The 56,160-nt window shown below is 59.7% G+C and carries 59 protein-coding genes and 1 tRNA gene (1 of these 60 cut by a window edge); 32 read left to right on the top strand and 28 right to left on the bottom strand.

The annotated features are described in order from the left end of the window. Positions 1-110: 110 nt before the first annotated feature. Together AC5YUO_RS13645 and AC5YUO_RS13640 are read left to right on the top strand one after the other, a co-directional pair. Positions 111-416 carry an ETC complex I subunit gene (locus AC5YUO_RS13645; protein WP_400816768.1) on the top strand — a complete coding sequence of 102 codons (306 nt, stop codon included), beginning with the start codon at positions 111-113 and terminating at the stop codon, positions 414-416. Between the two features lie 48 nt (positions 417-464). Then, positions 465-541, top strand: a tRNA-Arg gene (locus AC5YUO_RS13640). Positions 542-671: 130 nt separating this feature from the next. On the opposite strand, the gene AC5YUO_RS13635 is transcribed toward AC5YUO_RS13640, so the two are convergent. Continuing rightward, a complete protein-coding gene (locus AC5YUO_RS13635) occupies positions 672-1,067 on the bottom strand; it encodes a hypothetical protein (RefSeq protein ID WP_496153669.1) in 396 nt (131 codons plus the stop codon). Between the two features lie 432 nt (positions 1,068-1,499). Then, positions 1,500-1,655, bottom strand: coding sequence for a hypothetical protein (locus AC5YUO_RS13630; protein WP_496153668.1), 156 nt, complete (start codon positions 1,653-1,655; stop codon positions 1,500-1,502). A 237-nt stretch (positions 1,656-1,892) separates the two neighbouring features. Between AC5YUO_RS13630 and AC5YUO_RS13625 the strand changes: the two genes are divergently transcribed. From AC5YUO_RS13625 to AC5YUO_RS13615, 3 genes are read left to right on the top strand one after another with little or no spacing between them, the layout of a single operon-like run. Then, positions 1,893-3,191: an efflux RND transporter periplasmic adaptor subunit gene (locus tag AC5YUO_RS13625; protein WP_496153667.1), complete on the top strand. Its 1,299-nt coding sequence runs from the start codon at positions 1,893-1,895 to the stop codon at positions 3,189-3,191. Between the two features lie 14 nt (positions 3,192-3,205). Then, positions 3,206-3,925, top strand: a complete 720-nt coding sequence (locus tag AC5YUO_RS13620) for an ABC transporter ATP-binding protein (RefSeq protein ID WP_496153666.1) — start codon at positions 3,206-3,208, stop codon at positions 3,923-3,925. After that, the gene (locus AC5YUO_RS13615) at positions 3,915-5,123 is read left to right on the top strand and encodes an ABC transporter permease (protein WP_400816780.1); all 1,209 of its coding nucleotides are present in this window, start codon (positions 3,915-3,917) and stop codon (positions 5,121-5,123) included. The genes AC5YUO_RS13620 and AC5YUO_RS13615 overlap by 11 nt, the downstream gene beginning before the upstream one ends. Positions 5,124-5,215: 92 nt before the next feature. Here AC5YUO_RS13615 and AC5YUO_RS13610 read toward each other — a convergent pair whose 3' ends face one another. Both AC5YUO_RS13610 and AC5YUO_RS13605 read right to left on the bottom strand, forming a co-directional pair. Beyond that, positions 5,216-5,665: a DUF6714 family protein gene (locus AC5YUO_RS13610; RefSeq protein WP_496153665.1), complete on the bottom strand. Its 450-nt coding sequence runs from the start codon at positions 5,663-5,665 to the stop codon at positions 5,216-5,218. 34 nt (positions 5,666-5,699) lie between these two features. After that, positions 5,700-5,933 carry a hypothetical protein gene (locus AC5YUO_RS13605; protein WP_496153664.1) on the bottom strand — a complete coding sequence of 78 codons (234 nt, stop codon included), beginning with the start codon at positions 5,931-5,933 and terminating at the stop codon, positions 5,700-5,702. A gap of 176 nt (positions 5,934-6,109) precedes the next feature. On the opposite strand from AC5YUO_RS13605, the gene AC5YUO_RS13600 reads away from it, so the two are divergent. Continuing rightward, the gene (locus AC5YUO_RS13600) at positions 6,110-6,385 is read left to right on the top strand and encodes a hypothetical protein (RefSeq protein WP_496153663.1); all 276 of its coding nucleotides are present in this window, start codon (positions 6,110-6,112) and stop codon (positions 6,383-6,385) included. A 217-nt stretch (positions 6,386-6,602) separates the two neighbouring features. On the opposite strand, the gene sufA is transcribed toward AC5YUO_RS13600, so the two are convergent. The 8 genes from sufA to AC5YUO_RS13560 form a co-directional block, all read right to left on the bottom strand. Next, positions 6,603-6,992, bottom strand: coding sequence for a Fe-S cluster assembly scaffold SufA (gene sufA / locus AC5YUO_RS13595; RefSeq protein ID WP_059760334.1), 390 nt, complete (start codon positions 6,990-6,992; stop codon positions 6,603-6,605). Positions 6,993-7,104: 112 nt separating this feature from the next. Continuing rightward, complete coding sequence (locus tag AC5YUO_RS13590) at positions 7,105-7,488, bottom strand: SUF system Fe-S cluster assembly protein (protein WP_003507963.1); 384 nt, start codon at positions 7,486-7,488, stop codon at positions 7,105-7,107. A gap of 38 nt (positions 7,489-7,526) precedes the next feature. Then, the gene (locus AC5YUO_RS13585; protein ID WP_496153662.1) at positions 7,527-8,768 is read right to left on the bottom strand and encodes a cysteine desulfurase; all 1,242 of its coding nucleotides are present in this window, start codon (positions 8,766-8,768) and stop codon (positions 7,527-7,529) included. Between the two features lie 166 nt (positions 8,769-8,934). Then, a complete protein-coding gene (sufD, locus tag AC5YUO_RS13580; RefSeq protein WP_496153661.1) occupies positions 8,935-10,206 on the bottom strand; it encodes a Fe-S cluster assembly protein SufD in 1,272 nt (423 codons plus the stop codon). A gap of 24 nt (positions 10,207-10,230) precedes the next feature. Beyond that, on the bottom strand, positions 10,231-10,986 hold the full coding sequence (gene sufC, locus AC5YUO_RS13575; protein ID WP_003522658.1) for a Fe-S cluster assembly ATPase SufC: 756 nt from the start codon (positions 10,984-10,986) through the stop codon (positions 10,231-10,233). Between the two features lie 111 nt (positions 10,987-11,097). After that, positions 11,098-11,439: a GIY-YIG nuclease family protein gene (locus tag AC5YUO_RS13570; RefSeq protein ID WP_496153660.1), complete on the bottom strand. Its 342-nt coding sequence runs from the start codon at positions 11,437-11,439 to the stop codon at positions 11,098-11,100. A 55-nt stretch (positions 11,440-11,494) separates the two neighbouring features. Further along, positions 11,495-12,964 (bottom strand): Fe-S cluster assembly protein SufB, encoded by a 1,470-nt coding sequence (sufB, locus tag AC5YUO_RS13565; protein WP_006698793.1) that lies wholly within the window; start codon positions 12,962-12,964, stop codon positions 11,495-11,497. Positions 12,965-13,162: 198 nt separating this feature from the next. Next, the gene (locus AC5YUO_RS13560) at positions 13,163-14,332 is read right to left on the bottom strand and encodes a cysteine desulfurase family protein (RefSeq protein WP_496153659.1); all 1,170 of its coding nucleotides are present in this window, start codon (positions 14,330-14,332) and stop codon (positions 13,163-13,165) included. Positions 14,333-14,544: 212 nt separating this feature from the next. Between AC5YUO_RS13560 and AC5YUO_RS13555 the strand changes: the two genes are divergently transcribed. Next, positions 14,545-15,222, top strand: a complete 678-nt coding sequence (locus tag AC5YUO_RS13555) for an alpha/beta hydrolase (RefSeq protein ID WP_035263309.1) — start codon at positions 14,545-14,547, stop codon at positions 15,220-15,222. Between the two features lie 241 nt (positions 15,223-15,463). On the opposite strand, the gene AC5YUO_RS13550 is transcribed toward AC5YUO_RS13555, so the two are convergent. Continuing rightward, positions 15,464-16,585 (bottom strand): anhydro-N-acetylmuramic acid kinase, encoded by a 1,122-nt coding sequence (locus tag AC5YUO_RS13550; protein WP_496153658.1) that lies wholly within the window; start codon positions 16,583-16,585, stop codon positions 15,464-15,466. A 148-nt stretch (positions 16,586-16,733) separates the two neighbouring features. Between AC5YUO_RS13550 and tyrS the strand changes: the two genes are divergently transcribed. After that, positions 16,734-17,987 carry a tyrosine--tRNA ligase gene (gene tyrS / locus AC5YUO_RS13545; protein WP_400816801.1) on the top strand — a complete coding sequence of 418 codons (1,254 nt, stop codon included), beginning with the start codon at positions 16,734-16,736 and terminating at the stop codon, positions 17,985-17,987. A gap of 232 nt (positions 17,988-18,219) precedes the next feature. Here tyrS and AC5YUO_RS13540 read toward each other — a convergent pair whose 3' ends face one another. Then, positions 18,220-21,603 carry a hypothetical protein gene (locus AC5YUO_RS13540; protein ID WP_496153657.1) on the bottom strand — a complete coding sequence of 1,128 codons (3,384 nt, stop codon included), beginning with the start codon at positions 21,601-21,603 and terminating at the stop codon, positions 18,220-18,222. A gap of 235 nt (positions 21,604-21,838) precedes the next feature. Between AC5YUO_RS13540 and bcp the strand changes: the two genes are divergently transcribed. The 14 genes from bcp (at position 21,839) to AC5YUO_RS13470 (ending at position 34,451) form a co-directional block, all read left to right on the top strand. Further along, entirely contained in the window at positions 21,839-22,306 is a 468-nt protein-coding gene (gene bcp / locus AC5YUO_RS13535) for a thioredoxin-dependent thiol peroxidase (protein ID WP_496153656.1), read from the top strand. A 14-nt stretch (positions 22,307-22,320) separates the two neighbouring features. After that, positions 22,321-23,145: a ferritin-like domain-containing protein gene (locus AC5YUO_RS13530; RefSeq protein ID WP_496153655.1), complete on the top strand. Its 825-nt coding sequence runs from the start codon at positions 22,321-22,323 to the stop codon at positions 23,143-23,145. A 92-nt stretch (positions 23,146-23,237) separates the two neighbouring features. Beyond that, entirely contained in the window at positions 23,238-24,536 is a 1,299-nt protein-coding gene (locus AC5YUO_RS13525) for a M23 family metallopeptidase (RefSeq protein WP_496153654.1), read from the top strand. A 219-nt stretch (positions 24,537-24,755) separates the two neighbouring features. Next, on the top strand, positions 24,756-26,252 hold the full coding sequence (locus tag AC5YUO_RS13520) for a DEAD/DEAH box helicase (protein WP_400816811.1): 1,497 nt from the start codon (positions 24,756-24,758) through the stop codon (positions 26,250-26,252). Positions 26,253-26,269: 17 nt separating this feature from the next. After that, on the top strand, positions 26,270-26,704 hold the full coding sequence (locus tag AC5YUO_RS13515; protein WP_496153653.1) for an NUDIX domain-containing protein: 435 nt from the start codon (positions 26,270-26,272) through the stop codon (positions 26,702-26,704). Between the two features lie 854 nt (positions 26,705-27,558). Continuing rightward, a complete protein-coding gene (locus AC5YUO_RS13510; RefSeq protein ID WP_496154864.1) occupies positions 27,559-28,638 on the top strand; it encodes an ABC transporter substrate-binding protein in 1,080 nt (359 codons plus the stop codon). A 131-nt stretch (positions 28,639-28,769) separates the two neighbouring features. Then, a complete protein-coding gene (gene rpe / locus AC5YUO_RS13505) occupies positions 28,770-29,447 on the top strand; it encodes a ribulose-phosphate 3-epimerase (protein ID WP_496153652.1) in 678 nt (225 codons plus the stop codon). 57 nt (positions 29,448-29,504) lie between these two features. Continuing rightward, the gene (locus AC5YUO_RS13500; protein WP_496153651.1) at positions 29,505-30,011 is read left to right on the top strand and encodes a hypothetical protein; all 507 of its coding nucleotides are present in this window, start codon (positions 29,505-29,507) and stop codon (positions 30,009-30,011) included. An 81-nt stretch (positions 30,012-30,092) separates the two neighbouring features. After that, positions 30,093-31,400, top strand: coding sequence for an adenylosuccinate lyase (gene purB, locus AC5YUO_RS13495; RefSeq protein WP_496153650.1), 1,308 nt, complete (start codon positions 30,093-30,095; stop codon positions 31,398-31,400). Between the two features lie 68 nt (positions 31,401-31,468). Beyond that, entirely contained in the window at positions 31,469-32,032 is a 564-nt protein-coding gene (locus AC5YUO_RS13490; protein WP_496153649.1) for an alpha/beta hydrolase, read from the top strand. 203 nt (positions 32,033-32,235) lie between these two features. After that, a complete protein-coding gene (gene purC / locus AC5YUO_RS13485; RefSeq protein WP_003495374.1) occupies positions 32,236-33,000 on the top strand; it encodes a phosphoribosylaminoimidazolesuccinocarboxamide synthase in 765 nt (254 codons plus the stop codon). A gap of 35 nt (positions 33,001-33,035) precedes the next feature. After that, positions 33,036-33,278 carry a phosphoribosylformylglycinamidine synthase subunit PurS gene (gene purS / locus AC5YUO_RS13480; protein ID WP_496153648.1) on the top strand — a complete coding sequence of 81 codons (243 nt, stop codon included), beginning with the start codon at positions 33,036-33,038 and terminating at the stop codon, positions 33,276-33,278. An 18-nt stretch (positions 33,279-33,296) separates the two neighbouring features. After that, positions 33,297-33,968 (top strand): phosphoribosylformylglycinamidine synthase subunit PurQ, encoded by a 672-nt coding sequence (gene purQ / locus AC5YUO_RS13475; protein ID WP_496153647.1) that lies wholly within the window; start codon positions 33,297-33,299, stop codon positions 33,966-33,968. Positions 33,969-34,046: 78 nt separating this feature from the next. Continuing rightward, positions 34,047-34,451, top strand: coding sequence for a hypothetical protein (locus tag AC5YUO_RS13470; protein ID WP_496153646.1), 405 nt, complete (start codon positions 34,047-34,049; stop codon positions 34,449-34,451). A gap of 300 nt (positions 34,452-34,751) precedes the next feature. On the opposite strand, the gene AC5YUO_RS13465 is transcribed toward AC5YUO_RS13470, so the two are convergent. Continuing rightward, positions 34,752-35,057 carry a DUF1127 domain-containing protein gene (locus AC5YUO_RS13465; RefSeq protein WP_400816828.1) on the bottom strand — a complete coding sequence of 102 codons (306 nt, stop codon included), beginning with the start codon at positions 35,055-35,057 and terminating at the stop codon, positions 34,752-34,754. 93 nt (positions 35,058-35,150) lie between these two features. On the opposite strand from AC5YUO_RS13465, the gene AC5YUO_RS13460 reads away from it, so the two are divergent. The 4 genes from AC5YUO_RS13460 (at position 35,151) to AC5YUO_RS13445 (ending at position 39,871) form a co-directional block, all read left to right on the top strand. After that, the gene (locus tag AC5YUO_RS13460; RefSeq protein ID WP_496153645.1) at positions 35,151-36,569 is read left to right on the top strand and encodes an aminotransferase-like domain-containing protein; all 1,419 of its coding nucleotides are present in this window, start codon (positions 35,151-35,153) and stop codon (positions 36,567-36,569) included. A 112-nt stretch (positions 36,570-36,681) separates the two neighbouring features. Next, positions 36,682-37,272, top strand: coding sequence for an acyloxyacyl hydrolase (locus AC5YUO_RS13455; protein ID WP_496153644.1), 591 nt, complete (start codon positions 36,682-36,684; stop codon positions 37,270-37,272). A gap of 114 nt (positions 37,273-37,386) precedes the next feature. Next, positions 37,387-39,621: a phosphoribosylformylglycinamidine synthase subunit PurL gene (gene purL, locus AC5YUO_RS13450; protein ID WP_496153643.1), complete on the top strand. Its 2,235-nt coding sequence runs from the start codon at positions 37,387-37,389 to the stop codon at positions 39,619-39,621. 16 nt (positions 39,622-39,637) lie between these two features. After that, the gene (locus AC5YUO_RS13445; RefSeq protein ID WP_003507909.1) at positions 39,638-39,871 is read left to right on the top strand and encodes a BolA/IbaG family iron-sulfur metabolism protein; all 234 of its coding nucleotides are present in this window, start codon (positions 39,638-39,640) and stop codon (positions 39,869-39,871) included. 140 nt (positions 39,872-40,011) lie between these two features. On the opposite strand, the gene AC5YUO_RS13440 is transcribed toward AC5YUO_RS13445, so the two are convergent. Then, on the bottom strand, positions 40,012-41,160 hold the full coding sequence (locus AC5YUO_RS13440) for a hypothetical protein (protein ID WP_496153642.1): 1,149 nt from the start codon (positions 41,158-41,160) through the stop codon (positions 40,012-40,014). 211 nt (positions 41,161-41,371) lie between these two features. On the opposite strand from AC5YUO_RS13440, the gene AC5YUO_RS13435 reads away from it, so the two are divergent. From AC5YUO_RS13435 to AC5YUO_RS13420, 4 genes are all read left to right on the top strand, one after another. After that, a complete protein-coding gene (locus tag AC5YUO_RS13435; RefSeq protein WP_496153641.1) occupies positions 41,372-41,620 on the top strand; it encodes a hypothetical protein in 249 nt (82 codons plus the stop codon). Beyond that, positions 41,620-42,045, top strand: a complete 426-nt coding sequence (locus AC5YUO_RS13430; protein ID WP_496154863.1) for a hypothetical protein — start codon at positions 41,620-41,622, stop codon at positions 42,043-42,045. The genes AC5YUO_RS13435 and AC5YUO_RS13430 overlap by 1 nt, the downstream gene beginning before the upstream one ends. 153 nt (positions 42,046-42,198) lie before the next feature. Then, positions 42,199-42,534 carry a Grx4 family monothiol glutaredoxin gene (grxD, locus tag AC5YUO_RS13425; RefSeq protein ID WP_003520429.1) on the top strand — a complete coding sequence of 112 codons (336 nt, stop codon included), beginning with the start codon at positions 42,199-42,201 and terminating at the stop codon, positions 42,532-42,534. A gap of 137 nt (positions 42,535-42,671) precedes the next feature. Further along, positions 42,672-43,880 carry a multidrug effflux MFS transporter gene (locus tag AC5YUO_RS13420; protein ID WP_496154862.1) on the top strand — a complete coding sequence of 403 codons (1,209 nt, stop codon included), beginning with the start codon at positions 42,672-42,674 and terminating at the stop codon, positions 43,878-43,880. 241 nt (positions 43,881-44,121) lie between these two features. Here the strand turns inward: AC5YUO_RS13420 and AC5YUO_RS13415 are convergent, their stop codons facing one another. The 5 genes from AC5YUO_RS13415 to rpsD form a co-directional block, all read right to left on the bottom strand. Next, positions 44,122-44,946 carry an inositol monophosphatase family protein gene (locus AC5YUO_RS13415; protein WP_496153640.1) on the bottom strand — a complete coding sequence of 275 codons (825 nt, stop codon included), beginning with the start codon at positions 44,944-44,946 and terminating at the stop codon, positions 44,122-44,124. A gap of 30 nt (positions 44,947-44,976) precedes the next feature. After that, a complete protein-coding gene (locus AC5YUO_RS13410; RefSeq protein WP_496153639.1) occupies positions 44,977-45,804 on the bottom strand; it encodes an inositol monophosphatase family protein in 828 nt (275 codons plus the stop codon). A 16-nt stretch (positions 45,805-45,820) separates the two neighbouring features. Continuing rightward, positions 45,821-46,759, bottom strand: a complete 939-nt coding sequence (ttcA, locus tag AC5YUO_RS13405) for a tRNA 2-thiocytidine(32) synthetase TtcA (protein ID WP_496154861.1) — start codon at positions 46,757-46,759, stop codon at positions 45,821-45,823. Positions 46,760-46,823: 64 nt separating this feature from the next. Beyond that, positions 46,824-47,753, bottom strand: a complete 930-nt coding sequence (locus AC5YUO_RS13400; RefSeq protein ID WP_496153638.1) for a glutaminase — start codon at positions 47,751-47,753, stop codon at positions 46,824-46,826. Positions 47,754-47,822: 69 nt separating this feature from the next. Then, positions 47,823-48,440 (bottom strand): 30S ribosomal protein S4, encoded by a 618-nt coding sequence (rpsD, locus tag AC5YUO_RS13395; protein WP_046798221.1) that lies wholly within the window; start codon positions 48,438-48,440, stop codon positions 47,823-47,825. 451 nt (positions 48,441-48,891) lie between these two features. Here rpsD and AC5YUO_RS13390 point away from each other — a divergent pair, with 451 nt between their 5' ends. Together AC5YUO_RS13390 and AC5YUO_RS13385 are read left to right on the top strand one after the other, a co-directional pair. Then, on the top strand, positions 48,892-49,875 hold the full coding sequence (locus tag AC5YUO_RS13390) for a TerC family protein (RefSeq protein ID WP_110756937.1): 984 nt from the start codon (positions 48,892-48,894) through the stop codon (positions 49,873-49,875). A gap of 70 nt (positions 49,876-49,945) precedes the next feature. Continuing rightward, entirely contained in the window at positions 49,946-50,518 is a 573-nt protein-coding gene (locus tag AC5YUO_RS13385) for a hypothetical protein (protein WP_496153637.1), read from the top strand. A 3-nt stretch (positions 50,519-50,521) separates the two neighbouring features. Here AC5YUO_RS13385 and AC5YUO_RS13380 read toward each other — a convergent pair whose 3' ends face one another. The 7 genes from AC5YUO_RS13380 to AC5YUO_RS13350 all read right to left on the bottom strand — a co-directional run. After that, positions 50,522-52,066: a helicase HerA domain-containing protein gene (locus AC5YUO_RS13380; protein WP_496153636.1), complete on the bottom strand. Its 1,545-nt coding sequence runs from the start codon at positions 52,064-52,066 to the stop codon at positions 50,522-50,524. A gap of 95 nt (positions 52,067-52,161) precedes the next feature. Next, entirely contained in the window at positions 52,162-53,055 is an 894-nt protein-coding gene (locus tag AC5YUO_RS13375; RefSeq protein ID WP_496153635.1) for an EamA family transporter, read from the bottom strand. Positions 53,056-53,107: 52 nt separating this feature from the next. After that, on the bottom strand, positions 53,108-53,743 hold the full coding sequence (locus AC5YUO_RS13370; RefSeq protein WP_496153634.1) for a LysE family translocator: 636 nt from the start codon (positions 53,741-53,743) through the stop codon (positions 53,108-53,110). A 45-nt stretch (positions 53,744-53,788) separates the two neighbouring features. Then, positions 53,789-54,277, bottom strand: coding sequence for a GNAT family N-acetyltransferase (locus AC5YUO_RS13365; protein WP_496153633.1), 489 nt, complete (start codon positions 54,275-54,277; stop codon positions 53,789-53,791). Between the two features lie 109 nt (positions 54,278-54,386). Continuing rightward, a complete protein-coding gene (locus AC5YUO_RS13360; RefSeq protein WP_496153632.1) occupies positions 54,387-54,626 on the bottom strand; it encodes a hypothetical protein in 240 nt (79 codons plus the stop codon). Positions 54,627-55,004: 378 nt separating this feature from the next. Continuing rightward, the gene (gene murI / locus AC5YUO_RS13355) at positions 55,005-55,826 is read right to left on the bottom strand and encodes a glutamate racemase (RefSeq protein WP_496153631.1); all 822 of its coding nucleotides are present in this window, start codon (positions 55,824-55,826) and stop codon (positions 55,005-55,007) included. Next, positions 55,810-56,160, bottom strand: partial view of an RNA methyltransferase gene (locus AC5YUO_RS13350; protein WP_496153630.1) — the 3' portion only. It continues 483 nt past the right edge of the window; 351 of the gene's 834 nt are visible here — the last part of the coding sequence; its start codon lies off the right edge, out of view — the gene reads right to left on this strand; its stop codon occupies positions 55,810-55,812. The genes murI and AC5YUO_RS13350 overlap by 17 nt, the downstream gene beginning before the upstream one ends.

Raw genomic sequence — 56,160 nt, 5'->3', positions numbered from 1 at the left:
TCAGTCCATTTCAAATTCAACGTTCCTGACACGATTTGGTTATTCTATTCAGGTACGTGATGAATAATTCGGGGCGTTTCGCCCCGCTGTCCAACCGGAGCAGTTTCGACATGTCTGCGAAGATTTACCGCCCTGCAAAAACCGCCATGCAATCCGGCAAGGCGAAGACCAATGTCTGGGTTCTGGAATTCGACGCCGAGGTTCCGCGCAAGATCGATCCGATCATGGGTTACACCTCCAGCTCCGACATGAAGCAGCAGCTGAAGCTGAATTTCGAGACGCAGGAACAGGCCGAAGCCTATGCCCAGCGCAAGGGCATCGAATACCGCGTCATCCAGCCGAAGGAAGCGACCCGCAAGGTGGTTTCCTATACCGACAATTTCCGTTTCAACCGCACCCAGCCCTGGACGCACTGAAACACGACGATCAAAGTTTTTGCCGGAGTATCGATTGCCCGGCATGACGGCCCCTTAGCTCAACTGGATAGAGCAACTGCCTTCTAAGCAGTAGGTCGCAGGTTCGAGTCCTGCAGGGGTCGCCATTTTTCTGCAACGCCAGATATGTCCGGATTATCTGAAGGACTCCGAAACTCAGCGCTTGGCACCTCTGGACTCATTCGGTTTACAATCAGCCCCTCATGAGGGGTCAGGCACCTGTCGCAAGGGTGCGGATCAGCTACGCTTCGCGAACAGATTTGGTGCGGCTGCCACAGCCAGTCCCAATGCGGCGGATATGAAGCCGATAAAATCGGAGATCGTTTTCAGCTCACCTTCGAAGCCCATCCCCTGCAGTAATAGGCTTGTTCCGTAAAATAGGGGCAAGACGAACCCGAAGACAGTTATCAGGAATAGCGCAACTCTCTGGACAGCCAGCGTCGTCGGACGCGTTGGTTTCCACCGAAGCAGCAGGATGATGACGGCCAGTGCAGAAATGCTCAAGAAACCGTCGACCACCAACTGAGCGTTCACGTTTATCAGGCTGTCATTCGTCCAAAAGTTTATTCCGGAGACGGATACGAGAAGAAAAAACACGATCGAAACCACGATCGCCTCTGTCTTGCTGGACATGCCTGGGTCAAACACGAGAGCTCCGCAGACGATGCCTACGGTCATGGACAAGGGCAAGAGGAGCATTCGACCCCATTCTCCCGTGTTCGTGTTTTTGGTCACCCCGGATACGGTTGGGGTAATTACGTCTAAGAACCACCAGCCGACCCCAACGCCTAACAGACTAAGCACCATAAACGCACCGAGACTCACCAAAACTCCCACTGCGATAGCCCAAACCGCCCGCCCCATTTTGTCCCCCCGACCGTGGCGCTACTGCTATGCCGAACAATATCGTGGAATCGATCAATATTAAATGACCGTGCTGAGGCGGCTTTATTCAATGACTGAAGATAACTGGCGGCATCAATTGTCGCAAAGCGCCCAGATGCGGGAGGTGACTGCGCTTCCGGTCGTGCAGATTTGCAGCTCATGCGCGCTCGAAAGACGCGCCTACCCCTGCCCCATCAGCGTGAAATACCCCCACGCCACCACGAAAAACGCGATGACAGCCGCAACCGTCAGCGCCTTTTTCGCTTTCGGCCCGAGCGGTTCGCGTGGCTTCTTCGGCGGCACCGGCTTGCGGAACTTCACCACATTGTCGTTCATTTCATCATCGTCCTGGCTGTCGCTGCTGAACCCTCTGCCGTCTCCGTGGCATCGGCCTTTTCAATCCTTATCTCTATCAGACCAGAACTATCATAAATATTACCAAGTTTTCACTTCACCCTTGGGGCAAGCTATGTCACTTCCCACAATCAGAGGAATACACAGCGACAGACGGATGGACAAACCGCAGAGCGGAAACAACCCTCTGTGGTATTTTGAATTTTGCGGGTGACGAGAATGAATGACGCCAATACGAGTGGCCGCGACACGAAAAACAGCCAGCCCGATCTGCGCGAGATTCTGGGAACGAACAGAAACGGCAGAAAGAAAAAGTCGCGCCGCTATCTCTATATCGCGGCAGCCATTGTGCTGCTCGGCGGTGGCGTTGGTTATTATTATCAGTCGCGCGCGGCAGGCGTTGCCTATAACTACACCACGGAAGCGGCCCGTCAGGGTGATCTCTCGGTCATCGTCACCTCCACCGGCTCGGTTCAGCCGACGGATCAGGTCGACATATCGAGCGAATTGTCCGGCACGGTGCGCAAGGTCAATGTCACCTATAACAGCCCGGTCAAGGCCGGAGACGTTCTGGCGGAGCTGGATACCAACAAGCTCGAAGCCGACGTGCAGAGCGCCCGCGCCAAGCTTGCCTCCGCCAAGGCCAATGTGCTGAAGGCGCGCGCCGATCTCGGCTCGGCAAAGACATCCATGGAACGCCTGCGGTCGCTGGTGCAGAACCGGGTTTCCAGCCAGCAGGATCTGGATGCCGCACAATTCACCCACGATGCCGCCGCTGCCACGCTGGAGGTGAACGAAGCGACCGTGCTTTCGGCGGAAGCCGATCTGCGGCTCGCCGAAGTCAATCTCGGCAAGGCCAAGATCGTCTCGCCCATCGATGGCGTCATCCTCACCCGCAGCGTCGATCCCGGCGCCACCGTCGCCTCCTCGCTCAATGCCCCGGTTCTCTTCACCATCGCCGGCGATCTGCGCCACATGGAATTGCAGGTCTCGGTGGATGAGGCCGATGTCGGCAAGGTCGAAACCGGTCAAAAGGCCACGTTTAATGTCGATGCCTATCCCGACCGCAGTTTCCCGGCGGAAATCGAAACGGTTCGTTTCGCCTCCGAAACCGTGTCCAATGTGGTGACCTACAAGGGCATATTGACTGTCGACAATGCGGAACTGCTGCTGCGCCCCGGCATGACGGCGACTGCGAATATCGTTGTCGAAGAAATCAAGGATACGCTGCTGGTGCCGAATTCGGCGCTTCGTTATACGCCGCCGCGCGAATCCGCTTCCCGTGGCGGTGGGTTGATGAGCCTGTTCCGTCCGCCGCGCATGGGCCGTTCGCAGAACCGCGATGCGGGTCAGGCGGCGGCGGGCAAGAGGACGGTCTGGGTGCTGCGCAACAACAATCCGGTCTCCGTCGCCATCGAAACCGGCTCCACCGACGGCCAGCATACCGTGGTAAAATCGGGCGAATTAAAAGCCGATGACCAGGTAATAACCGACGCAACGGCCCGCAACGCCGGCTGACGGAGGAAAACTTGATGCAACAGCCGCCGCTCATCGAATTCCGCGATGTCGTCAAGCAATATGGCCGCGGCGAAGCGACGATCCGCGCGCTCGACGGCGTCAGCCTGTCGATCCGCGAAAAGGAATTCGTCGCCATCATGGGTCCGTCCGGCTCCGGCAAATCCACCTCGATGAACATCATCGGCTGTCTGGATGTGCCGACATCGGGCGAATATCTGTTTCAGGGGGTGCCGACCAGCGGCTTCGACAATGAGCATCTGACGCTGCTGCGTCGCCATATGCTGGGTTTCGTGTTTCAGGGCTTCAATCTTCTCTCCCGCACCTCTGCGGTGGAAAATGTCGAGCTGCCGCTGGTCTATCGCGGCATGAAGGCCTCGGAACGGCGGTCCCGCGCCATGGAAGCGCTGGCGCAGGTGGGGCTCAAGGGCCGCGAGGATCACACCACGCAGGAGCTTTCCGGCGGCCAGCAGCAGCGTGTGGCCATTGCACGGGCCATTGTCACCCGCCCTGCCCTGTTGCTGGCCGACGAGCCGACCGGTAACCTCGATACGAAGACCAGCAACGAGATCATGGAACTGATCACCGCGCTCAACCGTGAAAGGGGCATCACGGTCGTCATGGTCACGCATGAAGAGGATATCGCCGCCCACGCCGGACGCCTCCTGCGCTTCGTCGATGGCCACCTCGCCTCCGACAGTGCCGCGGACAACAAGGAGACATCGGATGTTCTTTGAAACGTCGCGTCTTGCGTTGCGCGCCATCAGCCGCAACCTCCTGCGCTCCTTCCTCACCGTGCTCGGCGTCGTCATCGGCGTGGCCGCCGTCATCGCCATGGTCACCATCGGCAATGGCACGACGGAACAGGTGAAGTCGGAGCTTTCGCGGCTGGGAACCAACATGCTGTTCGTCCGCCCCGGCCAGTTCGGCCCCGGAAGGGCAAGCACCGAAGCCAAGCGCTTCGATGATCGCGATGTCGAGGCCATCCGCAACCAGATATCGGGCATCCGCGCCGTGGCGCCGCAGAACCGCAGCTCCGCCGCGACTGTCATTTTCGGCGGCAAGAACCATCAGACGAGCGTCATCGGCACCACCAATGATTATCTGATCGCGCAGGACTGGACCATCGCACTCGGCCGCGATTTCCAGCCCGCCGAAGATCGCGGCGGCCAGATCGGCTGCATCATCGGGGAAACGGTACGGCAGGAACTCTTCGGCGCGGAAAACCCGGTGGGGCAGACAGTTCGTGTCAGCAACATCTCCTGCCCCGTCATCGGAGTGCTGGCCAGAAAAGGCCAGTCCGGCCTCGGCGACGATCAGGACGACACGATCATCATGCCGCTTAAAATCCACCAGCGGCGCATTGGCGGCACCACCACCATCTCCTCGATCATGGTCTCCGCGCAGGACGGCGTTTCCACCGCCAAGGTGCAGAGCGACCTGCAGAACCTGCTGCGCGAGCGCCGCCGCATCGGCATCGGCCGGGAGGACGACTTCACCGTCAACGACATGACGCAGATCGCGTCCGCCATGACCGGCACGACGACGCTGCTGACCGGGCTTCTCGGCGCGGTGGCGGCCGTCAGCCTGCTGGTCGGCGGCATCGGCATCATGAACATCATGCTGGTTTCGGTGACGGAACGCACCCGCGAAATCGGCATTCGCCTCGCTATCGGCGCGCTGGAAAAACAGGTGCTGACGCAGTTTTTGGTGGAAGCCGTCATGCTGTCGGCCTTCGGCGGCCTCGTCGGCATCCTCACCGGTCTCGGCCTTGCTTATGCCGTCGTCGGTTATCTCAACGTGCCCTTCGTCACCAGCCCATCGATCATCTTCCTCGCTTTTGCCTTTTCGGCGGCCATCGGGGTGATTTTCGGCTATTTCCCGGCGCGGCGGGCGGCAAGCCTGAGCCCCATCGAGGCGCTCAGGCATGAATGAAAGCTGGATTTTAAACAGCAACCGGCTTTTGGGACAATAAACGGAAACCTCCGGTTCTTCCGGGGGATTGGCCAAACCGGTTTCATCGCTCACTAAGGAGCGCGCAGACCCACCCACTCTTCAAGTGCGCGCTCTATGTCATCCTGATAGGACGGCACATTTTCCCTCTCACTGATGGCGCGGAGATACACTTCCACGGCAGTCCGTTGCAAAGGGGTCAGCAAGGAGAATCTCTCCTGGCACCCGCATAGATAGGGTGCGAACTCATGCCTGTAGTCGCCATCGAGATCAGCGATCATATAGGCAGGCAAATGAAATCGCATTCCTTCAGCATCAAGGAAGGCGGGGCTGCCGGAATGTCTGTTGAGGTCCCCTGGCGGGATAGCCGCCCAATCATTCTTCTCATCGCCAGCGCGGCATGTCGCGCGAACCTCATTGCTCGCGTAGTCGTCAAGCGCCTGCGCCTCGGAGAGACCGACGCCTCCACCCAAAGTGACACCCGCAAATGCCGCCCGCACAGCGGCTTTGGCATTCGCAATCATATCGGGTTCCGGCCTGATCAAATAGTCTGCCTGTTCAATGGTGCGTTCCCCCACTCGCGTCGCCATGCACTGTCGGCCAGTCTCCACCCTCAGTCCGTTCGAGCGGGGGGCTATTCAACGCGTCACCCTTGGATACCGCAGATCCCTTTGTCTCCTCCCAGTAAAATGCAAGGCAAACAATACCAACGATCAGCGTCAGGCCAGCCACGACGCTGGCGACGATCAGTCCCATCGTCCAGATATCAATCGAGGCGCTACTGATGTCCATCCCGGTTCACTCCCCACGATCAATCCCGCCAGCGGCCCGAAACGCCTTCCCGGAGCTGGAAGGCATGCGGTTCCGCATCCCCGCCAAACTTCGCAGACTATCCGATATCCTTGCTGATCTTGCGTCAGGGCGTCAATCGGATAGGCTCGCCCTCAAGTTTATCGGATGGAGTTTGGATGTTCAAATCAGTATCGGACAGCGCCGCTGCCGCAGACGGCGGTTCGCTCGCCCTCTTCGTGGAGCGCGTGGACGGGCAGACGGAGCAGTTTGTGATCAATCGCTCCCTCGCGTCACGCGGGACACCCGACTATAACAAAGTCAGCTCAAGCCTTCGGTCACTTGCCGGGGAGGATTGCGGGACGATCGCTGCGGCTCTCGAGCCGCTGTTGATGACGACGCCACCGATTCATCCGCTGGCGGATTTTATCGATACGCTGAGACAGCAGTCATGATCCTTCGAAAGCTGATTTGCGCGGGGCGCAGTTTGCGGAAAAAGAATCTGAAACCTCTCCTCCGTCATCCTCGGGCTTGACCCGAGGATCTACAAACGTCTCAAGCGATTTGACGGGGATGGATCCTCGGGTCAAGCCCGAGGATGACGTCGCGTTTATGGGAACGCTGTGTGCATAAGAATGGTCTGTGTCTCCATCGCAGAGATAGCGCAACCAATCAAACGCTAGCTTCAGCCTCACGCTGCTTCGCCAGCGCCGCCAGATCGGCGGGCTTCAGCTCAACCGATTCACCGCAGCCGCAGGCGGATGTCTGGTTCGGATTGTTGAAGGTGAAACCGGAACGCATCTTGGTCACTTCGAAATCCATCTGGGTGCCGAGCAGATAAAGCACGGCGGAAGGCTGAACCCAGACCTTTGCCCCTTCGAATTCCACAAGATCGTCCTTCGCATCCGGCTCGGTCACGAGGTCGATGGTATATTCCATGCCCGCGCAGCCGCCCTTCTTGATGCCGACGCGCACGCCCCTGGCATCCGGCCCGGAGTTTTCGACGATTGCTTTAACGCGCGAGGCCGCAGCCCCGGTCATGGTCATGATCGCAAAGCCCATGGGCTTAATTCTCCTTCGACAATCGAGTTCAAGGCTCGATGTTTATGGAATTCAATTTAAGTGCACCCGACAATGTCATCAAGAGATGACACCTGTCAAAATCGCGTCAGACTTAATACCAGCCGACGGCGACCTGCGCTTCTTCCGACATGCGGTCCGGTGTCCACGGCGGATCGAAGGTCATTTCGACGGTGACACCGGAAACACCCTCTACGGCACCAACGGCGTTTTCCACCCAGCCCGGCATTTCACCGGCCACCGGGCAACCGGGTGCGGTCAGCGTCATGACGATCTTGACCATCCGGTCGTCCTCGATATCGATCTTGTAGACGAGACCGAGTTCGAAGATATCGGCCGGAATTTCCGGGTCGTAGACGGTCTTCAGCGCCGCGATCACATCGTCGCTGAGGCGTGCCAGCTCATCCGGCGGAATGGTCGATACCTTTTCCTGAGCTTCGGTCGCATCCTGGGTCTTTGCAGTGGCTTCGGCAGTCATGGTCTTAAACCTCAATCCTGATCTCTTTAATCCCGATATCAGGCGAAAAATTTGCGCGCATATTCCAGCGCCTCGACAAGAGAGTCTACTTCGGCGCGGGTATTGTAAAGGCCGAACGATGCCCGGCATGTGGAGGTGACGCCGAAGCGTTTCAAGAGCGGCATGGCGCAATGGGTGCCCGCCCGCACGGCAACGCCGCGCCGGTCGATCACCATCGAGACATCATGGGCATGGATGCCCGCAAGCTCGAAGGAGAAGATGCCGCCCTTGTCAGGCGCATTGCCGATGATGCGCAGCGAATTGATCTCGCGCAGGCGCTCCGCGGCGTAAGCGGCAAGATCGGCCTCGTGAGCAGCAATCGCGGCACGGCCGAGATTGTCCATGTAATCAAGCGCGTAACCGAGGCCGATCGCCTGCACGATGGGTGGCGTGCCGGCTTCGAAACGGTGCGGCGGCTCATTATAGGTGACATTGTCTTCGGAAACGTCGAGGATCATCTCGCCGCCGCCCTGGAACGGCCGCATCTCGCGCAGGCGATCGGCCTTGCCATAGAGCACGCCGATGCCCGAGGGACCGTAAAGCTTGTGGCCGGTCATCACATACCAGTCGCAATCGATATCGCGCACATCGACCGGCATATGAACCGCGCCCTGCGAACCATCGATCAGCACCGGAATGCCGCGCTCATGGGCGATGCGGCATATTTCCTTGACCGGCACGATGGTGCCGAGCGCATTCGACATATGGGTGATGGCAACGAGCTTGGTGCGCTCCGTCAGGCTCTTTTCGAAAGCCTCGATATGGAACGCGCCGTCATCATCGACAGGCACCCAGACGAGCTTCGCACCCTGCCGCTCGCGGATGAAATGCCACGGCACGATGTTGGAATGATGCTCCATGATCGAGATGACGATCTCGTCGCCCTCGCCGATCTTGGGCATGCCGTAACCATAGGCAACCGTATTGATCGCCTCGGTGGAAGATTTGGTGAAGACGATCTCGTCCACCGAACCGGCGTTCAGGAAACGGCGCACCTTTTCGCGCGCCGCCTCATAGGCGTCGGTTGCGGCATTGGAGAGGAAATGCAGGCCGCGATGCACATTGGCATATTCGTTCGCATAAGCATGCGAAACGGCATCAATCACCACCTGCGGTTTTTGAGCGGACGCGCCGTTGTCGAGATAGACCAGCGGCTTGCCATAGACCTCGCGCGACAGGATCGGAAAATCCCGGCGCACGGCTTCGATGTCATAAGGGGCCGCCACTGCGGTCTGGTCCATTTCTCAGGCCCTTTCTTGGTGCTCTTCTGGAGAGCTCCGGGTTTTGCACAGCGTTACCGCCGCTCTACGTCATCCTCGGGCTTGTCCCGAGGATCTATCCACGTGCACGCTTGTCGAACCGGCGTAGATCCTCGGGACAAGCCCGAGGATGACGACGGAGAAGTTGCTAAGCGTGATGCTCCAGCCAGCCGGAGATGATCGTCTCCAGCGCCTCTACAAGATTTTCTTCTTCCAGTTCCTCGACGATCTCGGCGACGAAGGCGTTGACGAGCATCGCCCGCGCCTTTGCCCGCGGCACGCCGCGCGCCATCAGGTAATAGAGATGGTTGTCGCTGATATCGGCAACCGTCGCACCATGGCCGCACTGAACGTCGTCAGCGAAGATTTCCAGTTCCGGCTTTGCCGAGAACTCGCCATCGTCGGACATCAGCAGCGTATTGCACGCCATTTTCGCGTCGGTCTTCTGGGCATCGGGCGCCACCCGGATCATGCCCTGGAAAATGCCCTTGGCACGGTCGAACACCACGTTGCGGAACACTTCCGTCGAGGTCGTGTTCGGCACATTGTGGCCAAGAACCATCGTCACGTCGGTATGGGTTTCGCCACCCAAAAGGTTGACGCCGCGAACGATGAGGTCCGTGCCCTCGCCTTCCACGTCGATACGCAGTTCCTGCCGCACCAGCTTGCCGCCGGCATTGACAATGAACAGGCGAATCTTGGCATCCGCGCCGATTTTCATGCGCAACTGGGCAAGATGGATATCGGCTGCACCCTGTTGCTGCAGGATGATCCAGGTCACTTCCGCGCCGTCTTCAACGACGATGTCGGTAACGGAGGAAACAAAGGCTGCATCCGAAGTCACCGAAAGGTGACGCTCTATGACGGTTGCCTTGGAACCCTTGCCGAAACGAACCGGGAAGCGGCTGTGAACCTGGCCTGCGCCATGGACCGCCTGCAATTCGATCGGCTTTTCGATCTCGGCATCGGCAGGGATATCGAGCACCAGACCATCGCGCACGAAGCTGCCGTTGATGCGGCCGATCGCGTCATCCTTGCTGGCTTCCGCAAGACCTGCGGCCGCGGAACCGTCAGCCAGGCTTTCGGCAAAGCGCGACACGCGGATGTCTTCGATCTTGCCGATATCGGCCGTGCCGTGCTGCATATAGGCAACCAGAGAGCCGGCAACCGTCGGCGCCTGCTTCTCGATGACCGGCGCGGGCCGGTCTTCCGGAACGGCACGCAGCAGGCTCTTCAGATCGGTATAGTGCCACGCCTCGATGCGGCGGGTCGGAAGACCACCGGTCTTCAGATCATCGAACAGCACGTCGCGGGCAGCGACAACGGCACCGTCACCGGGCAATTCGCTGAACTTGGCGGTATAGGCATCGACCAGCGCGGTTTCCGCGGGCGTCAGCCGGTTGGTAGCTTGAATGTTCATGGACATCACCTCCTGGCCTCTGGCTTAGGCCGCTTCACCGATGATGTCGGCGTAACCATTGTTTTCCAGTTCCAGCGCCAGCGCCTTGTCACCCGAGCGGATGATCTTGCCCTTGTAGAGAACGTGAACGCTGTCAGGCACGATGTAATCCAGCAGGCGCTGATAGTGGGTGATGACGACGGTGGCGCGATCCGGCGACTTCAGTGCGTTGACACCGTCAGCCACGATCTTCAGGGCGTCGATGTCGAGACCGCTATCGGTTTCATCGAGAACGCAGAGCTTCGGCTCCAAGAGCGCCATCTGCAGGATTTCGGCGCGCTTCTTCTCACCACCGGAGAAGCCGACGTTCAGCGGACGCTTCAGCATCTCCATGTCGATCTTCAGATCGCCGGCCGCTTCCTTGACGCGGCGGATGAAGTCCGGCGTCGTCAGCTCGGACTCGCCGCGCGCCTTGCGCTGCTCGTTCATCGCAACCTTCAGGAACTGCATGGTGGCGACACCGGGAATTTCGACCGGATACTGGAAGGCAAGGAAGATGCCCTTGGCCGCACGCTCTGCAGCATCCAGTTCCAGAATGCTTTCGCCGTTGTAAAGAATGTCACCGGAGGTGACTTCATAATCTTCGCGGCCCGACAGGATGTAGGACAGCGTCGACTTGCCGGAACCGTTCGGCCCCATGATGGCGGCAACCTCACCGGCGGCAACCTTCAGGTTGAGACCCTTGATGATCTCGGTTTCGGTATCGGCGATCTTTGCGTGCAGGTCGATGATTTCAAGCATGGTTTTGTTCCTGTTCATGGTGCGGTTTCAAGGACCGCCTCGTAGACCCTATGGGCCCATCTCAACTTTCACATCCGTCATCCTCGGGCTTGTCCCGAGGATCTAATCACGTCAATTATAGTCCTCAAAGGCCGGTGTACTCGGATGCGGCACATAAGCGTTTTCGATCTCGTCGATACGATCAAAAAGATCGAACCACGTTGGGTTAAGCTCTTCGATCAACTTGATTTTCCATTCACGAAGATAGCGCTTCAACGATTTCTCCCGCTGGATCGCCAAAACGATGTTTGGGTGGGTTTCAAACCAGACGAGATTTTTCGCCTGGTATTTTTCTGTGTAACCCTTCCGTTCAGCGTTTCGATGCTCCCATACCCGTCCCGATAAATCTCCAGTGACACCGGTGTAAATTACCCCGCGCGGTTTGTCAGACATCATGTAGACGAAGCCACTCATTCTAACAGCTACCGCAGCAGATCCTCGGGACAAGCCCGAGGATGACGAGGAAAACTTATCCCACCGAACCTTCCAGCGAAATGCCGATCAGCTTCTGCGCTTCCACGGCAAATTCCATCGGCAGTTCCTGAATGACTTCCTTGACGAAGCCGTTGACGATCAGTGCGATGGCCGCTTCTTCCGGGATGCCGCGCTGCAGGCAATAGAACAGCTGGTCTTCGGAAATCTTCGACGTCGTCGCCTCATGCTCGAAGTGAGCGGAGGAGTTCTTCGCCTCGATATAGGGCACGGTATGCGCGCCGCACTTGTCGCCGATCAGAAGCGAGTCACACTGCGTGAAGTTGCGGGTGTTGGTCGCCTTGCGGTGGGCAGACACCTGGCCGCGATAGACGTTTTCCGAAAAACCGGCGGCAATGCCCTTGGCGATGATGCGGCTCGACGTGTTCTTGCCGAGATGGATCATCTTGGTGCCACTATCGATCTGCTGGTGGCCGTTGGAGACCGCGATCGAATAGAATTCGCCACGGCTGTCATCGCCGCGCAGAATGCAGGACGGGTATTTCCAAGTAATCGCCGAGCCGGTTTCCACCTGCGTCCACGAAATCTTCGAACGGTTGCCACGGCAATCGCCGCGCTTGGTCACGAAGTTGTAGATGCCGCCCTTGCCTTCCTTGTCGCCCGGATACCAGTTCTGGACGGTGGAATATTTGATTTCGGCGTCATCGAGCGCCACGAGTTCGACCACGGCGGCGTGAAGCTGGTTCTCGTCGCGCTGCGGTGCGGTGCAGCCTTCCAGATAGGAGACGTAGGCACCCTCTTCGGCGATGATCAGCGTGCGCTCGAACTGGCCGGTGTTCTTTTCGTTGATGCGGAAATAGGTGGAAAGCTCCATCGGGCAGCGAACACCCTTCGGCACGAACACGAAGGAACCGTCGGTAAAGACAGCGGAGTTCAGCGTCGCGTAGAAATTGTCCGTCGTCGGAACGACCGAGCCGAGATATTTCTTCACCAGCTCCGGATGCTCGCGCACGGCTTCCGAAATCGACATGAAGATGACGCCGGCTTTGGCCAGTTCCGCCTTGAAGGTGGTGACGACCGAGACGCTGTCGAACACGGCATCCACCGCCACCTGGCGCTTTTCAACACCGGCGAGGATTTCCTGTTCCTTCAGCGGAATGCCGAGCTTTTCATAGACCTTCAGAAGCTCGGGATCGACTTCATCGAGCGACTTCGGGCCGGGCGTGCTTTTCGGCGCCGCGTAATAATAGAGATCGTTGAAGTCGATCTTGGGATAGCTGACGCGCGCCCAGGTCGGCTCTTCCATCGTCAGCCAGCGCTTGTAAGCCTCAAGACGCCATTCCAGCATCCATTCCGGCTCCTGCTTCTTGGCCGAGATGAAACGGATCACCTCTTCCGAAAGGCCCTTCGGGGCCTTGTCGACTTCGATATTGGTTTCGAAGCCGTATTTGTACTGGTCCACATCGATCTGGCGTACCTGATCGATCGTTTCCTGAACCGCTGCCATGTCGTTCTCCAATCTCGCCGGAGCCAAGGTCCGGTGGCTTGTCAACGTATCAAGGCGGAAAGCCGCCTTATTCATCTTCGGGCAAATCGTTCCGAGCCGTCAGCCGGGGCGGAGCTTATACCCATGTAGGTGCGGGATGGCGCTTTTCACACATCCCGGCAAGCGGAAATTTGCGATTCCGCAATTCTTTGCCGCATTTTACGCGGCCTGACCGGAAAGCTTGCGCCGCCCGGCAATTTTCGTGAACGCCGCAAGCGTCCTGTCTATGTCCGCCTCGTCAGTCGCATGGCCAAGCGAAATCCTGAGCGCACCGAGCTTCGGATCACGCCCCATCGCGCTCAGCACATGGCTTTCCCCCACCTTGCCGGATGAGCAGGCCGAACCGGCAGACAGCGCAATACCTTCTATATCGAAGGCGATCTGCCCCGTTTCCGCCTTCAGGCCAGGCAGGGTGAAAAACGTGGTATTGCCGACACGGGCGACATCCTCGCCGTGAATGATCACGTCGTGCGCACTCACCCGCATGCCGTCTTCCAGTCGCGCCCGCAAAGCGGCAAGACGCGCCGCTTCAACGCCCCCATTCAGGGTCGCAACAGCCGCCGCAGCACCGAAACCGATGACGGACAGGGTATTTTCCGTACCCGAGCGATGTCCTTTTTCCTGCCCGCCGCCATGGATCAGCGGCTTCGGCATCATCACCTCACCGCGCGAGATGAGAGCGCCGACACCCTTGGGTCCACCAAGCTTGTGCGACGAGACGACGAGGAAATCGGCATCGAGTGCATTGATATCGAGCGGAATACGGCCTGCCGCTTGCACGGCGTCGACAACCATCAATCCGCCGGCCGCGTGCACCAGCCGCGCCGCTTCCGCCACCGGCTGAACTATTCCGGTCTCATTGTTCACCAGCATGCAGGCAACCATTGGCAGGCCGGCAGCGGCATCGTGTGATGCCAGCAGCACCTCGAGCGCCGCAAGGTCAAGGACACCCGCTGACGTTACGGGAACTTCCGCAACGTCATCCTTGCCGAACCGGCCGCCTTCGCGGAACGCCGGATGCTCGATGGCCGAAACGTAAAGACGGCTGACGCGTACCGGGCTGCGCCCCATTTTGAATTGGGGTGTCAGCACCAGATTGGCAGCTTCCGTCGCCCCGCTGGTGAAGGTGACATGGGCCGCCTGCGCACCGGCAAGCGCTGCAACCTCGCGGCGGGCGGTCTCGATGGCGGCGCGGGCCGCACGCCCTTCCCGGTGAACCGAAGACGGATTGCCAGCAAGATCGAGCGCAGACACAAGAACATCACGCACGGTGGGCAAAAGCGGCGCCGTGGCGTTCCAGTCCATATATGTGCGCGTCAAAACCGTCATGGCGGTGAGGCTTTATCCAATCTTCAATGCGCAAAAACGCATTTTTCTTGAAATTACAGTTGCGCTTGCCTTATGACACCACCCGAGTGCTTAAGCACACGCAAAGTTTCGAATTGTTCTAAACTGCGTTCTAGAAAAGCTGACACAGTTCGTCAAGTCTTCTCATTGGCAGAATGCGGTTCGGGAACGAAAAAACACGGACCGGAGTACCAATGCCCGAAGTCATCTTTAACGGCCCTGCGGGTCGCCTCGAAGGCCGTTATCAACCCTCCAAGGAAAAGAGCGCGCCGATCGCGATCATCCTTCATCCGCACCCGCAGTTTGGCGGCACGATGAACAACCAGATCGTCTATCAGCTATTTTATCTTTTCCAGAAGCGCGGTTTCACGACGCTCCGGTTCAATTTCCGCTCCATTGGCCGCAGCCAGGGTGAATTCGACCACGGCGCCGGCGAGCTTTCCGATGCCGCCTCCGCGCTCGACTGGGTGCAGAGCCTGCATCCCGATTCGAAAAGCTGCTGGGTCGCGGGTTATTCCTTCGGCGCCTGGATCGGCATGCAGCTCCTGATGCGCCGTCCGGAAATCGAAGGTTTCATGTCGATTGCGCCGCAGCCCAATACCTACGACTTCTCCTTCCTCGCCCCCTGCCCGTCGTCGGGTCTCATCATCAACGGTGATAGCGACAAGGTCGCGCCTGAGAAGGATGTGAATGGCCTGGTGGAAAAGCTGAAGACCCAGAAGGGCATCCTCATCACCCACCGCACCGTTCCCGGCGCCAACCACTTCTTCAATGGCAAGGTGGACGATCTGATGGGCGAATGCGAGGACTATCTCGACCGTCGCCTGAATGGTGAGCTGGTGCCGGAACCGGCGGCGAAGCGCATTCGGTGATTGGCGACGCAGTGTCGCGACGGGGTTTGATCTGGCCACAATGATTGACGGTGGGTGGGGCTTACCCCCCTCTGCCCTGCCGGGCATCTCCCCCTCAAGGGGGGAGATTAGCAGGAGGCTTGCTCTTCGCCTCAGCTGCAACGTTCAAGATGGCCGATAGGTCGCCGCGATTCGATCTCCCCCCTTGAGGGGGAGATGCCCGGCAGGGCAGAGGGGGGTAAGCCCCACCCACCGTCACCCTTTACCCCCGCACCAAAACCCCACCCGTCACCGGCTCCTTAACCCCCGTAGTCCCCGGATAGGTCAGCGGCAGCCCCTTCAGCGAGCGCACGGCCAGATAGGCCCAGGCCTCCGCCTCCATCGCCCCGCCATCGAAACCCGCCTCTTCCGCCGCAATCACCCGCGCCCCCACCTTTGCTGCAAGCTCGGAAAATTCCGCCATGATCACCGGATTGAGCCGCCCACCGCCACAGACCACATAGGTCTTCGCCGTTTCCGGCAAATAGCTTGCCGATTTGAGGATCGCAGCACCCGTCAGATGCGCCAAGGTCCGCGCGCCATCCGCCAGCGAAACCTCGCCCTTTTTCGGCGGCAGGAAATCGCCGCGGTCGAGCGACCGGCGGATATTGGCCGAAAAAAACGGGCTCTCCATATACCGCGCCACCAGCGAGGCCACGACGCTGCCGCCGGCCGCCGTCTTGCCGCCCTTGTCGAAGGCCTTGCCCGTATGTGCCTCGATCCACTGGTCGATCAACATATTGCCGGGCCCGCTATCGAAAGCGGCAAGCCGCCCCGCCTCGCCAATATAGGTGAGATTGGAGATGCCGCCGATATTGACGAAAACGGCCGGCGTTTCGAACCCATCTGGCAGATTGGCGGAAAGCGCCATGTGATAAGCGGGAATGAGCGGCGCACCCTGCCCGCCATGCACCATGTCGTTGGCCCGCATATCGTAAACCACGTCGATGCCGGTCTCTTCGGCAAGCAAAGGCCCGTCACCGATCTGCACGGTCAGCACCTCATCCGGCCGGTGCAGCACCGTCTGACCATGAAAGCCGATCACATCGATATCGCCTGGCTGAAGCCCGTGACGATGGAGAAAGGATTTCACCGCCGCCGCATGGGCAAGCGTCAGCTTGCGCTCGGCCTCCGCCAGATCGCCGGGGCGTTCGCGCCTGTCGACGATGGATTTGGCCGTGACCAATGCTTTCTGCCAGACGGCGCGCAGACCGGGATCATAGGGAAAATAACCGCTCGGCCCGTGCCGCACCACGCTTTCGCCATCCGTGCGCAACAGGGCGATATCGATGCCGTCCATCGATGTGCCGCTCATCAGCCCGATCGCCGTTTTGATCTCGCCCACCTGCCGCTCCCCTGCATTCTCGAATCATGATGACGTGAATCCAGACATTCATGGCCGAAACGGGTGCACATTTCAAAAAACAATGATAAAGCCCCGGCGTTCATTGGCTTTCAATGACGGAAAAGATCAAACCAGAAAGTAAAAGGTTATGTCCAGGTTCAAGTCCGATTTCCTCCGCACGCTCGATGAGCGCGGCTTCATTCACCAGATCTCCGATGAGGCAGGTCTCGACGAACTGTTCGCCAAGGAAACCGTGACCGCCTATATCGGCTATGACCCGACGGCTTCGAGTTTGCATGTCGGCCATCTCACCCAGATCATGATGCTGCACTGGATGCAGAAGACCGGACATCAGCCGATCTCCCTGATGGGCGGCGGCACCGGCATGGTGGGCGATCCCTCCTTCAAGGAAGAGGCCCGCAAGCTGATGACGATCGACATGATCGAGGACAACATCACCTCGCTCAAGCATGTCTTCGCCAACTACCTCGATTATGACCGCGCCAATAATCCGGCGCTGATGATCAACAATGCCGACTGGCTGCGTGGTCTGAACTACCTCGAATTCCTGCGCGATGTCGGCCGCCATTTCTCGGTCAACCGCATGCTGTCCTTCGACAGCGTGAAGACGCGCCTCGACCGCGAACAGTCGCTGTCCTTCCTCGAATTCAACTACATGATCCTGCAGGCCTACGACTTCGTGGAGCTGAACCAGCGCACCGGCTGCCGCCTGCAGATGGGCGGTTCGGACCAGTGGGGCAACATCATCAACGGCATCGATCTCGGTCACCGCATGGGGACACCGCAGCTTTACGCGCTGACCTCGCCGCTTCTGACCACCTCTTCCGGTGCGAAAATGGGCAAGTCCGCATCGGGCGCGGTATGGCTGAACAAGGACCTGCTGCCGGTCTATGATTTCTGGCAATACTGGCGCAACACGGAAGATGCCGACGTCGTTCGCTTCGCCAAGCTCTTCACTACGCTGCCGATGGATGAGATCGCCCGTATCGCCGCCCTTGGCGGATCGGAAATCAACGAGGCGAAAAAAATCCTCGCAACGGAAGTAACGGCGATCCTGCATGGCCGCGCCGCGGCGGAAGAGGCAGCGGAAACGGCGCGCAAGACCTTCGAGGAAGGCGCGCTCGCCGAAAACCTGCCCTCCATCGAGGTTCCGGCCTCCGAACTCGAAGCCGGCCTCGGCGTTCTCTCGCTCATCGTCCGCGCCGGTCTCGCCGGCTCGAATGGCGAGGCCCGCCGCCACGTTCAGGGCGGTGCGGTGAAGATCAACGATATCGGCGTTTCGGATGAGCGCCAGACGGTTGGTGCAGGTGAAGTGACCGGCGACGGCGTCATCAAGCTATCGGTCGGCAAGAAGAAGCACGTTCTGGTTCGCCCGGCGTAAAACATCCTCTCGAGGACTGCGAAAGCGCTCCTCGATGCGCCGATAAATCCGCCACTCCCGTCATGCCGGACTAGATCCGGCATCCAGTCACGACGCGTCTGCGCCGTGAAAGGGCTCTTTCGCGATCAAGGACTTGATCGCGCTAGACCCCGGATCAGGTCCGGGGTGACGGAGTGAGGATGCAACCCTTCTCGCCAAGCATCCGCTAGCGCCAGGCTTTCTGGCGCTCCATTCACTGAAACTCGAATATCTGCCGGAAGACGCCCGGCGCGATCAGCGACAGCGGATTGATCGTCAGCTTCGGCTGGTCCGTCTGGCCGGAGAGTTTGAAGGTGATGCCCAGCAACCCACGGTCGCGGCCATTGCCGAGGAAGATGCCGATGAAGGGCAGTTCCCCGAACAGCCGGTTGAGGCCATAGGCGGGCATGAAGGTGCCGGTCATGTCCATGCGGCCGCTCTGGTCCTTCAGCAGCCCCTGGAAGGTCGCGCCGATCTGCTCGCCGCGCACGACGCCGTTTTCCACCGCCACTGAGCCATTGACGTAAACCAGCCGGGCAAAACCGCGCTGGAATTTTTCCGAGCTGACATCGATATTGCGGCGCACCGCATTGTTGAGGCTCCTGCCGTCCTCGCCCGTCGGCGTGGCGACGATGTCCTGCAGCTTGGCTTCGTTGACGACGGCAAAATTGCGCAGGTCGAGCGATCCGCTCCAGTCGCTGCCATTGGAAGTCGTCAGCGCAAGGTTGAGAAGGCCGCCGCGAATGCGGCTGTAGATATTGGCGAAACGGGCGAGCGACCCCGCATCGCTGCTGGTCAGCGTCACCGTTCCCGTTGACCCCCGATTGGTGGTCTGCGCCACCACCGCCTGGCCATTGCCGGTGACGCCACGGAAATCGATCGAGCGGACCTTGCCGTCCCGCACGCTGACATCGGAACTGACATTGGCGAGGATTTCGTCGTTGAACCCGTAGACCTTGTCGAATTGCGTCTTGATGGCAAGGGATGGCTGCGAACGCGACGTGCCATCGCCGCCGCTGGAAGAGCTGCGCAGCTTCGAGAGGAAAGGCCTGACATCGGCGGATTTTCCCGATGCATTGATGACATAGCCGTTTTTCGAAGCGGCAACCGAAACGGCGTAATTATCGGAGGGCGACAGCTGCACGCGGCTGAGATCGGCTGAAATCAGCCCGTTCTTGCTGAAGGCAATATCGCCGGCAGCGCCGAAGCCGTCGCCATCGAGCGCGAAGTCACTGATCGTCGTGCGCCCGTCTCCCGTTTCAATGGTGAAGGTGGCACTGGCGGGAATGCCGATGCCCTTGCTCCAGCCGAGCCCGGGCAGAATGATCGACGCCTTGGTCAGATCGAGCCGGATATCCTGGCGTTTCGGGTCGGCACCGTCGATTTCAATCGCCGTGGTGCCGCCAAGGACGGTGGACAGTTCCGGGGCGAGCTTTGCGACCTGCGTTTCATTCAGGTTTGCCTTCAGCGACAATGTCGGCGCGATATCGCTGTTCTTGCGCACCGGCTCGGTCATCACGATGTCCATCGGCACGTCATCCACGCGGCCCTTGCCCTCCAGCTTGAGCTGGCGGTCGTCCAGCGTCATGAAACCGTCGAGCGCCGTCACCTTGTGGCCGGCAAAGGGCTTGGTCAGCGACAGGTTCTTGAGGTCGAGATCGGCGGTCCACACCGGCGGAGGCGGATTGTGGCTGGAAAGCAGGCCAACGGTCAGGTTGGCATGGGCTTTGACATCGCCGGTGAAATCCTCCGGCTTGAACTGCGTGTCCTTGAGCGCATTGATGGGCTTGAGCGCCGCAAGCTCGGCCACGGCATCGGCCGTACCCGAAACGTTCAGTTCGAGATTGCCGAGCAGCGGCTTGTCGTAAACGGCGGAAATGAGGAAACGGCTGTTCTCCAGCGCAAGCGACCGGTTCGACGGGAAATAGGATGTGCCCCGTTTGATATCGACGGCCATCTTGCCGCCCACGAGATCGAAATGGGCGTCGACATCGCGCAGCGGCGGAATGTCGCCGGTGGTATTGAGACGCGTATCGTCGATATCGAAGCGGATCTGCATTTCGCTTTCGCCGAGCACCAGCGGGCAGCCGGGGCCGCACATCCGTCCCTGCGGGATGAAGATCGCGATTGAACCATTGGTGACGGTGCCGCCGTACAGATTGGATACCACCCAGTCGCGCGGCTTATGCGCCATCCAGAACGGCCAGAGCTGCTTGACCGCCGTGGCCTCCATCTTCGGAATCTGCCCGCCGAAACTGATTTCCGGCGACCCCTGGCCAAACCGAATTTTCAGCGATCCCGCCATGTCTCCGAGCGGGCCTGTGACATAAAGCGAGGGAACGTCGAGCTGCTTCGTCGCCGCCGTAAAATGCCCGTCCGCCTTCAGGCTGAACGGAACCGGGGCCTCGCCCGAAGCTTCGGACGAAGCAACGCCATTGTCGATCCGCAGCGAAAGGCCGAAACCGTCTTCCGTATCGCTGATTTCACCGGCGACCGGAATAATTGTCCGCCCCAGCTCCAACCGCGAATTTTCGATGACAAGTGTGCTTTTTGCAAAATCGTAATGCGCATTGACGGTGCCCGCCGTGAAGGTCTGGGCTTCGCCGCCGATCCGGAGCGTTCCGTTGCCCATGCCGAGGGAGACATCCAGCCGCGGCTCCTGCCCGTCCGTGGCGCGCCGCGCGACAATATTGACACCGGTCTTGACGTTCAGGCCTTCATGGAGATTGCCGTCGGGATCGTATTTTTCCAGAAACGGGCCGATATCGAAACCGTCGATGCGGGCCTCGAAGCCGTTGATCACACCGCCCGCGCCGGAGGTCTTGAGCGCCACGCTGGCAATTTCACCGTTAAACAGCGTTTCCCCGTCAAGCGAATATCCGCCCTGCTGATCCGGCGTCAGCGACAGTTCCCGCACTTCGATGGTGCGCGGCTTGCCCAACTCGCCGGGCGGCAGGTGAACCGAAACGCTGGAAATATCGATTTCCTCGGTTCCGCTGCTCAGGAAAGCCTGAGCGAGCTTGTCGAGCTGCCCGAAGGCCTCCTGCAATTGCTGCGGCACGGCGTCGAGCTTGACGCTGGTGAGATCGAACCCGTTACCCCTGGGCAAAAGCGCCGTATCGAGCTCCATCCCATCGGCCTCGAGGCTCTCCACCGAGACACGGCCGGCCAGAAGCGCAAGCGGATCGAGCGCCATGCCGATCGCCCGCGCCCGGCTCATATGCTGGCCGGATTCCTTCTCGATGATATCCACGTCCTCCGCCACCAGCGCAAGGCGCAGCCCGGTGGAAAACCTGATCGCCGAGGAGCCGATCCGCGCGCTGTAGTGGGGCCCGAGCGCCCTTTCCAGCGCCTGCTGCGCCTGGCTGGAAAGCGTCGCATCGATCGATCCCGTCTCGACGGAAAGAATGATGCCGCCGATGGAGAGGAAGGCCAGCACGAAAAGTGCTGAGAAAATCTTGATGAAGGCACGCGCCATGGAGCGTGGCGCCGGGCAATGCACGATGATGGGATCTTCGGCCTGTGCCGAAGGAAGATCATGCAGCGCAATGATATCGCGCCTGCTGAACTTGACCTTTTCACCCCTGACTTCAGCCATACGCCCGTATTTGCCCTTGAATAGCTTCTGTTTCGCCGCAACACCGGAGCGGGATGGCGAAAAGTGTAAGCGGTTTTCGTCTGGAATCCCGCTTTAATTCTTTAATCCAGATCACGATTGAGAATGAAGGTCGAAACGATCTTAATTCTCAATCGTGATCTGGACGACGCGCGGTTTCGCTATATATCGAATGTGGCGACTTTCCCTCAACATCCCGGCGAAAGAAAGGTAGATTATGACAGACTTGACGATTGGCGGCACCGCTCCCGATTTTACTTTGCCCCGTAACGGTGAAGGGACGGTGACATTGTCCAAACTGCAAGGCAAGGCGGTCATCCTCTATTTCTACCCGAAGGACGATACTTCCGGCTGCACCGCAGAGGCCATCGACTTCAGCGCGCTGGGCGGCGAGTTCGAGGCAGCCAATGCCGTCGTCATCGGTATTTCGCCCGACAGCGTTAAAAGCCACGACAAGTTTGCGGCAAAACATTCCCTTTCCGTCATGCTCGCGTCTGACGAGGAGAGGAGGGTTCTGGAAGCCTATGGCGTCTGGAAGGAAAAAAGCATGTATGGCAAAAAATACATGGGCGTCGAACGCACCACTTTCCTCGTGGCCCCGGATGGAAAAATCGCGGAAATCTGGAACAAGGTGAAGGTCGCGGGCCATGCACAGGCCGTTCTCGAGACTGTGAAGAAGCTCTGAGGGACCAACCCGCCGTGACGCCCCCGTTCAAAATCATTTCGCTGCGAGGCGGCGCGACGGATGCGATCATGAGCGCCGATCTCGACAGAAAGACCGCGCTTGCGCAGGAAACGGCGACACGCTGGTTCGAACGCCGCCTGTCGCTGCGTTCCCCGCTCGACCCGCCGCTGCCTGAGCGGCCGGGCAGGCCCGAGAGGCCGGAACTCGTGCCGCCGACCGCCGTGGAACGCCGCTCCCTTCACAGCGTCAGGGGCCGCATCGCGCTGCTGCATGCCATAGCCCATATCGAACTCAACGCCGTCGATCTCGCGCTCGATATCGTCGCCCGTTATGCCAGCGAGCCAGTGCCGCATTCCTTTTTCGATGGCTGGATGCAGGTGGCCTTCGAGGAGGCGAAACATTTCCGGCTGGTGCGGGACAGGCTCAGAAGCCTCGGCGCAGACTATGGCGATCTGCCGGCCCATGACGGGCTCTGGCAGGCCGCCCATGCCACCCGCAACGATCTCACCGCACGGCTCGCCGTCGTCCCGCTCATCCTGGAAGCGCGCGGGCTGGACGTCACCCCTTCCCTGCAGGCGAAGATGCGCGAGACCGGCGATCTCGAAAGCGCCGCCGTTCTCGACGTCATCTATAATGACGAAAAGGGCCACGTCGCCATCGGCGCGAAATGGTTCCGGTTCCTGTGCGCCCGTGAAAAGAAGGACCCGGCCGCAACCTTCAGGCAGCTGGTGCGCGCCAATTTCCGCGGCCCGCTGAAACCGCCCTTCAACGACCTTGCCCGCGCCGAAGCAGGCCTGACGCCTTCCTTTTACCGCTCGCTCACATCCGTCAGCCAATAGCCGACAACGCCGAAACGCCTCTCCGGCAAAACTTCGTTAACCTTAACGAATTATGATTTCCCTTAAGAAATCGGCCAGTCCGGAGAGAGATTGTGACTGATACGGCGGAAAACCGGGTATTCGGCAAAAAGCGTGAGCCGCACGTGCTCATTCTCGCGCGCGGCGAAAGCGTGCGGCACATGACCATCCGGCCATGGATGGCGGCGCTTGCCGGCTGCACGATCGGCCTTTTCTCACTCGGTTATCTCGGCGCCACAGGCTATCTCATCTTGCGTGACGACCTGATCGGCGCAACCATGGCGCGCCAGACCCGCATGCAGAACGACTATGAAGACCGCATTGCAGCGCTCAGAGCCCAGGTGGACCGTGTCACCTCCCGGCAATTGCTCGATCAGCAGGTCGTTGAAAAGAAAGTGGAAAAGCTGCTGGAACAGCAGGCGGCGCTGACATCGCGACACGGCCGCATGAGCGAATTGCTGGAACGCGCCGAAAATTCCGGCATCGCCGCCTCCCCGGCCGCGCCCTCGTCCCTTTCGAACGCCATGGCGCCGGAAAAACGCGCCGATCTCTCCGGCGGCCTTTCGGCCATTGAAAAGCTGATGGCGCCACGCAAGCCGCAGGCGGAAAAACCCGCCACATCGGACAGACGCGCCGCATACGTCCCCGAAGCCGGCGAAACGCCGTCCGACCGGGCCGACCGGGTGTTTTCCAAGGTGACACTGTCGCTGAAGGATATCGAACGCCAGCAGATATCGCGCATCGCCCGACTGACCAGCGACGCCGAGGACAAGGCGAATGCGATGCAGGACATCATCCGGCAGGCGGGCCTTAAAATCGAAGAGAACGGCAACGACGACATAGGCGGCCCCTATGCCGATCCCGAGCGCGGTGAAACCGATCCTTTCAACCTGTCGCTCACCAATCTCGACAATGCGCTGAACCGGCTCGACATCGTCAAGGAAACAGCGACCACCCTGCCCTTCGGCAACCCTGCTCCCGGCCGGGCGATCACCAGCCGATTCGGCAACCGGATGGATCCGTTTCTCGGCCGCCCGGCCCTGCATACCGGCATCGATTTTCGCGCCGAAACCGGTGCTGACGTCAAATCCACCGGCGCGGGCAAGGTGACCATCGCGGAAAATTCCGGCGGCTACGGCAATATGGTCGAGATCGATCACGGCCAGGGTGTCTCGACGCGATTCGGCCATCTCTCCGCGATTTTGGTAAGAGCCGGCGACAAGGTCGAAGCCGGCGATGTCATCGGCCGCGCCGGCAGCACCGGCCGCTCCACCGGTCCGCATGTGCATTACGAAGTGCGCCGCAATGACACGCCTGTTGATCCCATGCGGTTCCTGATCGCCGGAACGGAACTCAAAACCTATTTAAAATAGCAGCCCTATTTTAAGGCTTTTTTTGCGCTTTTTACGATAAATCGCTGAAATCTGCACCAAAGGCCCAGAAGCCCCGCCCGAAGCCCGCTGTTTCGTGCGCTTTTCCCGTTGTTTCCTTGACTTTCCGGCAATTTGGGCCTATCCCCGCGCCAAGTCTTTGCAAGTGCCGTTGCGGCACGCAGGTGTTCTTACCGAACCAGAACGGAAAAAGTTCTTCCTTTGACAACATTCTCTGATCTTGGCCTGAGCCAAAAAGTTCTTTCCGCTATTGCAGATGCCGGCTACACGACGCCGACACCCATTCAGGCTGGCGCCATTCCGCCGGCGCTGGAAAAGCGTGATATCTGCGGTATCGCACAGACCGGCACGGGCAAAACCGCCTCCTTCGTTCTGCCGATGCTCACCCTGCTCGAGAAGGGCCGTGCGCGCGCCAGAATGCCGCGCACCCTGATCCTCGAGCCGACCCGCGAACTTGCAGCGCAGGTGGCGGAGAACTTCGAGAAATACGGCAAGAATCACAAGCTGAACGTCGCCCTCCTCATCGGCGGCGTGTCCTTCGAAGACCAGGACCGCAAGCTTGAGCGCGGCGCCGATGTCCTCATCTGCACCCCCGGCCGTCTTCTCGACCATTGCGAGCGCGGCAAGCTTTTGATGACCGGCGTGGAAATCCTCGTCATCGACGAAGCCGACCGCATGCTGGATATGGGCTTCATTCCCGATATCGAGCGCATCGCCAAGATGATCCCCTTTACCCGCCAGACGCTGTTCTTCTCGGCCACCATGCCGCCGGAAATCCAGAAGCTGGCCGACCGCTTCCTGCAGAACCCCGTCCGTGTCGAGGTCGCCAAGCCTTCCTCCACGGCCAAGACCGTTGCCCAGCGCATCGTCGCCGCGCACGCCAAGGATTATGAGAAGCGCGCCGTGCTGCGCGATCTCGTCCGCGCCGAAGAAGCCGAACTGAAGAACGCCATCATCTTCTGCAACCGCAAGAAGGATGTGGCTGATCTGTTCCGCTCGCTCGACCGTCACGGCTTCTCCGTTGGCGCGCTGCATGGCGACATGGACCAGCGTTCGCGCACCACGATGCTGCAGAACTTCAAGGACGGTAATCTGAAGCTGCTCGTCGCCTCCGACGTTGCCGCACGCGGCCTTGATATTCCGGATGTCAGCCACGTCTTCAACTTCGATATTCCCATTCACTCGGAAGACTATGTCCACCGCATCGGCCGCACCGGCCGTGCCGGCCGCTCGGGCAAGGCTTTCACCATCGTCACCAGAAGCGACACCAAATATCTCGACGCGATCGAAAAGCTGATCGGCGAAAAGATCGAGTGGCTGAACGGTGATCTCTCCACCCTGCCCGCGCCCATGGAAAGCTTTGAAAGCAATTCCGGCCGCCGCGGCAAGGAACGGGGCGGCAGAGGCCGCGACCGCAACCGTCGCGACGCAGCGCCGGTCGAAAACATCAATCAGGGTGCACAATCCGCTGCGGACACTGATATCGCGGCTCATGGAGACGACAAGGTGAAAGCAGAACGCAAACCGGAAAAGACCCCGCGCAATTCCGAGCGCAACAGCCGCAACCCGCTGCACGCCAATGACGACAACCGCGACCGTCGCCGTCACTATCGCGACCACGATGATGGCCCGACACCGGTTGGTTTCGGCGACGACATTCCCGCCTTCATGCTGATCGTGGCCAACGCCAAGGCCTGACCAGCGCGATTGACAGCATGACATCGACCATCAAGCCCGGCCTCGATTTTCCGGGTGTGGGCGTGGGTCTTGTCATATTGCGCGAAGGCCGCCTGCTTTTATGCCGGCGCATGAAAGCGCCGGAAGCCGGATACTGGAGCATTCCGGGCGGCAAGGTGGATCACCTCGAGACCTGTCTCGCCGCGGCGCGGCGGGAGGCCGAAGAGGAAACCGGTCTTCAGATCGGCACCGTCGAATTTCTCTGCCACAGCGAATTCATCGATACGGAAGACCGTCACCACTGGGTTTCGCTGATCTTCGTCACCCGCGACACGCAGGGTGAACCGGTGCTGACCGAACCGGATAAGCTTTCCGCCATTGGCTGGTTCGATCCGGATAAGCTTCCCGAGCCTGTTTCCGCTTTTGCAAAAGACGCCCTGGCCGCGCTCAATCAAGGCCGCACGGAAAACTGAACGAGCCCGCCCGTGGATAAGCCATGGCAGTCGACGGGGATTTCGGACAGTGAAGGGAGTTTGCCGGAGCTTGCCTTGCCCGCTCCGCGCTATATGTTTTCTATAAAACCAAGAATGAAAGAACGTCTTTGCGCGAAGCGTTTCGAATTCAATTTTAAATTGCTTAAATTAGCACCATGTAAAAAACCGCTCCAGTTTCCCGAAGCGGTTTGTACGTAATAAAAAAAATACAATATAGAATGCAATATAGTCTGGCAGTGCTTATAATCGGAACACTTTCCGAGGCCTGATATGGCCAATTTCAGTCGTCCCCTGAAACAATTACATCTAAGCTAATCATTTACTTTCCGTCAAGCAAATCTTCTCGCAAATGCGAAAAAAACATGGCGGAAAAGAGGTAGGCAATGGGAAGGCTTATATATTTGCCTTATATATCAATAAATTAAATATGTGGAAATAAAATGTGCATCTTTTTGTGCTGCACTTTAAAAAAGCAGAAGCGTCGACCGACTTTTTCTAAACTGTGCTTATACGCACCACATGTAATAGATTTATGAAGTAACGCGTCTGACGATGAAAAGGTGAAATACTTCTCCGCCCGCCCGACGCGAGAGCGAGTCGCTCACCCGAAAAGACCGGCTCTCCGTCAAAACAAGAGTGCGCAATTATATTGAGCGGCAGCAACCACAAGCTGCGGCGCCGGCCGACAATCGCGAACTGGACGATTTCAGACCAAAACCGCCGCCCCGCAGATGGCGATATGCGATTAAGATGGAGCATCGTTGATTTTTCCTTTGGAAAACCGGTTGTTGCCGATAAACATCAAGCCGGGACAACAGGATTTCGATCACGTCATGCTTTCACTTCGCCTGCTAACGATCATCGCCGGTTTTGCCTTTGCGGGCTCAGCAAGCGCGGCGTCGATTGGCATCGTTGCCCCGCAGAATGGTCCTTACGAGCTTCTGGGGCAGCAGGTGCGGCAGGGTGCCAAGGCGGCGGCGGCCAAGCTCGGCCTCGACGTCGTCGAAATCCACGAGAGCTGCGAAGACGGCAGCGGCGGCGCGATCGCCGATGGCCTGGTGGCCGCCAAGGTCAGCGCCGCGATCGGTTTTTTATGCACGGAAACGCTTCAGGGCGTTCTGCCGCCATTAAAGGCGGCCGCTATTCCGGCGATCACGCTCTCCAGCCGCGCGCCTATTCTGATGGAAGACTCCCTGAAATATGGCTGGCCGCTTTTCCGCCTTTCCCCTTCCGACAGGGCCGAATCGGACAGGATCGCCGAAATCATCCTGCGTGACTGGAAGGGACATTCCATCGGGCTTGTGGACGACGGCACGATCTATAGCCGCGAACTCGTGGACCGCATCCGCGCGTCGCTGGAGGAAAACGGCCTCAAGCCGACATTTGCCGATACGATGCGCCCCAATCAGGAACAGCAGGTGGCGCTGGTGCGCCGGCTGGCGCGAACCGGCATTTCCCACGTCTTCGTGGGTGCGGAGCGCAACGACGTCGCCATCATCGCGAGAGACGCCGCATCCGAAAACCTTGCTTTGACCATCATGGGCGGCGATGCCATGAATGCGGCGAACAACCCGGTTCCCCTCACCGCCAATGTGCTTGCCGTCACGCGCCCGGCCTATGATACCCTGCCCTCGTCCCAGGCCGTCACCGGAGAGTTGCGCGGCGCCGGCGTCGAACCCGAGGGTTACGTCCTGCCGGCCTATGCGGCGACGGAACTGACTGCCGCCCTCGCGGAGGCGGTACAGGCACAATCGAAACCCGCGCCGGAAATACTGGCTGGCGGCACCGTCTTCAAAACCGTCATCGGCGATCTCGGCTTCACACCCTCACACGACCTTTCCGACAATCCCTATCGCCTGCAGCGCTGGAACGGCCAGCGCTTCGAGCCGGCGGACAAGGCGGAAAGACAATAGGCGAAACCCGCGCCGCCGAAAATTCGGTGAAACGCGGCTGAAAACGGCGGGCAACCCTCAGGCCAGCCGTTTCAAACCCCGATACTTGATGTTAAAGGCAGCTTACGCAACGCGTCGAGAGGAGTTTGCCCATGTCCCTGCCCATCCGCATAGCCCCGTCCATTCTGGCTGCCAATTTCGCCAAGCTGGGACAGGAAGTCGCCGATGTCACGGAAGCCGGCGCGGACTGGATCCATCTCGATGTCATGGACGGCCACTTCGTCCCCAACATCTCCTTCGGGCCTGATGTCATCAAGGCGCTGCGGCCCCACAGCATGGCCTTCTTCGATTGCCACCTGATGATCGCGCCCGTCGATCCCTATCTCGAAGCCTTCGCCAAGGCCGGCTGCGACAGCATCACCGTGCATGCGGAAGCGGGACCGCATCTGCACCGCTCGCTGCAGACAATCCGCGGGCTTGGCAGGAAGGCCGGCGTGACGCTCAACCCCGCCACACCGCTTTCCGTCATCGAGAACGTGCTTGATGATGTCGATCTCGTCCTCATCATGAGCGTCAATCCCGGTTTCGGCGGTCAGAAATTCATTCCGGCCATGCTCGACAAGATCCGGGCGGCAAAGGCGATGATCGGCGACCGGCCGATCGATCTGGAAGTGGATGGCGGCGTGACGGCGGAAACCGCAGGCGCAATCATTGCCGCCGGCGCCAATGCGCTGGTGGCAGGCTCGGCCGTCTTCAAGGGCGACGGCGTTGCCGACTACCGCAAGACCGTCGCGCAATTGCGCTTGGCGGCGGAAGCCGGGCGGACGTAATCCGCCACCGCTGAATATGGCGAGGCCGGGGGGCATTACAGGCGTTGGGGGATAATCATGGAAAGCGACAGGCGGGATTTCCGTGAGACGGCTTCGGCAGCGCTGTTCCTGGCTCTCGGCGCCCTTGTCTGGGCCCTCTGCTCCGCCGCTGCCACCGCCATCGGCCTCTATGTCCGAAACCGGCTGGAAACCGACCATGCGGCCGATATCATCACGCTTTTCTTCTGCGGCGGCCTTTTAGGCTGGCTGCTGGCCGTCATGGCCTTGCGCTTCCTTCCCGCCTCCACTTCCCTGCCACTGCGTTTCGCGGCGGCCTGCCTCGCCATCGCTTTCTTCACGCTGGCCGTTGCGGTGGCATTTTTCGCGTTCCAGTACCGTATCTTTTATGCGCAATGGCACGCACCGGCCTTTTCCCGCATCTGGTTTTTCCAGCAGCTCTTCACCTCGCTCGGCGCGGTCTACCAATTCGCCATTCTCGGTCTCGGACTGTATTTTCCCTTTGCGGCTCTTCCGCTCTTGGCCGCCGGCGCGTTCCTCTGCCGGCGTGCGCCGCAAGCGACATAGCCATGCAGCTTGATAGATTGAGATTACCGGAACACTTTGCTAAACGGGCAGCAAAATTCCTCCACTAAGAAAGTCATTGCCATGATCCCTCGTTACTCCCGGCCGGAAATGGTCGCCATCTGGTCGCCGGAAACAAAGTTCCGCATCTGGTTCGAGATCGAGGCCCATGCCTGTGACGCGCTGGCCGAACTCGGCGTCATCCCCAAGTCCGCCGCCCAGACCATCTGGGAAAAGGGCGGCAGCGCCACTTTCGACGTCGCCCGCATCGATGAGATCGAGGCCGTGACCAAGCACGACGTCATCGCCTTCCTCACCCATCTTGCGGAATTTGTCGGTCCCGACAGCCGCTTCGTGCATCAGGGCATGACCTCGTCCGACGTGCTGGACACCACGCTCAACATCCAGCTCGTCCGCGCCGCCGATCTGCTGCTCGCCGATATGGACCGCGTGCTGGCCGCGCTGAAAACCCGCGCTTTCGAACACAAGAACACGGTGCGCATCGGCCGCAGCCACGGCATCCATGCCGAGCCGACCACGATGGGCCTGACTTTCGCCCGCTTCTACGCCGAGATGCACCGCAACCGCGAGCGCCTCGTCAATGCCCGCGCCGAAATCGCCACCGGCGCGATCTCCGGCGCCGTCGGCACCTTCGCCAATATCGATCCGCGCGTCGAGGAACATGTCTGCGCCAAGCTCGGCCTCATCCCCGAGCCGGTTTCGACGCAGGTCATCCCGCGTGACCGCCACGCCATGTTCTTCGCGACCCTCGGCGTCATCGCCTCGTCGATCGAAAACGTCGCCATCGAAATCCGCCACATGCAGCGCACCGAAGTTCTGGAAGCGGAAGAGTTCTTCTCTCCCGGCCAGAAGGGCTCGTCCGCCATGCCGCACAAGCGTAACCCGGTTCTGACCGAAAACCTCACCGGCCTAGCCCGGCTGGTCCGCATGTCCGTCGTTCCGGCCATGGAGAACGTAGCGCTCTGGCACGAGCGCGATATCAGCCACTCCTCCGTGGAACGCGCCATCGGCCCCGACACCACGGTTACCCTCGATTTCGCGCTGAACCGTCTGGCCGGCGTCATCGAAAAGCTGGTGATCTACCCGGACAACATGCTGAAGAACATGAACAAGTTCCGCGGCCTCGTGCATTCGCAGCGCGTTCTGCTGGCGCTGACGCAAGCCGGCGTTTCGCGCGAAGACGCTTACCGTCTGGTACAGCGCAACGCCATGAAGGTCTGGGAACAGGGCGCTGATTTCCTGGAGGAACTGCTGGGCGATGAGGAAGTGCGCGCCGCCCTTCCCGAAGAGGCGATCCGCGAGAAGTTCGATCTCGGTTACCACACCAAGCATGTCGACACGATCTTCACCCGTGTCTTCGGCAAGGCCTGAGAGAACTCCTTGAAGTTAATGCCGCCGCGACCTTGATCGCGGCGGCATCACAACACAGATATGGGCGCATGAAAGTTTCAGAAGCAGATATCCTGATCGTTCCCGGTTATACCAATTCGGGGCCCGATCACTGGCAGAGCCGCTGGGAGCGCAAGCTTTCCACCGCCCGCCGCGTCGAGCAGGCCGAATGGTCCAAACCCGTGAAGGAAGATTGGGTCGCCCGGCTGGTGGAAGAGGTCAACGCCTCCACAAAGCCCATCGTCATCGTCGCCCATTCGCTTGGCGTGCCGACCGTGATCCACGCCCTGCCGGAAATCGGCAAGAAGGTGTCCGGCGCACTTTTTGTCGCCCCGCCCGATGTCGCCAATCCCGATATCCGGCCGAAGCACCTGATGACCTTCGGGCCCTATCCGCGCGATCCGCTGCCGTTTCCGGCAATCACCATCGCCAGCAGAAACGATCCCTTCGGCTCCTATGAACATGCCGATGACATCGCCGCCGCCTGGGGATCGCTGCTGGTCGATGCCGGCATGTCCGGCCATATCAACGCTGAGTCCGGCCACGGTCCATGGCCCGAAGGCGGCATGGTGTTCGCCCAGTTCCTGAGCCGGCTGAAGGCAGTCGAGCCATGACGGTGGCGGCCATGTGGACCGCCTCCCCCTCGATCGGCCCCGCAGGCCGATTTTCAGGACGAAGCGGTTTCCCCGGCCTGTCACAAGAATTGAAGGGAAATATGCCAGCCGCATTGTAGAATGCACTCTTTTCCTTTATGGGACCGCTTCAAAGACCAAACGCAACGCCACCAGAATCGGCGTCAACCAAGAGACCTGCCATTATGAACCGTCGCCGCCGTATTTACGAAGGCAAGGCCAAGATCCTCTACGAAGGTCCGGAGCCAGGCACGCTTATCCAGTTCTTCAAGGACGATGCGACCGCCTTCAACAAGAAGAAGCACGAAGTCATCGACGGCAAGGGTGTGCTGAACAATCGCATCTGCGAATATGTCTTCACGCATCTGAACAAGATCGGCATTCCCACCCACTTCATCCGCCGCCTCAACATGCGCGAGCAGCTGATCAAGGAAGTGGAGATGATCCCGCTCGAGATCGTCGTGCGCAATGTCGCCGCCGGCTCGCTCTCCAAGCGCCTCGGCATCGAGGAAGGCGTGGTGCTGCCGCGCTCGATCATCGAGTTCTATTACAAGTCGGATGAGCTGGAAGACCCGATGGTCTCCGAAGAGCACATCACGGCCTTCGGCTGGGCCAACCCCGCCGAGCTTGACGACATCATGGCGCTCGCCATCCGCGTCAACGACTTCCTGTCCGGCCTCTTCCTCGGCGTCGGCATCCAGCTCGTCGATTTCAAGATCGAATGCGGCCGGCTGTTCGAAGGCGACATGATGCGCATCATCCTCGCCGACGAGATTTCGCCTGATAGCTGCCGCCTGTGGGACATCGAGACCCAGAAAAAGATGGACAAGGACCTGTTCCGCCGCGATATGGGCGGGCTTCTGGAAGCCTATTCCGAAGTGGCGCGCCGTCTCGGCATCATCAATGAAAACGAACCGATCCGTGGCACCGGTCCGGTCCTTGTAAAGTAATATTGGCCTCGTAGGGTAAATCAGGAGAAGATCAGGTGATCAAGGCACGGGTGACTGTTACGCTGAAGAACGGCGTTCTCGATCCGCAGGGCAAGGCAATCGAAGGCGCGCTCGGCAGCCTCGGTTTTGATGGCGTCGGCCACGTCCGCCAGGGCAAGGTCTTCGATCTGGAACTGGAAGGCGCCGACGTGGCCAAGGCCGAGACCGACCTGAAGGCAATGTGCGAAAAGCTGCTGGCCAATACGGTCATCGAAAACTACGCCATCAGCATTCTTTAAGCTCCAGGAGCCGCCGCCATGAAATCCGCTGTCGTCCAACTTCCCGGCCTCAACCGCGACCGCGACATGATCGCGGCTCTGACGAAAATCTCCGGTCAGGCGCCCGTCACCATCTGGCAGACGGAAACGGATATTCCCGATGTCGACCTGATCGTCATTCCGGGCGGCTTCTCCTATGGTGACTATCTGCGTTGCGGCGCCATCGCCGCCCGCATGCCGGTCATGCAGGCCATCCGCGAAAAGGCGGAAAAAGGCGTGAAGGTTCTCGGCGTCTGCAACGGCTTCCAGATTCTGGTCGAAGCCGGCATGCTGCCGGGTGCCCTGATGCGCAATGCCTCGCTGAAATTCGTCTGCCGGGAAGTGAAGCTCGAAGTCGCCAATAACGACACCGAATTCACCCGCGCTTACGACAAGGGCCAGATCCTGCGCTGCCCCGTCGCCCATCACGACGGCAATTACTTCGTCGAAGCCGAAGAGCTGAAGGCGATGGAAGGCAACGGCCAGGTGGTGTTCCGTTATGCCGAGGGCACCAACCCCAACGGCTCGCTGAACGACATTGCCGGCGTCATCAACGCCAAGGGCAATGTCCTCGGCATGATGCCGCATCCCGAAAACCTCATCGAAGCCGCCCATGGCGGCAATGACGGCCGCGGCCTCTTTGCTTCGGCACTCGGCGTCATCGCAGCCTGATGGACCGGGCGGGCTTCAAGCCCGCCTTTTTTGATGCCGGCTTCCGGCGATGTTTCGGCTTCTCTTCTGGATGACCTGATGCCCCGCATTCTTCGACACGATGCCTATAAAGCCACCGGACTGATCCTCGCTGCCGCCGCACTTGCCGCCTGCCAGCCGAAACCGCAGCCGGCCGCTTCCGTCTCCCGCGCGGCCTTGCCGACGATGGAGAGGATCGCGCTTGGCGCCAATGCCTGCTGGTTCAAATCGGGCGATGCGGCGTTCAAGGCCTATCGTCTGGCCCCGGAACTGAACTCTTTCTCCGGCCGCCCGCGCATCCTGCTCGTGCCGCGCAACAGCCCGGAATCGCGCCCCATGCTGGTGATCCAGGCTGAAGGCAACCCGGCAAAGCTCGACGCCTTCGGACCCGTGATGAGCGACGCCATCTCCGGTCGCATCGCCACCGACGTCAAGCGCTGGGCAAATGGCGGCAAGGGCTGCTGATCGACAATTCGGCTCCCTCATCCCTGTGCTTGTCACAGGGATCCAGCCAGCCCAAGTCCTTGGGCTGAGATGAGTCTTTTCGCCGCGCAGACGCGCGTCGGCTGGATTCCTGTGACAAGCACAGGAATGAGGAACGCGGATACCTAGCGCAAGAATCTTCCCCCTACCTTTTCCCGATTTGACGAAGACGCTCCAAACAACCCAACAAAAAACCCGCCGACGCCGGTTGGGATTGGCGTGGCGGGCTGCCGAATGGCTTGATGGTGCCGGGGAAAGAAGGCACCGCTCTTCGACAAAAAATCAAAGCGGCCGCGGCGGCCACGAGAGAAGCCGCGATTTTGCGGCCTCCGTCAGGGCCTCATCCCGCGTAACGCCGATATCCTCCAGAAGATCATCGGACAGCTCCCGCAAAGCGAGCCGTCCGCGTCGTTTCTGCAGCCAATGGGCCATGCCCGCAATCATGCGACCAATAAGCGTGCGGGCGATCTTGGCCGGAAAGGGCGCCGGTGCGACCATGTCGCCGGCATCGCGGAACACGCGTTCCCGTTCGTAACCATCAGGATAGAGTGTATCCGCTGTCGAAAGGTATTGATCCATCTTGCGCATATTGCACCTATTGTCTCCGTGTTTTTGATGTCACTTAATGCAGACAATAAATACAATTGACTTAGGGATAGATACAATGCATAAATTGTCACCATGACAAATTGGCTTCCCGACATTACCGAGGGCGACGGCCCGATTTATCTTCGCCTTGCGGACAGTATCGAAGGCGCAATTTCTGACGGCACCCTGCAGGCCGGCTCGAAATTGCCGCCGCAGCGCAACCTCGCCTATGATCTGGGTGTGACAATCGGCACAATCAGCCGGGCCTATGCGCTCATTCATGAGCGCGGCCTCGTCAGCGGCGAAGTCGGCCGCGGCACCTATGTCAATGAGCGCAAGACCCCTGCCCCGTCATTGCCTCTCGAACCGGCCGCGGCGGCCTTTGGCAGCACCCGCCACGCCGTCGACAGCAGCGCCGAGTTCCGGTTGAACACGACGGCCGCACCCGATGTCGGCCAGAGCCTGCTGATCGCCAGGCACATCGAGGCCGTCACCCGGGAGCACACCTACGACATCACCAATTATGCCCGCTCTTTCCCGGATAGCTGGTGCCTGGCGGGTGCCCGCTGGCTTTCCCAGAACGGCTGGGCGCCGAAGCCGGAAAATATCGTTTCGACGCTTGGCGCCCATGCGGCGGTGATGAGCGTGATAACGGCAATGACGGCGCCGGGCGACCGTATCGTCTTCGAACCCGTCACCTATTCCCACATCAGCCGCAGCGCCGCCCTTGCCGGAAGGCGGGTGACGCTGGTGGAAGCGGATCAGGACGGTATTATCCCTGATGATTTCGAACGGGTCTGCGCCCAACAGCACCCGAAAATGATCTTCCTGATGTCAGCAGGCCAGAACCCCACCTGCGCCACCCTGCCGGAAGAGCGCCGCCGCGCGATTGCCGATATCGCCCGTCGTTACGGCGTGTGGATCATCGAGGACAATCTTTATGGCGCGATGACGCGCGAAGCGATCCCGCTGATTGCCGAATTCGCGCCAGACATCACCTTCGTGGTCGGCGGCCTGTCGAAATCCGTCGCCGCCGGCGTGCGCGGCGGCTGGGTCGCCTGTCCCGCGCAATATTCATCGCGCATCCGTATTTCCCATTCGATGCTGACGGGCGGTCTGCCCTTCGTGCTAGCGGAGCTGAATGCACGCCTCGTCAACAGCGGCGACGCCCACGATATCCGCAAGGATTGCATTGCCGAACTGAATGGACGCGAGGCGATTGCGAGGCGCGCGCTGGCCGGGCTGGACTTCAATTCGCGGCCCGATATCGCCTTCCTGTGGCTGAGACTGCCCGAACCCTGGCTTTCCGGCACCTTCCGCAATGCGGCGATGAAGGAAGGCGTGCTGATCGATGACGAGGACGAGTTCAAGGCCGGACGAACGGACAAGGTTTTCCACCGCGTTCGCATCAGCTTTTCCGGGCCCTCCACCCGCGAGGAACTGACCCATGCCTTCGGCGTCCTGCGTCACCTGCTCGATAACGGCTCCGCCGGTTATGAAAGCGTCGCCTGAACGTTGCGCCGGAGAGTCATTCCTGCAACATCGCCCTTAATTCAGTAACTCATCATTTACCAAACCGACAAACCTGCCATCCTTTGCGAAATTCGTGGTGGAGAATGATTCGGTGGCAGCATTTGGTTCCACAGGTGTCAGGGCGTTTTTCATTTTGGCGGCGCTTCTTGCGGCATGTGTCCTTATCGACATCATGCCGGCGGCCGCTGCGGATGGCACCGTGTTCGATGAATTGCGGTTCGGGGCCACCACCTCGCTTGCCAATCGCAATGGCGGCGGTGAAAACGGCGTCTTCCCGGCCTTCACCGCCTATTTCGATCCCTTCGCCAGCGCATCCGCCGTCACACTCGGCGAAAAACTTGCCCGCCCCCGCCTGCATCTCGGCGCAGAAATCGGCACCGAGGGTTCGGCTAACACCATTTACGGCGGCGTGAACTGGACCTTCGATCTCAATCCAAAGATTTTCGTCGATCTCGGTTTTGGTGGCCTGTGGCACGATGGCAGGCTGAGGAACGGCGCGGGCGAAACCGGCGCGGAATTTGGCTGCCGCGTGCTTTTCCATGAATATGCCGCCATCGGCTATCGCTTCGACAACAACTGGAATATTTCGACCCAGATCGAGCACGCCTCCCATGCCAATCTCTGCGACGGCCCCAATGACGGGCTCACTCGCGTCGGCCTCATGGTCGGCTACAAGTTCTGAATAAGCCAAGAAAGCAGCGTTTTGCCGGCAAAGCGGCGCATTTTCCTGTCGCGCCATGGAGCCTCTTGCGCTAAAGAACCGGAAACTTTCCTCGGCTCGAACCGCGTGAGACCTATGTCGATTCCAAACTCCATCAAGATCACCCCGGAACTCGTTGCATCCCATGGGCTGAAGCCCGACGAATATCAGCGTATCCTCGACCTGATCGGACGGGAGCCCAGCTTTACCGAGCTCGGCATCTTCTCGGCCATGTGGAACGAGCACTGCTCCTACAAGTCTTCCAAGAAGTGGCTGAAGACCCTGCCGACAACGGGACCACGCGTCATTCAGGGTCCCGGTGAAAATGCCGGCGTGGTCGATATCGACGATGGCGACTGCGTCGTCTTCAAGATGGAGAGCCACAACCACCCGTCCTATATCGAGCCCTATCAGGGTGCGGCGACCGGCGTCGGCGGCATTCTGCGTGACGTCTTCACCATGGGCGCCCGCCCCATCGCCGCCATGAACGCCCTGCGTTTCGGCGCGCCCGATCATCCGAAGACCCGCCACCTCGTAGCTGGCGTCGTCGCCGGTGTCGGCGGTTATGGCAATTCCTTCGGCGTGCCGACGGTTGGCGGCGAAGTGGAATTCGACCCGCGTTACAACGGCAACATCCTCGTCAATGCCTTCGCAGCTGGCCTTGCCAAGTCCAATGCGATCTTCCTCTCGGAAGCCAAGGGTGTCGGCCTGCCGGTCGTTTATCTCGGTGCGAAGACCGGCCGCGACGGCGTTGGCGGCGCGACCATGGCCTCTGCCGAATTCGACGAATCCATCGAGGAAAAGCGCCCGACCGTTCAGGTCGGCGATCCCTTCACCGAAAAGTGCCTGCTGGAAGCCTGCCTTGAGCTGATGAAGACCGGCGCGGTCATCGCCATTCAGGACATGGGTGCCGCCGGCCTCACCTGCTCGGCCGTCGAAATGGGCGCCAAGGGCGATCTCGGCATCGAACTCGACTTGAACGCCGTACCGGTGCGCGAAGAGCGCATGACGGCTTACGAAATGATGCTGTCGGAAAGCCAGGAGCGCATGCTCATGGTTCTCGAACCCTCCAAGGAAGAAGTCGCCAAGGCGATCTTCGTCAAATGGGGTCTGGACTTCGCCATCGTCGGCAAGACCACCGACGACCTGCGCTTCCGTGTGCTGCACAATGGCGAGGAAGTCGCCAACCTGCCGATCAAGGAACTCGGCGACGAGGCCCCCGAATATGACCGCCCGTGGACGCCCGCCAAGGTGCCCGCAGCGCTCTCAGAAAATGACATCCCCGCCGCCGATATCGCCGATGCGCTGGTATCGCTTGTCGGTTCGGCCAACAACTCCTCGCGCCGCTGGGTTTACGAACAGTATGACACGCTGATCCAGGGCAATTCGCTGCAGCTTCCCGGCGGCGATGCCGGCGTGGTGCGCGTCGAAGGCCACGACAAGAAAGCGCTCGCCTTCTCCTCCGACGTGACGCCGCGTTATGTCGAGGCCGATCCTTTCGAAGGCGGCAAGCAGGCGGTCGCCGAATGCTGGCGCAACCTCACCGCAACCGGCGCTTTGCCGCTGGCGGCAACCGACAACCTCAATTTCGGCAATCCGGAAAAGCCCGAGATCATGAGCCAGCTCGTCCATGCCATCAAGGGCATCGGCGAAGCCTGCCGCGTGCTGGAATTCCCGATCGTTTCCGGCAACGTATCGCTCTATAACGAGACCAATGGCCAGGCGATCCTGCCCACCCCCACCATAGGCGGCGTTGGCCTCCTGAAGGATTGGGGCCGCATGGCGCGCATCCGCTTTGCCGCCGCTGAAGAGGTGGTACTGCTGGTCGGCGCGCCTGCCGGCCTCGGCACCCACATCGCCCAGTCGGTCTATATGCGCGACATTCATGGCCGCATCGATGGCCCGGCACCGCATGTCGATCTCGCCGCCGAGAAGAAAAACGGCGATTTCGTCCGTGGCATCATCACCGATGGTCTTGCCACCGCCGTTCACGATTGCTCCTCGGGCGGTCTCGCCCTCGCCGTTGCCGAAATGGCGATTTCGTCCGGCATCGGTGCGACAATCGACGCCGTCGAAGGCCATAATGCAATCCTCACCTTCTATGGCGAAGATCAGGGCCGTTATGTCCTGACGGTCAAGAAGGGTGATCTCGACAAGGTGCAGGCGGCGGCCAAGGCAGCCGGCGTTTCCTGCCCGGCCATCGGCGTTACCGGCGGTTCCACCGTAAAGCTGGGCACGGCGCGCGCCGTCGAGATTAAAGAATTGCACTTGGCCTATGAATCGTGGTTCCCTCAATTCATGGACGGCGAAACTTTGCTCGCCGCAGAATGAATTAAGGAGAAACACCATGCCCATGAAACCCGGCGACATTGAAGACATGATTAAGGCGGGAATTCCCGGGGCAAAGGTCACGATCCGCGATCTGGCCGGTGATGGCGATCATTACGCGGCGGAAGTCGTTGCGGAAGCATTCAAGGGCAAGACCCGCGTGCAGCAGCACCAGATGGTCTATGACGCGCTGAAGGGCAATATGGGCGGCGTTCTGCATGCCCTTGCCCTGCAGACCTCGGCTCCCGAATGATTGCGCCCGTGAAAGCGGTTATGGCAAGACAACGTCTCTGTCCCGTCTGCGGCGGAGCGTGAAAACTGCGGATAAATCAAAGGCCCGCGTGATGCTTTCACGCGGGCCTTTTCATATCGGGCAAAAGGGGAAAACGCCGCTTACAAGGCAGGCGGCGTCTGCGAATCCAGATCGGCGAAGGACGCGGCCGGCAACGGCCCCGCCGTCAGCAGCGTAAAGTCGTAACCGGATTTGCGATCCGGCCCCAGAACATATTGCCGGTGCATGCGCAGGAAGTTGCGCTTGTTCTTCCTGTAACGATCCGGCGAGAGCGCATGCTTGAAACGGATCGGCACGATCTTCGGCTGCGGCGCATCCCTGTGACCGGTCAGGCCCACGGTATTGCACCGATAGAGATGAATCGGATCGGTCAGACACTGGATATCGAACCATGTCACCTCCGGGTGACGGGCGATCGTGCCGACACTTTGGCGAAGCCTGTCCGCACTCGACAGGAACGCACATTGCAGCGCCGCGCCGCCCAAGGTCGCAAAGGACAACTTCCGGCCATCCAGCGCATCCGGCTTCAGTTCCAGCACACGGCCGATCACGGCGAGCGCAAGGCTGGCGCCCATGCTGTGGGAAACCACCAGAACCTCATCCGAGGGCTGTTCCAGCGCCGTCAGAACAAGTGCTGCCCTCTCCTCGATCCAGTCGCGGGCAATCGGTTCATCCCGGCCGACCGAAAGCGCGAACCGCCAGTCCGCATAAAGATGCAGGGTGTGAAACCGCTCTGCAAACGGCAGGAAAGCCTTTGCGAAAAACAGCGCGGCGGCGGGAAGGCTGATCGCGAAGAGCCAGAGCGGCAAAGCGAAAAGCCAGGGCAACAGGGCGATAGCCGCCGCAAGCGCGCCACCGACAAGCATCAGCAGGAACGGGAAGATGAAGAACAGCCCAAAACGCCAGGCATGGCGGAAGTAACGCGCCGCACCGCCCTCACTGACAATGGCCGCCCCGGCCTTGAAGCCGAGCCAGATCTGCCGCCAGACCGGCGCATCCCGCAATTGCGATATCACCCCATTATGATCGTAAACGAAAATGTCGGAGCGCGTCCGCCAGCCACCCGCCGAGGCCTCCACCGTGAATGTTTCGCCCCCCGGCCTGTTCTCCAGCGGCCCCACCCTATAGTCGACATCCCATGTCTTGCCGGCCAGCGCCGCCGCCCGCTGGTAACGCAGATGATGGGCAGCCGCATCGAGCGGATCGAAACCGGGGAAATAAAGAACAAGTCGTGACTTGACGGCTGGCATGCATGAACCTTCGGCCGGAGCATTTCCAGTAAAAGCGGAATCGCTTTTACATCAGGACAATGCGTAAAAACAAAGAGATAGCGCGCTTTTGCGTTTCGGAGAAAAGCAAAACCGCGCTGGAGACACCCGAAAGGATCGCTTGATACAGCGGGCGATGCACGTATAGTAAAAATCGCGACGGAAATATGATTTATTTATTGGCGAGGGAAATTTGTCTGGCATCGTCGATCAAGTACTCAACGGCGTCGTCAAGGGCGCGCTGTCTGAAATCCTCACCAAGACCGGCATCCGCAAGACGCGCCGCGCGCGCCGGACGAAAAGCACCGGCTCGCTGGCCGGCGGCATCGTCGGCTCCGTTCTGGAAGCCGCGATCAATGCCGCCGTCAAACCCAAGCCGGCCAAGAAACAGGTGAGCAAGAGACGCACCACCGCCGCGCGCAGTCGGCAGAGATATCGGTGATGAATTGTCTCCGTCTGCTTATCGCCTGCGCTCTACTAACGTTCTTGGGGCCGCAACAAGGCGCAGCGGAGGATACTAACGAAAAAGAGATCAGGATCGGCTTCGGCATAATGCTCGACAATGCGGAGCCGATTGCGGGCGAGACCATATGTAAGGTCGGTCAAACCTGTCGCCTGTTCGAACAGAAAAGCCCCAAGCTCACTGTCGAGCTTGAGGTCACCGCCCAAGCCGGCAGTTGGACCAGTGAAATGTGGATCGACTGCGAGCGTGATTGTTCGCTAGCGAACGGTCGGTCGCACATGAAGCTCCAGAGCCAACGGGAACTGGATCTTTTTTCCGGTGAAGAGACCGGCATATTCACCCTGCTTGTCTCCAAGCCGCGTAAGACGATGGGAAAAATACTGCTCATATATCCGGATCGCTGATGGATGCTGCTTAAACAAGAAATTCCGGCCCCATTGTTCGATGCCACACCCGCGCATTTTTTACGCTTTCCGGGTGGAAATCGCGCCGCGACATGTTATTTAGAGGCTAACAGAAAGCAGCGGCCTTGAACCGCATGTGAAAGGAATAGGCCTATGAGCGGCATTCACGACATGATCGACAGCGAAGTGAAGAGCAACGACATCGTTCTTTTCATGAAGGGCACCCCGCAATTTCCGCAGTGCGGTTTTTCCGGCCAGGTGGTACAGATCCTCGATTATCTCGGCGTCGACTACAAGGGCATCAACGTGCTTGCCGATGCCGATATCCGCCAGGGCATCAAGGACTATTCCAACTGGCCGACCATTCCGCAGCTCTACGTCAAGGGCGAATTCGTCGGCGGCTGTGACATCGTAAGAGAGATGTTCCAGTCCGGCGAGTTGCAGAACCACTTCCAAGAACAGGGTATCAGCGTCCGCGGCGCGGCCTGATTTCGGCCGGTTCATCCGGCCCACCCTGATTGTCAGAAATTTATGCCAGGCGTTGCTTCATGCAACGCCTTTGCCGTTCTTTTTGGGGCAATCCTGTGACAAATCTTTCACAATCCACCGCTTCGCGCGCAGGCTCGATGGGGCGCACGGAATTTATTGCGCTGGCCGCCATGCTGATGGCGCTGAATGCGCTCGCCATCGACATCATGCTGCCCGGTCTTCAGGAAATCGGCGCTTCGCTCGGCGTCGTGAATGAAAACCACCGCCAATACGTGATTTCCACCTACCTTCTCGGCTTCGGCGTCGCCCAGCTTCTGTATGGACCGATCTCGGACCGTTTCGGCCGCCGCAAGCCGATGCTCGTCGGTCTGGCCATCTACATCATCTCCGCCATTGCCGTGGTCTTCGTGCCATCCTTCTCCGGCCTGCTGTTCCTGCGCTTCATTCAGGGGATCGGTTCGGCTGCAACGCGCGTCATCACCATCTCGATCGTGCGCGACATCTATGGCGGCCGCCAGATGGCGGAAGTCATGTCGCTGATCATGATGGTCTTCATGGTCGTTCCGGTCATCGCGCCTGGCACCGGCCAGATCGTGCTCTTCTTCGGTAACTGGCATCTGATCTTCGCCTTCATGGCGGCAATAGCGGCCGTCGTGACGGCGTGGATGTATTTCCGCCTGCCGGAAACCCTGCACCCGGATGATGTGCGCCCCTTCACCGCCCGCTCGGTGCTCGGCGGTTTCAAGATCGTGCTCACCAACCGTATTGCGCTTTGTTACACGCTCTCCAGCACCTTCATCTTTGGCGCACTGTTCGGTTTCATCAATTCGGCCGAACAGGTCTATAAGGGCATTTATGGGCTCGGCGCATGGTTTGCGGCGGCCTTTGCCGGCGTCGCCCTGTTCATGGCCTTCTCGTCCTTCATCAATGCGAGGCTTGTCGGCAAGTTCGGCATGCGCAAGCTGTCGCACGGGTCGCTGCTCGGCTTCATCGCCATCACCTTCATCTGGCTGGTGGTGCAGGTGCTCGGGCCGGAACCGATGCCGTTCGCCATCTTCATCGTGTTCTTTGCGCTTGCCATGTTCCAGTTCGGCTGGATCGGCTCGAACTTCAACTCGCTCGCCATGGAACCGCTCGGCCACGTCGCCGGCACCGCCTCCTCCGTTATCGGTTTCATGGGAACCGTCGGCGGCTCGCTGATCGGCGCGGCCATCGGCCAGGCTTTCGACGGGACGGCGCTGCCCATGGTGGCCGGCTTCTTTGTGGTCTCCATCATCGGCCTGATCTTCGTGCTGATCGGCGAAAAGGGCATGCTGTTTCAGGCCCATAACAAGCCGACACGGTAACAACGGTTGAAAAAAGAAAGGGCGCGGAATTCTGTTCCGCGCCCTTTTTGTTTGATTGACGGATGGCGTAACACTCAGCGTCGGCCAGTTTCAGCACCCATTCCCCACTCTTGGCGTCATCCTCGGGCTCGACCCGAGGATCCATCGCTTCGACCGCCTGTGGATCCTCGCCTCAAGGGCGAGGATGACGGAGGCGAGGTAGATGATGTCCACCATCAAGCCGCAACCTTGTCACGCCACCTCACACCGTGAAAATCTTCTCCCGCAGCAATTCCCACGTCTCCTGATCCGGAGCAAGCAGCAGCCCGCCATCCACATGGCGCGGCAGATAGGGCGAGCCGTCGAGACGCGCCGCATAGGCGCCCGATTCCTGCGAGATCAGCGTGCCGGCCAGATGGTCCCAGGGCATCAGCTTGTTATACATCAGGAAATGCATGTGGCCGCCGCAGAACAGGCGGTATTCGTGTGCGGCGCAGCGATAGCTGGTGAAGAGCCGCACATCGGCGAGGTTCGTCAGAATCTTGCGGCGGGTCTCCACATCGAAATAGCCGGTATTGGCGATGCCGACCATCTGCGACAGTTCCGGAGCCGGCACCACCGACATCTGCGTCTGTGAACCATCGGCGCTGCACAGCCACGCGCCGGAGCCTTTTTCGGCAATCGCCCAATCATTGCCCATGGGATCGAAGATCAGGCCGGCGACGGTCTCGCCCTTTGAGATGACGCTCATCATCACGCCGAAAAGCGGCAGGCCGGAGGCGAAGTTGTAGGTGCCATCGATCGGATCGACCACAACGGCAAGATCGGCATCGGCAAGCTTGCCGAGCAGCGAGGCATCCGCCGCCACCGCCTCTTCACCAATGAACAGCGCATCCGGCATGATCTCCTGCACCCGGGCGCGGATCAGCCGCTCGGCAGCCTCGTCGGCCTCTGTCACGAGGTCGATCGCCTCGGTCTTCATCCGCACATCGCCTTCGCCCAGATTGCGGAACCGCGGCAGGATTTCCACTGCCGCCGCCTCCTGAAGCGCATTGGCAAGAGAGGCGATGTCGAGTTCGAGAGCCATGGGCGATATCCTTCTTTCTGAGCGTAACGACTATAAGGCGACGATTTCCCGTCGCAGCATCTTCCAGCTTTCCTTGTCGGGAGCGGACAGGATGCCGCCCTCCGTTTGCCCCGGCCGATAGGGCGTATTGTCGAAACGGGCGGTGTAACCACCCGCTTCCTGATGAACCAGCACGCCGGCAAGATGATCCCACGGCATCAGCTTTTCATGGCCGATGAAATGCAGCTTGCCGGCCGAGGCGAGCCAATATTCATGTGCCGAGCAGTTGAGCGACAGCGCCATCCTGATCTTGGCCATATTGGCGGCGATCACCGGCCGGCGATCCTCATGGCTGTGGCCCCAGGAAAATATGCCGACCATGTCGGACAATGGCGCGGGATCGGCGACCTTGAGCTTCGCCTGAGAACCGTTCCTGCGGTTGAGAAACGCGCCCTCGCCTTTCAGCGCAACGATGGTGTCACCCATGACAGGATCGTGGATGATGCCCGCCACCGTCTCGCCCTTGACGGTGACCGCAAGCAGCGTGCCGAAAGCGGGAAAACCGGAAGCGTAATTGAAAGTGCCGTCGATGGGATCGATCACGAAGGCGAGCGGCGCGTCGGCAAGGGCTGGAATGACGGATGGGTCCGCCTCATAGGTCTCTTCGCCGACGATGTGGGCCTTCGGAAATCGCTGAAGGAGAGCAGCGGTGATCGCCTTTTCCGCGAGAACATCGGCCTCTGTGACCAGATCGACAGCGGAGGTTTTTTCGGAGATGGCACCGGCGCTCAGGTTTCTGAAGCGGGGAAGAATTTCATTCGCGCCGGCAGCGGCAACGGTGGAAACGAGGAAGTCGATATCTTTGTCGGAAAGGGTCATCGGGCGGGGCACTTCTTCATAAGGGGGAGTTGGCCTCCCTACGCTCTTCAGGTGACGCCCCGGTGACAGAAAGCGCCGAGAAATCAAAAAGCTTAGGGTCAAGCAGATGCGACGGATTGACGTGGGCAAGCGCCCGCAGCATCACATCCTTGCGGCCCGGCATGCGCCGTTCGATATCCGCCAGCATCTCTTTCATGGCATTGCGCTGAAGCCCGTCCTGCGAGCCGCAGAGGTCGCAGGGAATGATCGGGAATTCCATCGCCGCCGCAAATTTCGCCATATCGTCTTCGGCGCAATAGGCAAGCGGGCGCATGACCATCAGGTCGCCTTCGTCATTCAACAGCTTCGCCGGCATGCCGGCAAGACGGCCGCCATGGAAGAAGTTCATGAAAAAGGTCTCGAGAATATCCTCGCGGTGATGGCCGAGCAGCAGCGCGTCGCAGCCCTCCTCCCGCGCGATGCGGTAGAGATTACCGCGCCGCAGCCGCGAACAGAGCGAACAGTAAGTGCCGCCGGAAGGCACCTTTTCTTTCACCACCGAATAGGTATCGCGATATTCGATGCGATGGGCGACACCGATCTTCGCCAGATATTCCGGCAGGACGTGCTTGGGAAAATTCGGCTGGCCCTGATCGAGATTGCAGGCCACCAGCTCCACCGGCAAAAGCCCGCGCCATTTGAGATCGAGCAGCAAGGCCAGAAGACCATAGCTGTCCTTGCCGCCGGAAAGGCCAACAAGCCAGCGCTTCTGGCCGTTCAGCATGCCGAAATCTTCAAACGCCTGGCGCACATTGCGCAGCAGCCGCTTGCGCAGCTTGTTGAACGAGACCGACCGCGGTGCATTATCGAACAGCGGATGCGAGCTGCCGTTTTCCTCGGAGGCGTCCTGATCCGCCCCTATCTGGACGGCCCCGGCCTGATCTACAAAGTCATCAATCTTGGTGAGAATGTTCATCATCCGCTCGCTCCGGCACGACTGCCGTTCTTCATGCAGGCAATGCCCCCATCCGCCTGCAATATCAAGCCCCGAATACCGACCAGCCGGTTTTCGTCGCCAGCAATTCCAGCGCCTGTGACCCGAGCGCCGAATTACCCACCTTGTTGAGACCCGGCGACCAGACGGCAATCGACGCATTGCCCGGCGCCACCGCCATGATGCCGCCGCCGACACCGCTCTTGCCCGGCAGGCCGACATGATAGGCGAAATCGCCCGATCCGTCATAATGGCCACAGGTCAGCATCAGCGCATTGATACGCCGCGCCCGGCGGTCCGAGACGACCGTATGGCCGGTCAGCGGATTGCGGCCGCGATTGGCGAGGAAGAGGCCGGCACGGGATAGCTGCGCGCAGGTCATCGACAGCGCGCACTGATGGAAATAAACGCCGAGCGTATGTTCCACGGGATGATGCAGATTGCCGAAGGAACGCATGAAATTGGCAAGCGCAAAATTGCGGAAACCCGTCGCCTGCTCGGATTTTGCCACCGTGTCGTCAATGCTGATCGTGTCATCGTCCGCGAGATAACGCACGAAGCGCAGAAGCTCGCCGATCGCCTCACGCGGCTGGTGGCCGGAAAGAACGATATCGGTCACCACGATTGCGCCGGCATTCACGAAGGGATTGCGCGGGATGCCGTGCTCATGTTCCAGCTGGACGATGGAGTTGAAGGAAGAGCCTGAAGGTTCGCGTCCCACCCGGTTCCACACCGTCTCGCCGGCCTTGCCGAGCGCCAGCGTCAGCATGAAGACCTTGGAGATACTCTGGATCGAAAACGGGGTGAGCGCATTGCCGGCCGTATAGGTGGTTCCATCGACGGTGGTGATGGCGATGCCGAACTGGTTGGGATCGACCTTGGCAAGTTCGGGAATGTAATCCGCAACCTTCCCCTCGCCCAGCCTCGGCGCCATGCTGTCATAGATGGAATCGACGATCGCCTGAATATCCTGCATGCAAAGCCTTCCCCAGCAAACAAAAAAGCCGCCCCGAAGGGCGGCTTTCTCAATACTGAAACGCGTCGATTAACGCGAGTAGAATTCGACGACCAGATGCGGTTCCATGACGACCGGGTACGGAACGTCGGAAAGCGACGGAACGCGGGCGTAGGTCGCAACCATCTTGTTGTGGTCGACTTCGATGTAGTCAGGAACGTCACGCTCTGCGAGCTGAACGGCTTCGAGAACCGTAACCAGCTGCTTGGACTTCTGACGAACTTCGATGACGTCGCCAGCCTTGCAACGGTAAGAACCGATGTTGACGCGAACGCCGTTAACCGTGACGTGACCATGGTTGATGAACTGGCGCGATGCGAAAACGGTCGGAACGAACTTGGCGCGGTAGACGATGGCGTCCAGACGCGACTCGAGCAGGCCGATCAGGTTCTCGGAAGTGTCACCCTTGCGACGGTTTGCTTCGTCGAAAGTGGCGCGGAACTGCTTTTCGCGCAGTTCGCCGTAGTAGCCCTTGAGCTTCTGCTTGGCGCGCAGCTGCGTGCCGAAGTCGCTCATCTTGCCCTTGCGGCGCTGGCCGTGCTGGCCCGGGCCGTATTCGCGGCGGTTAACCGGGGACTTCGGACGACCCCAGATGTTTTCGCCCATGCGGCGGTCAATTTTGTACTTAGCCGATTCGCGCTTGCTCATCGTATTTCCTTCTCAAAAGGTTATGCCGGTCTGTTGCCAAACCGGTTTAAGGAAACACGCCCTCCTCTGAAGCCCGTTTCAGGGCCTCTGACAGGCTTCTCACATGCAAATGGAGAAACCACGGGACATGTCGGTGATATTGACCGCCGAACGTCAGCCTTTAAACTGCAAGGCAGTCAACAAAACACACCGGACATCACTGCCCGGCGTTGGGGCGGCTTCTATAGTCGTTTTACAAATTTGTCAAACAGCGCCTGCCAATTTTTTCTTGAGCTTGCCCTTGAAAAGATCGAAGGGCCACCCATTTACCCATCGTGATCAGAACTCGGGCCCCTCTGACGTGTTACCGGACAACACGTGATGTCGAGTTTCTTTAGGTTGGGGCCCACGTATATTCTTGACACACGTTCCCCATCCGCAAAGCCAACCTCGTCCGGCTAAAGGTTGACTGATGGAGTTTCTCCTCAACGATTTTCTCGGTACCCCCACATGGATGTGGGCGGTCTTCATTTCTCTTGTCCTTGGCCTCTTGGCGCTCGATCTCGGCGTGCTGCACAAGAATTCCAAGGAAATCGGCATTCGTGAAAGCCTGCTGATGTCGGGCTTTTATATTGCCATCGGTTTGGCCTTCGGCGGCTGGATCTGGTATCAGTCCGGCCAGCAATCGGCGATGGAATATGTCACCGGCTTCGTGGTCGAAAAAAGCCTGGCGATGGACAATATCTTCATCATCGCCATGATCTTCTCTTATTTCGCCATTCCCCGTCAGTACCAGCATCGTGTGCTGCTCTGGGGTATCCTCGGCGTCATCATCCTGCGCGGCATCATGATCGCCGGCGGTGCGGCCATCGTCGAAAACTTCCACTGGGTGCTTTATCTCTTCGCGGCCTTCCTCGTCTTCACGGGCCTCAAGATGCTGTTCTCGTCCGACCATGACGAGGCCGATATCGGCAACAACCGCATCCTGAAATTCCTGCGCAGCCGCCTGCCGGTGACGGAAAAGCTGCATGGCGAGAAGTTCTTCGTCAAGGAAACGGATGCGACCACCGGCAAGCTGAAAACCTTCGTGACGCCGCTCTTCCTGGCGCTCATCATGGTCGAAATCGCCGACCTGATCTTCGCGGTCGATTCGATCCCGGCGATCTTCGCGATCACCACCGATCCGTTCATCGTCTACACCTCGAACATCTTCGCGATTCTTGGCCTGCGCGCCCTCTATTTTGCGCTCGCCGCCCTGATCCACCGCTTCGCTTATCTGAAATATGCGCTGGCTGCGGTTCTGGTCTTCGTCGGTTCGAAAATCTTCGTCGCCGATATGCTCGGCATCGCCAAGATCCCGCCCGCCGTCTCACTCGGCGTCACGGTCGCCATCCTCGCAACCGGCATCATCGGTTCGCTGATCGCGACGCGGAAAGAAGTGAAGGCCGTCGAGTAATGATGAGCAAGGAGGAGGCGGTGACGCCTCCTCTTTCTTTTTTGATAGTGAAAATATAAACTTCGTACTATTGCTGCCGAGACGAAAATCTATTTGCTCCAATATAGAAACTCATTGCGTTAAAATGACCTTCGAACCCGTAGATCAGGCCATTTCCGAACAGAAATTCTGGCGCGCGAAGGAAATCCTTCAAGGCAGGCTCAGCCATTCTGAAGTCAATCTGGCGCTCTTTCAAAAATATGGCGAAGTGCTGCTTGAGATGAATGATCTCATCGAAGCAGGGCGTATGTTGTTCTGCTCGGGCGCAAGGGACGAGCGCTTCCGGGAAGCGATTGATATCTTCCTCTCAAGAAATGACAGGCGCGAACCGCAACGCTTTCTGGCGCGGTTGCCCTCTTCCATGAGACGGCAACGGCATCTGGCGGAGTTTATCGCTTCGCCGGAATTCGAACGCAGCGGATGGACCGCGGCGCAGCTCTCCCACATCCTTCCAATACAAACGGATATCGGCGCTCGTCCCTATCAACGGTCGCATCGCATAACCTCGATATTGGTGATCGTCTCTTTGGTTTGCGTCCTGACCCTCAGCCTTGTCGGCCTCTACACGACAATCGGCTCCGCAATGCGGCTTTTTGCAGAATAGCGATTACTCCGCCGCAAGCCGCGCATCATCCTCAGCCGCATCCGCATCGCCGGGTGCGGTTTTTGCGTCGAGATCGGGAAACGCCACGATGCGCTTGCCGGAGAAATCGGCATGCACCACCACAAGCTCCTTCTCTTCGAAATAACCGAGCAGACGCCGCGCGCGGCGGGCGGAATGGGTGCCATAGGCGCGAGCAATGCGGGCATCCGACGGGCAAGGCTCCTCGCCAAGAGCGGCCTTGACCAGCAGCAGGAAGACTCCCTGCAGGTCATCGGAAACCGACATGGACAATTCCAGCGCCTTTTCCCAGCCTTCGCTGGCCGCCATCTCCGCATCCACGCCGGAACGGGCAATCGCCACCTGCCGGCGGAATTCCGCCAGTGTCATCGGCGTGCCGGGAATGCGACGCATACGGGCGCGCACCAGAAAATCCTGATAAAGCACGGCATCCGTGCGATAGGCCGATTGCGGATCGTCGAGAATTTCGACGAGAACCGCACCGATCTTTTCCTCACGCTCTTCCGGCGTCAGTTCCGGCTGACCTGCACGCGGCGATTGCTCCGGTGAAGGGCCAACGGCGGCGGGGGTGGAACGGGAGAGTTCGGCGAGAATATCCGTGGTCGGGCGTGGTGCCGGCGGCGTGCGGCGCACGGCGGCGCGCGTGAATTCTTCCGGGTCCGGCGTGAAGATCAGGTCTTCTACATCCTGCGGTGCATCCGGCAACGGCATCAGCTTTGGCGAAGATGAGCGCGCCGAGGTCTCCACCGCTCCAATGACGATGGGCAGCGGGCGACGCGAAAGCGCCGGGCCGAGCGCCACGAAATTGCCGCGCTGCAGATCGCGGAACATTTCCGCCTGTCGCCGGTCCATGCCGAGCAGGTCCGCAGCGCGCGCCATGTCGATATCGAGGAAAGTACGGCCCATCAGGAAGTTCGAGGCTTCAGCCGCCACGTTCTTGGCGAGCTTCGCAAGACGCTGCGTGGCAATGACGCCGGCAAGACCGCGCTTGCGGCCACGGCACATCAGATTGGTCATGGCGCCAAGCGACGCCTTGCGCGCATCCTCCGTCACTTCACCGGCAACGGAGGGCGCAAACATCTGCGCCTCATCCACGACCACAAGCACCGGATACCAGAATTCGCGGTCGGCATCGAACAGGCCGTTGAGGAAGGCGGCTGCGGCCCGCATCTGCTGTTCGATATCGAGACCTTCCAGCGTCAGCACGCAGGAAACGCGGTGCTGGCGAATGCGGTTGGCAATGCCGGCAAGCTCGGCTTCGGTGCGCTCGCCATCCACCACCACATGACCGAACCTGTCGGAAAGCGTGACGAAATCACCCTCGGGATCGATGATGACCTGCTGCACCCATGGCGCCGATTGCTCCAGCAGCCGGCGCAGCAGATGCGACTTGCCGGAACCGGAATTGCCCTGCACCAGCAAACGCGTCGCAAGCAATTCCTCGATATCAAGCTTGGCCTGCTGCCCGCCCGATAGGGTTCCCATGTCGATACCGACCTGCAATGTTCCGTTCCTCGTGCTGCATCTCATCCGGCCGATTCCCTAAAGGACTGCCGGACATGCTCTTTACCAAAAAATTGCAGGTTGCGTCTGCCCCGTGCCGATAATGCACAGGCAATTCGGTCTCAGCCCTGTGCCGACCGTACCCGGAAGCGCAAAATGCCGATACGCCGGCCGAAGACGTTGAGCGCCAGCCCAAGAATGACCAGCGCCGCACCGATAATCTCGAAGACGGTGATATGTTCGGCAAAAGCCAGATAGGCGCTGATGAAGCCGACAACAGGCACCAGCAGCGAAAACGGCGCCACCGTCCCGGCGGGATAACGCAGGAGCAGATAACTCCAGATGCCCGCGCCGACAATGGTCGCGCCATAGGCCATGTAGATCACCACGAAAGCCATGGTGGGCGTCGCATTGGCCACGCCTTCGGCAATCGCTTCCGGCCCTTCCACCGCAAGCGAAAGCAGGATCAACGGCAGAACCGGCACAAGGCTGGTCCAGGCGACGAAGGAGACCGCGTTTACCTGGCCGATGCGGCGGTTGACGATGTTGCCGCAGGCCCAGGCAATCGCCGAGCCGACCCCCATCAGGAGCGGTAGCAGCGCTGCCACCGTCATGCGCTCCATGCCGATGACCGCCAGCCCGCCAAAAGCAATGATTGCGCCGAGGATCTGTGAAGGCAACGGCCGTTCCCCGAGAAATACCACGGCAAGCGCCAGCGTGAAGAAGGCCTGCGACTGCATGACCAGCGAAGCAAGCCCGGCCGGCAGGCCAAGCTTGATGGCCGGGTAAAGCAGGCCGAACTGCACGAAGCCCATCGCCATGCCGTAAACGATCATGTGCCGCCACGGCACATTGGGTTTCGGCAGGAAGAAGACGAGAGGCACGGCTGCAAAAAGATAACGCACCCCCGTCAGAAACAGGGGTGGCATATCTGTGACACCGATCTTGATGGCGACGAAGTTGAAGCCCCACAAAAACACGGTGATCAGGGCGAGAAAAATATGCGGCAATGCCATTTTGTTATGTCCGAATTTCAGGCGATCGACACCACGGGTAATCGAGGGGGCACTATGCCGAGACCGCCCTCTTCCAGCCGAAGGCGACGAGACCGGCGCCGATCAGGAGACCGCCACCCGTGCGATTGACGATGCGCTGAACCTTCGGTTTGCGGATCGTATTGCGGGCAGCGCTTGCCAGAAGTCCATAAAGGGCCGCATTCACGGTGGCAAGCACAAGGAATGTCACCTCGAAAATCAGCACCTGCGGCCAGAAGGGCAATGTCGGCACCAGAAACTGCGGCAGGAAGGCCACGAAGAACACGATGCTCTTGGGGTTCAGCGCCGTGACGATATAGGCATGCAGGAAGATTTTGAGCGGCCGTTCACGGCCCGTCACGCCTGCGCCTTGCGCCGCTTCGCCAACCGGCGAACGCCAGAGCTTGATGCCGAGATAAATAAGATAGGCGGCGCCAATCCATTTCAGACCGGTGAAAAGTGCAGCCGATGTGGCCAGCAGCGCGCCGAGCCCCAGCATGGAGGCGGTCATGGCGGTAAAATCCCCGAGCGCCACTCCCGTCACCGTCGCCGTGCTTGCCTTGCGGCCGTGGCCCAGCGCATAAGAAATCACCAGCAGGATCGTCGGTCCCGGAATGGCGAGCATGATGGCAGATGCGGCCACGAAGGCCAGCCAGTTTTCCAGCGGCATGATTGAGTCTCCCTTATCCGATTTGCCGAGCAAGCCATGGAAATATTACTCTGGCAAGAGCTCCGTTTCCGCTTCGGCAAGACGCGCAAGTGTCGCCTCTTCGAACCGAAGTAAAACGCTCTCCACTTCCTTCGCGCCGACGCGGCTATAAAACCGTTGCGCACCGATATTGTCCCTGCCCGTCGTGAAATCGAGACGCGAACCGCGCTGCTCAACGACAAATTTCGCCGCCTCGCGGATCAGCTCCTCCCCGACGCCACGGCCCCTCGCCCACTCGACGACGTAAAGTTCTTTCATGAACCACACCGGCCGTAACGCCACTCCTGGAAACATCTCAAACATCGAGAGGATACCCAGAGCATCCCCATCAAACGCAGCAAGCATGGTGCCTTGGCCAGATCTCAGATATCCGTCCAAACGAATGCGTACTGTCTTCTCATCAATCGCGTCTGCGCCCTCGTAGTGCCGCTCCATGTCCACGAACACCGGGCAAAGCAGCTCTATATCGCTTACCGTAACTTTTCGTATCCGCATCAAACTTCGCTCCAAAAAACAGGACGAAAGCATAGGATCATAACGGTTTCACAAAACCGATGGACAGCTTCGCCGGACGTCATAGGCCCGGCGAAGCGCAACTACCCAATCAAAACCGCGGCGCCCACGGCGGCGCCGGCAGGTCACGGCGCCGCTTCACCCGCGACGGCTCGAGACCGATATCCACCAGCAGGCGTTCCGGCAGATCGGCAGGATCGGTCGGCGGCGCGCGCGGCACCAGTGCGGCCAAAAGAACCGCCTTCAGGGTTTTCCAGATACCGAATGTGACGAACAGACGGTCCACCGCATCCGGCAGCGTATATGCTACCAATGGTTGATCATTTTGCATGGGAAATCCATCCCGGCGCGGTAAGGCAGCCAGGTCCTTTATCGATGGAAAACGACATGCCGAAACGACGGGCGCAGCACTCATGCCACGCAGACGCGCAAGTCACATGTCGGACGAAGTGAAAATGCCAAACGGCAGGGAAATCAGGCCATAAGCCTTATCGGAGGGAGATGCCTCGCACCCCATAACCGCCGATAATCATGCCGGGAAGGCCAGACATGCCGTTAAGGCGCATATTCATGTCATTAGTCATTCCACGCCTCCATTTAGTGCGGTTACAGACAAGATGCATCTTACACAGGAAAACCGACGCGACAAGAGGTCGCAATCTCGAATTGCAAAAGACGCGTAAAGGCGATGTAAAAATACAACAGGCACTCAGGCGACGGAAACGCTGAGACCAAAACCCTGCATCAGCCGCCGGGTGGCGAAATCCGGCTTGCCTGATGTGAAGACGGCGAAGTCGAAACCATCGGGATGTTCCGCATCCTGCGGCAGCGGCACCAGATGGCGGGCACGCCGGGCAATCGCCTCGGCGGGGTCGAGCCAATCCACCGGCCATGGCGCCAGCCTGCGGAACAGATTGGCCATGAAGGGATAATGCGTGCAGGCGAGAACGACGATATCGGTGCGTTTTCCTTCGCTCTCGATGAAGCAGGGTTCGATTTCGGCCAGCACCGCCTCATCCGGAACCGGCTCGCCCCTGATCCAGCTTTCCGCCATGCGCGCCAGATTTTCCGAGCCGACGAGACGGACATGGCATTGCGTGGCAAAAGACTGGATGAGATCGCGCGTATAGGCGCGCTTGACGGTACCTGGCGTCGCCAGCACGGAAACGAGGCCCGAACGGGTGCGCTCCGCCGCCGGCTTGATGGCGGGCACGGTGCCAACGAAGGTCATCTGCGGAAAGCGGGCTCGAAGATCCGCGCCAGCGAGCGTGAAGGCGGTGTTGCAGGCGATGATGCAGACTTCCGGGCTATAATCGTCCAGCAGCTTGTCGAAGAGCGAGAGAATACGCGCCTTCAGCGCTTCCTCCTCCCAGCCGCCGTAAGGGAAACCGGCATCGTCGGCCACATAGATGAAACCGCGTTCAGGCATCAGCACGCGCGCCTCGCGCAGCACGGTGAGCCCGCCAATGCCGGAATCGAACACCAGCACCGGTTTCAGCACATCGGCCGTCGCCTCACTCGTCTTCAGCATTCTCCCCTGCTCCCTCGGCCGATGGCCCCGTTGCCCTGCCCGCCCGCTTCGGCCACTGCCGGGGAAAGCGATCGAGCGAATTGATCACGCCACGGAAAACGCTGATTTCCTGCTCGGAAAACCCGCGTCTCGACAGCACGGCGCGCAGATTGTCGACCATTTTCGGCTTTTTTTCAGCAGGATGAAAATAACCGCGCGCATCCAGCGCTTCTTCAATATGTTCGAACAGGCCGAAAACCTGTTCCTTGGTGGAAGGCCGCTGCTCGACGGACTGGAAAAGCGTCTCCCCCAGATCGTCCATGCCGGATTTCATCCATTCATAGGACATCAGCAG

It is taken from the genome of Agrobacterium sp. LEGMi-208b, assembly GCF_059511785.1.
Note: the sequence above shows the minus strand (reverse complement) of the source record. Positions and strands in the feature narration are given on the sequence as shown.

Coding starts and splice junctions, on each gene's coding strand:
- AC5YUO_RS13605 (WP_496153664.1), bottom strand. CDS start 5,933: ATGGACATCAGTAGCGCCTCGATTGATATCTGGACGATGGGACTGATC.
- sufA (WP_059760334.1), bottom strand. CDS start 6,992: ATGGGCTTTGCGATCATGACCATGACCGGGGCTGCGGCCTCGCGCGTT.
- purL (WP_496153643.1), top strand. CDS start 37,387: ATGTCGATTCCAAACTCCATCAAGATCACCCCGGAACTCGTTGCATCC.
- AC5YUO_RS13365 (WP_496153633.1), bottom strand. CDS start 54,277: ATGCGGATACGAAAAGTTACGGTAAGCGATATAGAGCTGCTTTGCCCG.
- AC5YUO_RS13415 (WP_496153640.1), bottom strand. CDS start 44,946: ATGGCTCTCGAACTCGACATCGCCTCTCTTGCCAATGCGCTTCAGGAG.
- murI (WP_496153631.1), bottom strand. CDS start 55,826: ATGCTGAAGACGAGTGAGGCGACGGCCGATGTGCTGAAACCGGTGCTG.
- AC5YUO_RS13440 (WP_496153642.1), bottom strand. CDS start 41,160: ATGCCAGCCGTCAAGTCACGACTTGTTCTTTATTTCCCCGGTTTCGAT.
- grxD (WP_003520429.1), top strand. CDS start 42,199: ATGAGCGGCATTCACGACATGATCGACAGCGAAGTGAAGAGCAACGAC.
- AC5YUO_RS13625 (WP_496153667.1), top strand. CDS start 1,893: ATGAATGACGCCAATACGAGTGGCCGCGACACGAAAAACAGCCAGCCC.
- AC5YUO_RS13445 (WP_003507909.1), top strand. CDS start 39,638: ATGCCCATGAAACCCGGCGACATTGAAGACATGATTAAGGCGGGAATT.
- purB (WP_496153650.1), top strand. CDS start 30,093: ATGATCCCTCGTTACTCCCGGCCGGAAATGGTCGCCATCTGGTCGCCG.
- AC5YUO_RS13490 (WP_496153649.1), top strand. CDS start 31,469: ATGAAAGTTTCAGAAGCAGATATCCTGATCGTTCCCGGTTATACCAAT.
- AC5YUO_RS13420 (WP_496154862.1), top strand. CDS start 42,672: ATGGGGCGCACGGAATTTATTGCGCTGGCCGCCATGCTGATGGCGCTG.
- AC5YUO_RS13630 (WP_496153668.1), bottom strand. CDS start 1,655: ATGAACGACAATGTGGTGAAGTTCCGCAAGCCGGTGCCGCCGAAGAAG.
- sufC (WP_003522658.1), bottom strand. CDS start 10,986: ATGCTTGAAATCATCGACCTGCACGCAAAGATCGCCGATACCGAAACC.
- AC5YUO_RS13570 (WP_496153660.1), bottom strand. CDS start 11,439: ATGAGTGGCTTCGTCTACATGATGTCTGACAAACCGCGCGGGGTAATT.
- ttcA (WP_496154861.1), bottom strand. CDS start 46,759: ATGAACATTCTCACCAAGATTGATGACTTTGTAGATCAGGCCGGGGCC.
- AC5YUO_RS13360 (WP_496153632.1), bottom strand. CDS start 54,626: ATGCAAAATGATCAACCATTGGTAGCATATACGCTGCCGGATGCGGTG.
- AC5YUO_RS13610 (WP_496153665.1), bottom strand. CDS start 5,665: ATGATTGCGAATGCCAAAGCCGCTGTGCGGGCGGCATTTGCGGGTGTC.
- AC5YUO_RS13470 (WP_496153646.1), top strand. CDS start 34,047: ATGCCCCGCATTCTTCGACACGATGCCTATAAAGCCACCGGACTGATC.
- AC5YUO_RS13370 (WP_496153634.1), bottom strand. CDS start 53,743: ATGCCGCTGGAAAACTGGCTGGCCTTCGTGGCCGCATCTGCCATCATG.
- sufD (WP_496153661.1), bottom strand. CDS start 10,206: ATGAACATTCAAGCTACCAACCGGCTGACGCCCGCGGAAACCGCGCTG.
- AC5YUO_RS13500 (WP_496153651.1), top strand. CDS start 29,505: ATGGAAAGCGACAGGCGGGATTTCCGTGAGACGGCTTCGGCAGCGCTG.
- tyrS (WP_400816801.1), top strand. CDS start 16,734: ATGTCCAGGTTCAAGTCCGATTTCCTCCGCACGCTCGATGAGCGCGGC.
- AC5YUO_RS13400 (WP_496153638.1), bottom strand. CDS start 47,753: ATGCAGGATATTCAGGCGATCGTCGATTCCATCTATGACAGCATGGCG.
- AC5YUO_RS13560 (WP_496153659.1), bottom strand. CDS start 14,332: ATGACGGTTTTGACGCGCACATATATGGACTGGAACGCCACGGCGCCG.
- bcp (WP_496153656.1), top strand. CDS start 21,839: ATGACAGACTTGACGATTGGCGGCACCGCTCCCGATTTTACTTTGCCC.
- AC5YUO_RS13600 (WP_496153663.1), top strand. CDS start 6,110: ATGTTCAAATCAGTATCGGACAGCGCCGCTGCCGCAGACGGCGGTTCG.
- AC5YUO_RS13380 (WP_496153636.1), bottom strand. CDS start 52,066: ATGAGATGCAGCACGAGGAACGGAACATTGCAGGTCGGTATCGACATG.
- AC5YUO_RS13635 (WP_496153669.1), bottom strand. CDS start 1,067: ATGTCCAGCAAGACAGAGGCGATCGTGGTTTCGATCGTGTTTTTTCTT.
- AC5YUO_RS13460 (WP_496153645.1), top strand. CDS start 35,151: ATGACAAATTGGCTTCCCGACATTACCGAGGGCGACGGCCCGATTTAT.
- rpe (WP_496153652.1), top strand. CDS start 28,770: ATGTCCCTGCCCATCCGCATAGCCCCGTCCATTCTGGCTGCCAATTTC.
- AC5YUO_RS13555 (WP_035263309.1), top strand. CDS start 14,545: ATGCCCGAAGTCATCTTTAACGGCCCTGCGGGTCGCCTCGAAGGCCGT.
- purQ (WP_496153647.1), top strand. CDS start 33,297: ATGAAATCCGCTGTCGTCCAACTTCCCGGCCTCAACCGCGACCGCGAC.
- AC5YUO_RS13585 (WP_496153662.1), bottom strand. CDS start 8,768: ATGGACCAGACCGCAGTGGCGGCCCCTTATGACATCGAAGCCGTGCGC.
- AC5YUO_RS13645 (WP_400816768.1), top strand. CDS start 111: ATGTCTGCGAAGATTTACCGCCCTGCAAAAACCGCCATGCAATCCGGC.
- AC5YUO_RS13430 (WP_496154863.1), top strand. CDS start 41,620: ATGAATTGTCTCCGTCTGCTTATCGCCTGCGCTCTACTAACGTTCTTG.
- purC (WP_003495374.1), top strand. CDS start 32,236: ATGAACCGTCGCCGCCGTATTTACGAAGGCAAGGCCAAGATCCTCTAC.
- AC5YUO_RS13465 (WP_400816828.1), bottom strand. CDS start 35,057: ATGCGCAAGATGGATCAATACCTTTCGACAGCGGATACACTCTATCCT.
- AC5YUO_RS13615 (WP_400816780.1), top strand. CDS start 3,915: ATGTTCTTTGAAACGTCGCGTCTTGCGTTGCGCGCCATCAGCCGCAAC.
- rpsD (WP_046798221.1), bottom strand. CDS start 48,440: ATGAGCAAGCGCGAATCGGCTAAGTACAAAATTGACCGCCGCATGGGC.
- AC5YUO_RS13510 (WP_496154864.1), top strand. CDS start 27,559: ATGCTTTCACTTCGCCTGCTAACGATCATCGCCGGTTTTGCCTTTGCG.
- AC5YUO_RS13515 (WP_496153653.1), top strand. CDS start 26,270: ATGACATCGACCATCAAGCCCGGCCTCGATTTTCCGGGTGTGGGCGTG.
- AC5YUO_RS13620 (WP_496153666.1), top strand. CDS start 3,206: ATGCAACAGCCGCCGCTCATCGAATTCCGCGATGTCGTCAAGCAATAT.
- AC5YUO_RS13590 (WP_003507963.1), bottom strand. CDS start 7,488: ATGACTGCCGAAGCCACTGCAAAGACCCAGGATGCGACCGAAGCTCAG.
- AC5YUO_RS13410 (WP_496153639.1), bottom strand. CDS start 45,804: ATGACCCTTTCCGACAAAGATATCGACTTCCTCGTTTCCACCGTTGCC.
- sufB (WP_006698793.1), bottom strand. CDS start 12,964: ATGGCAGCGGTTCAGGAAACGATCGATCAGGTACGCCAGATCGATGTG.
- AC5YUO_RS13375 (WP_496153635.1), bottom strand. CDS start 53,055: ATGGCATTGCCGCATATTTTTCTCGCCCTGATCACCGTGTTTTTGTGG.
- AC5YUO_RS13540 (WP_496153657.1), bottom strand. CDS start 21,603: ATGGCTGAAGTCAGGGGTGAAAAGGTCAAGTTCAGCAGGCGCGATATC.
- AC5YUO_RS13390 (WP_110756937.1), top strand. CDS start 48,892: ATGGAGTTTCTCCTCAACGATTTTCTCGGTACCCCCACATGGATGTGG.